Source organism: Lysobacter sp. Root76, assembly GCF_001428685.1.
Classification (GTDB): Bacteria; Pseudomonadota; Gammaproteobacteria; order Xanthomonadales; family Xanthomonadaceae; genus Lysobacter.
The window spans coordinates 169,344-227,014 of the sequence record NZ_LMIK01000005.1 but is presented as its reverse complement, the minus strand read 5'-3'; the positions used below and the strand labels follow the sequence as shown (position 1 = coordinate 227,014).

Sequence of the window (57,671 nt, the reverse complement as noted above, 5' to 3'; positions counted from 1 at the left end):
ACAAGATCGGCCTGGCTTATCAGCGCACCGTGCAGCTCGGCGACGACACCGAGGAGCTGTTGCTGTACGCCAGCGACGCGGCCTGAGCCTTCAGCGCGCGACGATCCGCGCGCCCTGCAGGCGTGGACGGCCGTCGACCACGTCGGTCCAGACCGCATAGGCCGCATCGCCGGACAGCGCGAGTTGCGGGAAACCGGTGGCGCGGCCGCGCCCCTGCAAGCGGGCGACTTCGATGCGCTGCGGTTCGCCCGACAGATCGGCGGCGTAGCGCGCCAGCTGCAGCGACTGTCCGTTCGCATCCTCGCGCAGCCACAGCAGCCAGACCGCATCCTCGCCCAGCGCGACATCGACGCGCCCTTGCAGTTGCGCGCCCTGGTCCAGCACCCGCGGCGCGGCGAAACTGTCGCCGGCATCCTCGCTGCGCGCGAGCTTGAGCGTGGGCACTTCGCCGGTCGCGGTGTACCAGGCCACCATGGCGCGCGATCCGCGCGCGGCCACCGCCGGCCCGTTGACCGGGCAGGCCGGCATGGTCCAGCGGTCGGCGTGCACCGGGCGCGGCGCGGTCCAGCCGGTGGCATCGCGGCGCGAGGCGGCGATGTCGCGGATTTCCTCGGCGCTGCGATCGCGATAGACCAGCAGCGCGCCGTGTTCGGTGAGTGCGACGTCGGTCTGGCAGCAGTCGCAGGTCATGCGGTCGAGTTCGAGCTCGTCGCTGCGCCGCAATTGCGAGTCGATCACCGCGCTGCGCAGCGTCATCGTGCCGCCGTGCGCATCGTGGCCGGCGTGCGCCTTGTCGGCGGGCGCGGCGGCGTTGCGGCGACCGTCCAGCCAGGCGATACCGAGGCGGTCGCGGGCGGCCGGCCACAACGAGACGAAACCGTGCTCGGTCGCGGTGCCGTCGTCGTTGACCAGGACCGGCGCGGACCAGGTCATGCCCTCGTCGCCGGAGCGCGCCAGGGCGACGTCGTAGGCATAGGGTGCGCTCGCCGACTTGCGCAGCCAATGCGCCCACAGCGCGCCGTCCTGCGTCGCCATCACGTGCGGCGTGTCGGCCCAATTGACGAACCAGTCGTCGCCGGCCGCGACCTGCGTCGGCGCCGACCAGGCCGCATGCGCGGCATCGCGCGATTGCGCCAGACGTAGCGCATGGCCGCTTTCGCGCGGCTCGATCCACAGCAACAGCAAACGGCCGTCGGGCGTCGCGAGCAGGTCCGGCTGCGCGGCGGCGGCCTCGACCGGCAAGCGCCAGGCGCTCGCGTCCAGCCGCACGGCCGGCGTCCGTGCCGCCACGATGTCCGACGTGGGCGGCGGCGCAGCGGCGCGCTCGCAGGCGGCCAGGCTCAGGACGAACGCGATCGCGAGGGCTAGGCTGGATTTCATCCCGGCAGGGTAATCCAGCCCGACGGGGTGCGCATGCGCCGGGCCGCGGGTGTCGGATCTTCGAAGCCGGTGCCCGATACGGCGACGCGTGGTTCCATGCGGCCGCCTATGCGGCCGCAGCGCGAACCGACCTGCGCCTCAGGCCACCCGCGAACGCCGCGCTCGCGTCAGGTGCACCAGCAACAGCGAGATCGCCGCCGGGGTCATGCCCGGGATGCGCTGGGCCTGGCCGACGGTCTGCGGACGCACGCGCTCCAGCTTCTGCTGCACCTCGGCCGACAATCCGTGCACGCCGGCGTAGTCGAAGCCGTCGGGAATCGCGGTGCCTTCGTTGCGCTGCTGGCGCGCGATCTCTTCCCGCTGGCGTTCGAGATATCCCGCGTACTTGACGCCGATCTCGACCTGCTCGGCCACCGCCGCATCGTCCACCGCCGGGCCCAGCGACGGCACCGAGGTCACTTGCGCGTAGTCGAGTTCGGGACGCTTGATCAGGTCCAGCGCGCTGGTCTCGCGGCTGAGCTCGATGCCCAACGTCTGCGTCACTTCGCGGCCCAGGGCGTTGTTGGGCGCGGCCCAGACCGCGGCCAGGCGCGCGCTCTCGCGCTCGATCGCCTCGCGCTTGCGCGCGAACGCGCTCCAGCGCGCGTCGTCGACCAGGCCGAGTTCGCGGCCGGTCGGGGTCAGGCGCAGGTCGGCGTTGTCCTCGCGCAGCTGCAGCCTGTACTCGGCGCGCGAGGTGAACATGCGGTAGGGCTCGCTGGTGCCGTGGGTGATCAGGTCGTCGACCAGCACGCCCAGGTAGGCCTGGTCGCGGCGCGGGCTCCAGCCTTCGGCGCCGCGCACCTGGCGCGCGGCGTTGGCGCCGGCGAGCAGGCCCTGCGCGGCGGCTTCCTCGTAACCGGTGGTGCCGTTGATCTGGCCGGCGAAGTACAGGCCGGCGACGGCCTTGGTTTCCAGCGTGGTCTTGAGGCCGCGCGGATCGAAGTAGTCGTACTCGATGGCGTAGCCGGCACGGGTGATGTGCGCGCGCTCGAAACCGCGAATGCTGCGCACCAGCTCCAGCTGCACGTCGAACGGCAGCGAGGTGGAGATGCCGTTGGGGTAGATCTCGGCCACGTCCAGGCCTTCGGGCTCGACGAAGATCTGGTGGCTGGCCTTCTCGGCGAAACGCACCACCTTGTCCTCGATCGAGGGGCAGTAGCGCGGTCCGGTGCCTTCGATCTGGCCGGTGTACAGCGGCGAACGGTCGAGCGCGCCGCGGATGATCTCGTGGGTGCGCTCGGAGGTGTGGGTGATCCAGCACGAGACCTGACGCGGGTGGTCGGCCTGGCTGCCGAGGAAGGACATCACCGGGCGCGGATCGTCGCCGGGTTGCTCCTCCATCACCGAGTAGTCGAGGCTGCGGCCGTCGATGCGCGGCGGCGTGCCGGTCTTGAGCCGGTCGACCACGAACGGGCCTTCGCGCAGGCGCGCGGCCAGGGCGATCGCGGGCGGGTCGCCGGCGCGGCCGGCGGCGTAGGTGGTCTGGCCGACATGGACCTTGCCGGCCAGGAAGGTGCCGGCGGTCAGCACCACCGCCTGCGCCTGAAAACGCAGGCCGGTCTGGGTGATCACCGCGCGCACGCGGCCGTCATCGAACTCGATGTCGTCGACCGCGGCCTGGAACAGGGTCAGGTTCGGCTGCGCTTCGACCGCGCGCCGGATGTAGCTGCGGTACAAGGCGCGGTCGGCCTGGCAGCGGGTCGCGCGCACGGCCGGACCCTTGCTGGCGTTGAGGCGGCGCCACTGGATGCCGGCGGCGTCGGCGGCGCGCGCCATGATGCCGCCGAGCGCGTCGATCTCCTTGACCAGGTGACCCTTGCCGATGCCGCCGATGGCCGGGTTGCAGCTCATCGCGCCGACGGTCTCGACCGAATGGGTGAGCAGCAGGGTGCGCGCACCGGCACGCGCCGAGGCCAGGGCGGCCTCGGTGCCGGCGTGGCCGCCGCCGACCACGATCACATCGTATTGGTAGAAAGAATCGGTCATCGCAGGGTCCGGCGCCGCGGGGCGGCGGGCGGAATTTTAGGGCATGGCGCCGGAGGGTGCGTCGGCGTCGAAACTTGGCACGGTTCCTGCGTCATAACTCATGCACCCAGCGGGGCAGGCGCTAGACGCCGGTCGGAATTGGAACAGGGGCTGGCCAAGCGCTCGCGGGGGAAGCAGGGGGCCGAATGTCGGGGGACATTCGGCCCCTTATTTTTTGCGCGATTCGCGCCGATTCTCAGCTATCCGGTGGGCCTGGCGCGTCGAACGCGCGGGGCGCAAAGCCTTGCGCCGTGGCCGGGAGAGGCGCCGACGCCCGACGGGGACGGAACAGGGGGGATCCGTGATTCCTCGCCGGGCGCCGACATAGTCAGGCTGTCTTACCGACTACGTCCAAATGCGACGCAGCCGGTCAATACCCGTAGATTGCGGTCAGTCCGGTCCCGATGCAATACCCTGAGATGTGACCGCAAACCCGCTATGGCAGCGGCGCTTGCGGCCCCCGGTACCGACGGCCGGTTTACTGCTCGTGGGTGGCCGGCCGGTGGTCGTTCCGGCTCTCGACGGCGCGACGGAAGGTCTGCTCCATGCGCGAGCCGCCTTCACGGCGCGGCGGGGCGCTCTGCTGGACCCGGGGCATCGGCTGCGACGGCACGTAGGTCGGCGGACGGTTGCCGTCGGCGTGCTGGCGGCGGATGCCGTCCAGATTGCGCCACGGCGAGCGGTCGTTGTCCGGCCGGCCCGGGGGCGGCGGGTTGGTCGGCTGGCCCGGATTGGTCACCACCGGCGGACGATGCGGGCGGTGCGGACGGTGGCCCGGGTAGCCGTAGCCGGGGTAATAGCCCGGATAACCGTAGCCATAGCCGTAGCGGCCCGGATAGCCGTAGCCATACGGATACGGGTAGCCGCCGCCGTAGCGGTAGCCGAAGCGGTAGGAATCGCCGTACGGGTAGTAGCCGCCGTAGGAACCGTAATAGCGGTACTCGGTGCTCGGCTGACCGTAGTAATAGTCGCCGCGCGCGCCGTCGCGATAGACGTAGTCGGGATAGCAGCCGGCCAACAGGACGGCGGCTACGACGGGCAGGATCAGTTTGCGGATCATGGCAGGACCCCCCAGGGTGTGCCGTCAGCTTCGGCCCGACGCATTGAACTCGGGCTTAACTCGGCGGGTTGCGGGACGACCCATCCTGACCGGTTCAGCCTCGCGCGACCAGTGTCGGCGGCCGAACCGACCGGACCCGCATTGCCGCTCGCGCGCACCGGTGCCAGCATGCCGGTCCGCGGGCGCGCATGCGGCCCCGTTCTCCGCTTTCGAGTCCCCCATGACCCTGCACCGTACCTCCGGCCATTGGCGGCTGGGCCTGCTGCTGACCCTGATCACCGCGGCGTGCTGGGCGACCCTGCCGATCGCGCTGAAGATCGTGCTGGAAACCCTGGACCCGATCACCCTGACCTGGTTCCGGTTCCTGGTCGCGGCGGGGTTCACCGGCGCCTGGCTCGGGATGCGCGGGCGCCTGGGCGGCTACCGCAGCCTCGGCCGGCGCGGCTGGGCGCTGCTGGCGACCGCCGCGGTGATGCTGATCGGCAACTACGTGCTGTATCTGCTGGGCGTGCAGTACACCTCGCCGGCCAATGCCCAGCTGTTGATCCAGCTGGCGCCCTTGCTGATGACCCTCGGCGGCATCTGGGTGTTCGGCGAGCGCTTCCGCGCCGCGCAGTGGCTGGGCCTGATGCTGTTGCTGGCCGGGCTGGGACTGTTCTTCCGCGACCAGCTGGTCCACGCCTGGGCGGCCGAGGCCGCGCCCGCCAGCGCGAGCCGCGCCGGCGGCTACGTGCTGGGTTCGGCCTTCGTGATCGTCGGCGCGGTGGTGTGGGCGCTGTACGCGCTGCTGCAGAAGCAGTTGCTGATGAAGCTGGGCTCGATGCAGATCCTGCTGTTCATCTATATCGCCGCCAGCGTCTTGCTGTTGCCGTTCGCGCAGCCCTCGACGCTGCTGAAACTGGACGGTTTCCATTGGGCGATGCTGGCCTACTGCGCGCTCAACACCATCGGCGCCTATGGCGCCTTCGCCGAGGCGCTGGCGCATTGGGAGGCCTCGCGGGTGTCGGCGATCCTGGCGACCACGCCGCTGCTGTGCATCGTCGCGGTGACCGTGGTGCACGCGTTCTGGCCGCAGATGCTGGCGCCGGAACGGATCTCCACGCTGGGCTGGATCGGCGCGGCCCTGGTGGTCGCGGGCTCGGCCGCGGTCAGCCTGCTCGGCCGGCGCGAGGCGGCTGACGAACGGGCATGAACGGCGCCGCGGCCGCGGCATGGAGTGCGACGCATCGGGTGCGTTAGTCTCGCGACAATGAGCGAACTTCCCCTGCCCGGTTTCAACGACGTGCTGGCCGCGGCCGCACGCATCGCCCCTCACGCCCACGCCACCCCGGTGCTGCGCTCGCGCTCGATCGACGCCCTGGCCGGCTGCGAGCTGCACTTCAAGGCCGAACACCTGCAACGGGTCGGCGCGTTCAAGTTCCGCGGCGCCTGCAATGCGGTGTGGTCCCTCTCGCAGGCCGAGGCGCTGCGCGGCGTGGTCACCCATTCTTCCGGCAACCACGGCGCGGCGCTGGCGCTGGCCGCGCGCACCCGCGGCATCGCCTGCCACGTGGTCGTGCCCGACGGCGCGGTCGCGGCCAAGCTGGCGGCGATCGAAGCCTACGGCGCCACCCTGCACCGCTGCGCGCCGAACATCGCCGCGCGCGAGGCCAAGTGCGCGCAGGTCCAGGCCGAGACCGGCGCCGAACTGGTCCATCCCTACACCGACGCGCGCGTGATCGCCGGGCAAGGCACGGCGGCGCTGGAACTGCTGACCGCCGTGCGCGGGTTGGACGCATTGATCGCGCCGGTCGGCGGCGGCGGCCTGGCCAGCGGCACCGCCATCGCCAGCGCCGCGGTATCGCCGTCGACGCGGTTGTTCGTGGCCGAACCGGCCGGCGCAGCCGAGACCTATGCTTCGCTGCGCGACGGCAAACGTATTACGGAGTTCGAACCGGACACGATCTGCGACGGATTGCGCGGCACCTTGGGCGCGCCGAATTTCGTCTTGCTGCAACGCTATGCCGTCGAAGCGCTGGTGGTCGACGACGCCGACACCGTGGCCGCGATGCGTTTGTTCCTGCAGCGCGCAAAACAAGCGCTGGAGCCCTCCGCAGCGGTCGCGCTGGCGGCGGTATTCGCGAACCGTTCGCGTTTCGCCGGGCAAAAAGTCGGCGTGATCCTGTCCGGCGGCAACGTCGATCCGGACGCGTTGGCGAGTCTGTTCGCGCGCTGACTGCAGCGTCGGTCGCAACGACTGGCATCGACGACGATGCCTTATGTTTTATTTGTGACATCCCTACCATTTTTTTGCGTATGCGACTGGCACGCTGAGCTACGCAGCGCACCCCACGGCGTTGATTCATTGAACGCCCGTGCGCGACGAGATCCGACCATTTCGTTCAAGCATGAACAACGTTTAGCCGAAGGGGTGGCTGATGGTGGATGTCGAGTTTCGGGTGGTCGCAGACCGCCGCGATGGGTTGTTGCTGGCCCTGGGCCAGACCGTGATCGCCGCGGGGTTCACCCTGCTGCGCCAGCGCATGGTCAACAGCGAAGAAGGCGTCGTCCTGACCATGGTGGTACGCGGCCCGGAAAACGGGCTGCTGATGCTCGAAGAGCGTCTGGGCACCCATCACCTGGTCAATAGTTTCGAGGCCTCGGCGATCGACGCCAGCGTCGCCAACACGGTCAGCGCGCCCGCGCCGGCCGCGCCCAAGGCCAATGGCGGGGCGCCGTCCAAGCCCGCCGGCGCCGCCGACGATGCCGCCACCGCGATGGACACGCGCCGGGTCGAGTCGCTGCTGCCGCAGCTCGCCCGCGACTACCCCAACATCTTCATCCAGTTGCTGGCCCTGGAACACGACCTGCCGCCGCCGCAACGCGAAGCCACCTTGCGCTACATCGGCCAGCGCGTCGGCGCCTGGGTCTACAAGCGCGACTACGCCCTGGGCGGCCACCTCGCCCTGGCCGACTCGGTCCGCCACATCGCATTGCCGGCCATGCGCCAGTTGGTCCAGGCCGAACTCCAAGAAGACACCCTGCGGATCAAGAACAGCCCCTTCTGCCATCGCGGCGAGCACGGCGCCTCCTGCCATTTCCTGCGCGGCATGCTCGGCGGCCTGCTCGGCGGACTCCACGGTGCCGAAGGAGTGCGTGTGGTCGAAAGCCATTGCCGCAACACCGGCGCGGAGACTTGCTGCTTCGAGTTCCACGCCTGAGTACGCCAACCACCACGGGGGACTACCCATGCCGCACGATCACGCCATCCAATGCCTACACGACCCGCTGCTGGTCGTGCTCTCTTACCTGGTTTCGGTGCTGGGCTCGTTCACCGCCCTGCAGCTCGCGATCGCGATCCCGGCCGCGCACGGCGCGCAACGCTGGCGCGCGATCTTCGCCGCCGGCGCGGCGATGGGCGGCGGTGCGATCTGGGCGATGCACTTCATCGCCATGCTGGCCTGCCAGATGAAGATTCCGGTGACGTACGACCTGACCATCACCATCGCCTCGGCGGTGATCGCGATCGTCTCGTGCATGGCCGGCCTGGCGATCGCCAGCGCCGGCGTATTCGGCTGGGGCAAATTGATCGTGGCCGGCATCTTCATGGGCCTGGGCGTGACCGGCATGCACTACAGCGGCATGGCGGCGATGCGCATGCCGGCCGACATCCACTACGACATGACCCTGGTCGCGGTTTCGGCGGCGATCGCGATCGTGGCTTCGATCGTGGCGCTGTGGCTGGCCTTCAACCTGCGCGGCTGGCTGCAGATGCTGGGCAGCGCGCTGGTGATGGGCGTAGCGGTGTGCGGCATGCACTACACCGGCATGCTCGCCGCCAGCTTCACGCCCAACCAGGCCGGCGCGGCCGCGCTGGCCGGCGGCATCAGCGGCGCCAACCTGGGCATGGGCATCTTCGCGGTGACCACGCTGCTGCTGGCCACGGTGCTGACCCTGAGCATGCTGCGCCAGCGCCAGCGTGCGATGGTACAGATCTGAGGTGCAGATCTAAGCTCCGCCTCGACCGCAGTCCGCGCCGAGGGCCCGCCATCGCGGGCCCTCGGTGTTTGCGGGCGCGTCCGACGCGGCCGATCGTGCGTTCTTCGACCGCGCTCACGTGGCCTGCGCACGGCGTGGGTATCATCGCCGCGACCCACGCCCGATCAGCCAGGCCCCCGATGAAGATAGACGGCACCCGCAGCCACGACCGCGCCACCGAGGTGGTGCTGGCCTACTACGCAGCCTTCAACCGTGGCGACTGGGACGGCATGCTCGCCCTGCTCTCCGACGATGTCGCCCACGACCTCAACCAGGGCCCGCGCGAAACCGGCCGCGCCGCGTTCGCTGAGTTCCTGCAACGCATGCAGGCCAGCTATCGCGAACAACTGCACGACATCGTGGTGCTGGTCTCGCCCGACGGCAGCCGCGCCGCGGCCGAGTACGTGGTCCACGGCCAATACCTGGCCAGCGACGCCGGCCTGCCGGAAGCGCGCGGGCAGAAGTACGTACTGCCCGGCGGCGCGTTCTTCGAATTGCGCGACGGCCGCATCCAGCGCGTGAGCAACTACTACAACCTGCAGGAATGGATCGCCCAGGTCAGCTGAGCGGCCGCCTCGGCGCCGCCGCGCCTGCGACCGATCCGTAACATCCGCTCCGCTAGGCTGTGGCGGTTTCCGACCGCCGCCCACGGCCCCCGTATGCTGCGACTCCCGCGTTCGCCCGCCTTCTGGATCGCCGCGCTCGCCTTGGCGCTGGCGTTGTGCTTTCTCGGCAGCCGCGGCATCTGGGATCCCGACGAAGGCCGCTACACCAACGTCGCGCTGAACATGCTCGACACCGGCGACTGGATCAATCCGCGCCGCAGCCACGAAGTCGCGCACTGGACCAAACCGCCGCTGACCTATTGGGCGATCGCGTCCAGCGTCGCCGCGTTCGGCCACCACGCCTGGGCCGCGCGGCTGCCGGCGGCGTTGGCCTATTTGCTCAGCGTATGGCTGGCCTGGCGGGTCGCGCGCAGGCTCGCACCGGGCGCGCAGGCCCAGGCCGCGACGATCTACGCGACCATGCCGTTCACGGTCGGCGCCTCGCAGTTGATCACCACCGACTACCTGCTGTCGGCCTGCACCGGGCTGGCGATGTGGGCCTACGTCGAAGCGCGCTTCGGCCCGGCCCTGGCCGAGCCCGCGCGCGAACGCCTGCGTGCGCGCAGCTGGATCGCGCTGATGTGGGTGGGCTTCGCGCTGGGTTTCCTGTGCAAGGGGCCGCCGGCGTTGCTGCTGTTGCTGCCGATCCTGGCCTTCAACCTGCTCGCGCCGGGCGGCTTCCGCATCCTGCAGTGGTCGGGCCTGCTGCTGTTCGTGCTGCTGGCCCTGCCCTGGTACGTGGCGGTGATCGCCAATCATCCGGGTCTGTTCCGTTACTTCATCGGCGACGAGGTGATGAACCGCGTCGCCACCAACGAGTTCGGCCGCCACGGCGAGTGGTACGGCTGGATCGAGGTCTACGCGCCTACGCTCCTGCTCGGCACCCTGCCGTGGACGCCGGCGCTGTGGCGCTGGGTGCGCGCGTTGCCGGCGACGCTGCGCGCCTGGCGCGAGCGCGGGCGGCGCACGGACGATGCGCCCGCCCTGCTGCTCGCGATCTGGCTGCTGTTGCCGCTGCTGGTGTTCTGCCTGGCGCAATCGCGCATGCCGCTGTACCTGCTGCCGCTGTTCCTGCCGCTGGCGGTGATCGCGGCCCGGCAGCGCCACGGCGAAGGCCGTGGCCTGCCGTCGTGGCCGCGGCTGGCGGCGCTGATCGCGGTCCTGCTCGCGCTCAAGCTAGCCGCGGTCTATTGGCCGACCCACAAGGACGCGTCGGCCTGGGCCGAGGCGATCCGGGCGCGCGCACCCGGCCCGGTGCGCGAGGTGGTGTTCGTCGAAGACATGGCGCGTTACGGCCTGCACCTGCACCTGGATACCGAGATCGAGAAGATCTCGCTGGAACCTGTCGCCGGCGCGCGCTTCAACCCGGAGTTCGACGAATCGCTGGCGCAGGAACTGGCCGAGCACGAGCCGGGCGCCGTCTGGATCTGCAAACAGGCGGCGTGGCCGCAACTGCGAACGCGCATCGCCATGCTGGGCCATCGCGCGACCGAGCTGGGCACGCCGTACGAGCGCCGGGTGATCTTCCAGGTCGAATTCGCGCCGCGCCTGGCGGAGCCGGCGGCGCCGCCGCACTGACGCGGCTCAGGCGCCGCGGTCGCTGCGCAGTTCCTTGGTGCGGTGATCGTCGCCGGCCGCGGTGCGTGCGGCGACCAGACTGAAGGCGACGATGCCGGCGATCACGATCAAAGCGCCGATCAGGCTGCGTCCCTGCGGCCAGGCTTCGCTCAGCCAAAGCGCGCCGATCGAGGTCGCGAACAGAATCTCCGCGGCCTGCATCGCTTCGGCCGCGGCCAGCGCGGTCGGGTCGTTGCGGACCATGCCGGTGGCCTGGAAGAACAGCACGGTCGCGATCACGCCCGCGCCCAGCGCCACACCGGCGGCCAGCCACAGCTGTCCGGCCGAAGGCGCGCCGGCCTGAGCGAATGCATACGCCGCGACCGCAAGCCACAGCGGCTGGCTGGCCAGGGTCATGCCGAACACGCGTTGGGTCGCGTTCAATTCGATCCCGCTGCGCTCCAGATGCAACAGCAGACCGCGATTGCCCAGGGGATAGGCGAACGCCGACACCGCCACGCAGATCAACGCGATCCAACCTTCGCGATCCAAGCGGCCGCCGCCGTGGCCGAACTGCATCAGCAGCACGCCCACCACCACCACCGCACCGACCAGCAGCGCCGGCAGCGGAATCCGCGCGCGCTGGTCGCGGTACAGGAACGGCGCGCACAGCATGCCGGCGATGACGGTGAGCTGGAACGTGCCCGCGACTAGCCATGAGGGCCCGCTCGCCGCGGCCCAACTCAGGCAGACGTAGAACAGCCCGAAACCCACTCCGCTCCAGACCAGCCACGGCCCCGGATGCGCGCGGATCGCGCGCCACACCGGCGCCGCGCCGCCCTGCATCGGCATCACCACCAGCAGCAGCGGCAGCGTGATCAGGTAGCGCAGCGACGCCGTCCACGCCCAGTGCCCGCCGCCGACCGCGGCCGCGCGGTTGAGCACGTAGGTGCAGGTGAAGAAGAACGCGGACGCCAGCGCGATCGCGACGGCGGCCAGGGCGAGACGGCGTGCGCTCACGTGCGTCTCCGGATCGGAATCTTCGCCACCGGCACCTGCACTTCGTCGATGCCGCCGACGCGGATCGGCGTGCCCGGCTGCGGGCCCCAGGCGTGGGCATAGACCACTTCCCAGGTCGCGGGCAGGCGGCCGTCGTCGCCGCCGCGCAGCGCTTCGTAGGCCTGCGCCGCGCGGGCGAAACGGGCGCGGCCGGTCAGGCTGCGGCGGCGCTCGCGCATGGCGTTGGTCGCGCCCAGGGTGCGCAGCTCGCGCATCAGATCGCCCAGATCGTCGTGCTTGAGGGTGAACTCGTCGCGGTCCAGCACCGGGTCCTTGAAGCCGGCCGCGATCAAGGCGTCGCCGAACTGCGCGATCGACGGGAACAGGCTCACGTGCGGCGTGTTGTCGGCTTCGGCGAACGCGCCGCGCAGCTCGAACAAGGTGTCCGGGCCGAAGGTCGATACCAGCAGCAGGCCGCCGGGCTTGAGCACGCGGCGGAAACCGGCGAACACCGCCGGCAGGTCCTCGACCCATTGCAGGCACAGATTGGAATACAGCACGTCGACGCTGGCATCGCGCAGCGGCAGCGCGCGCGCGTCGGCGCAGACCGCATCGGGCCGACGCGCGCCGCCGAGGAAACGCGGCAGACCGCCGCCACCGGCGTTGTGGCGGGTTTCCTGCAGCATCGGCAGGGCCAGGTCGAGCGCGATCAGCTGCGCGCGCGGCCAGCGCTTCTGCATCGCGATCGCGGCGTGGCCGGGACCGCAGCCGATATCGACCACGACCTCGGGCGCGCGGTCGTCCAGATAATCCAGGGTTTCGGACAGGCGTGCGCCGACTTCGCGCTGCAGCGCGGCGGCGCCGTCGTAGCCGTGCGCGGCACGCGAGAAGGCGCGGCGTACCTGGCGGTGGTCGAACAGATCGGTCATCGGTAAGGCGGATTCGATGGCAGGCGCTCGTCGTGGGCGCGACGGGCGCGTAGTGGGGGAATTAAAGCGATGCCTCGGCGGCGCTCTGCGGCGGCAGGGCCGAGGCGAATTCGTCGATCAGCTGGGCGACCTGCTCGGCCGCGCTCAGGAACGGGGCGTGGCCGGCGCGGTCGAGCACGACGCTGCGTGCCTGGGGCGCGAGCGCGGCCGCGGCCGGCATCGCGCCGGCGGGCACCAGGCGGTCGCGACGTCCGGAGATCCACAGGCTGGGCACGGCCAACCGCGGCAACTCGGCGCGCACGTCGATCGTATCGAGCAGGCGCAGGCCTTCCTGCAACGCATGCTCGGCCGGCTCGCCGCGCTCGAAGGCCTGGCTGCGTAGCTTGCGCAACTCGTCTTGAGCGCTGGCCGAGCCCAGGGCCTCCAGCGCCAGGAAACCTTCGAGCGTGCCGCGAAAATCGCGCTTCAGAGCGTCGCCGAAATCGCGGAACAGGCTGGGCGAGACGCCGTGCGGCCAGTCGGCGCCGGTCACGAAGCGCGGCGAGGACGCGATCATCACCAGCCCGCGCACCCGCTGCGGATGGTCGAGCGCCGCGCGCAGCGCGAACTGCCCGCCCAGCGACCAGCCCAGCCAGACCGCATCGGGGATGCGCGCGACCAGTTCGCTCGCGATCGGCGCGGGGTCCAGCGGCGTGCGGTCTTCGCGTGCATGGCCGTGGCCCGGCAGGTCGATCAGGTGCAGGGTGTAATCGTCGGCCAGGCGCTCGACCAGCGACGCGAACAGCCCGCCATGCATGGCCCAGCCGTGGATCAGCGCCAGCGAGGGTCCGCTGCCGAGGGTCTGCGCGTACATGGCCGCCCTCAGCGCGCGTCGGCCGGGCGCCGCAGCGCGGCCAGGGCCGCGACCGCGTCGGCGGCGCGTTCGGCCGGCACCAGCAGATGGTCGTGATGCAGACCGGCGATCACGTTGCAGGCGATGCCGCGTTCGCTCAGCGCGCTCGACACCGCAGCGGTCAGGCCGACCGCGTCCAGCGCCGAATGCACGGTCAGGCTCAGCCAGGCGGCGACGAAACCGTAGTCGAGCGCATGCGCATCGGCGTCGGCGCGCGCGAGCACGTAGCTGGCGCCTTCGTCCTCGCGCACGCTGGCGTGGGCGAGCGCGGCCAGGGCGGGATCGTGTTGCGGGCTGGCGACGAACACGTATTCGCCCGCGCGTTGCGCGACCTCGAGACTGGCGAGCATCTGCGCCAGGTCGCGTTGGGCGGCCGGACGCGCGGCGGCGGGCGCCGCGGTCATGGTGCGGGCGTGGCGCGCAGCCCGGCCGTCGTCGTCGCGGCGGCCGGTTCGCGCGCCAGGCCGACGCGTTCGGCGGCGCGCGCCAGCGCATCGAGCAGGCCGTCGACATCGGCCGGCGTATGCAGCGCCGACAGGGTCACGCGCAAGCGGGCGCGGCCTTCGGGCACGGTCGGCGGGCGGATCGCCGCGACCCAGTAGCCGCTCTCTTCCAGCGAACGCGCCATCGCGATCGCGCGCGCGTCGTCGCCGCAGACCACCGGCTGGATCGGCGTGGTCGAGGGCTGCAGTTCCAGGCCGAGTTTGCGCCCGCCTTCGCGGAAGCGCTGGACCAGTTCGCCGAGCTTTTCGCGGCGCCAGTGTTCGTGCCGCGCCAGCTTGACCGCGGCCAGGGTCGCCGCGGCCTGCGCCGGCGGCAGCGCGGTGGTGTAGACGTGGCTGCGCGCGGTTTCGGCGAGATGGCCGATCAGGTCGGCGTCGCCGTGCAGCGCGGCGCCGTAGCTGCCGAGCGCTTTGCCGAAGGTCGCCAGCTGCAGCGGCACTTCGCGCACCGACAGTTTGACCGCCGCGACCGCGCCGCGGCCGTCGGGACCGAGTACGCCCACGCCGTGGGCGTCGTCGACGTACAGCAGCGCTTTCTGCGCGCGCGCGATCAGGGCCAGGTCGCGCAGCGGCGCGATGTCGCCGTCCATGCTGAAGACGCCGTCGCTGGCCAGCATCGCCATGCCTTCGGGCACGCTGCGCAGCTGGCGGATCGCGCCTTCGGCATCGGCGTGCGGATAGCGGCGCAGGCGGCAGCCGGCCAGGCGCGCGGCGTCGATCAGGCTGGCGTGGTTGAGCCGGTCCTGGACGCAGACGTCGTCCTCGCCGAGCAGGCCCTGGACCGCGGCCAGATTGGCCAGGAAACCGCTGCCGAACAGCAGCGCGCGCGGCGAGCCCAGCCAATCGGCGATCTCGCGCTCGAGCGCTTCGTGGATGGCGTGGTGGCCGCAGACCAGGTGCGAAGCGACGCCGCCGGCGCCCTCGCGCGAGGCCGCGTCCTGCAGCGCGCCGACCACGGCAAAGTGCTGGGAAAGGCCGAGGTAGTCGTTACCGCAGAAATTGAGCAGCTTGCGCCCGTCGACTTCGCAGCGCGCGCCGTCGCGGTGCGCGACCGTGCGCATGACGCGGGTGCGCGAGGTCGCCTCGCGCTGTTCGCGCGCGGCGGCGATGCGTTCGGGCCATTGCGCTCGTTGCATGGTGGTCAGGCTGCGCAGGAGTGGGCGGGCGACGCGTCGGTTTCGACGATGTCGGCGTGTACGGTGCCGCCGCCGTTATCGGCATGGTCCTCGACAACCTGCATCGGCCGCAAGCCCAGGCGCTCGAACAGGGCCAGGTCGCGCTCGGTGTCGGGGTTGCCGGTGGTCAGCAGCTTTTCGCCGTAGAAGATCGAATTGGCGCCGGCCAGGAAGCATAAGGCCTGCAGCTCGTCGGACATGCTCTCGCGGCCGGCCGACAGGCGCACCATCGAGCGCGGCATCAGCAGGCGGGCGACCGCGACGGTGCGGACGAATTCGAACGGGTCCAGCTCGGCGGTGCCGGCCAGCGGGGTGCCTTCGACCTGGACCAGACGGTTGATCGGCACCGAATCGGGGTGCGCGGGCAGGTTGGCCAGGGTCTGCAGCAGGCCGGCACGCTGGTTGCGCGACTCGCCCATGCCGACGATGCCGCCGCAGCAGGTCTTCATGCCGACGTCGCGCACGTGCGCCAGCGTGTCCAGGCGGTCCTGGAACTCGCGGGTGTGGATGATCTCGTTGTAGAACTCCGGCGCGGTGTCGAGGTTGTGGTTGTAGTAGTCCAGGCCGGCCGCCTTTAGCGACTTGGCCTGCTCGCCCGACAACATGCCCAGGGTCGCGCAGGTTTCCAGACCCAGCGCCTTCACTTCGCGGATCATCGCCGCGACCTTCGGGATGTCGCGGTCTTTGGGCGAGCGCCAGGCCGCACCCATGCAGAAACGCGAGGCGCCGGCGGCCTTGGCCTGCTTGGCCTTCTCCAGCACCGCCTCGGTGCTCATCAGCTTGGTCGCGTCTACGCCGGTGTGGTAGCGCGCGGCCTGCGGGCAGTAGCTGCAATCCTCCGGGCAGCCGCCGGTCTTGACCGACAGCAGGGTGCTGACCTGGACCTCGGTGGCGTCGAAATTCTCGCGGTGGGCGCTGGCGGCGCGGTGCAGCAGTTCCGGGAACGGCAGATCGAACAGGTCGCGCACTTCGCTGCGCGACCAGTCGTGGCGCAGGGCCCGCGGGGGCGGGACGGCCGACTCGGCGACGGGGACTTTACTGACAACGGACATGGAGGTTTTCCGGCAGACGACACGGGGCAGGAGCGGCAGTCTGGAAAGCATGGACGACGCTGTCAACCAAATCCCCTCCGCCGAGGTTGACGGGCGCCTGGCCCGGCTCGGGCGTGGGCTGTGGCCGCCGCGCTGCCTGGTTTGCGGCGAGCGCGGCGCCGGCGGCCGCGACCTGTGCCGGGCCTGCGCCGGCGCCCTGCCCTGGAACCGCAGCGCCTGCGGGCGCTGCGCGATCCCGCTGCCGGCCCCGGCCGAGCTGTGCGGACGCTGCCTCCGCCGCCCGCCGGCACTGGACGCGGCCCGTGCCGCCTTCGTCTACGCCGCGCCGCTGGACCGGCTGCTGCCGCGGCTCAAGTTCCACGACGACCTGGCCGCGGGACGCTTGCTGGCGGCGCTGATGCTGGACGATCCGCGACGCCCGGCCGCGGCCGCAGCGACGGCCCTGGTCGCGGTGCCGCTGGCGCGCGCGCGGCTGCGCGAACGCGGCTACGACCAGGCCCGCGAACTGGCCCGGCCCCTGGCGCGGGCGCTGGGCCTGCCGCTGCTGGATCGGGCGCTGCAGCGGGTCCGCGACACCCCGCCGCAATCCAGCCTCGGCGCGCTGGCGCGGCGGCGGAATCTGCGCGGCGCGTTCGCCGCCGGTTTTGCGGGCGCGGTGCCGGCGCGAGTGCTGCTGATCGACGATGTGATGACCACCGGCGCGACCCTGCATGCGGCGGCCGCGGCTTTGCGGCGCGCAGGTGTGGCGAGGGTGGAGGCTTGGGTCTGCGCGCGGGTGCCGTGATCGGGGCGGTTGATCGGCGCGAAGAACGGCCGACGCCGTCGCGCACCGCGCTCAGTCCGCCAGGTGCTTGCCGATCTTGGCGTTCATGGCGTCCATCGCGCCTTGCTGCCAACCGCCCCGGAGCTGGCGCAGTACGCGGCCGTAGAACAGCAGTACGCCCACCATGGCGTACAAGCCGGCCAGGGTGGCCATCAGCGCGATCACCCACGGATCGGACCAGGGCAGGTCGCTGTTGCGCACGGTCTGCAACGAAACCATGGTCAGGCCGATCACCACCACGCCGATAGCGCTCATATACACCGCCTCGCGGGTGTGTTCGCCCTCGAACTCGATCGCGCGCAGCGCCAGGTAGGCGTGAATGTCGGCGCGGCGCTCGGGGTTGGTCGCACGCGAGGCCAGTTCGCGCGCGAGCGCCCGGCCCTGCTCGCTCGCCCGCCGAATCTCGGCGATGCGCTGGCGCAGGTAGCGCGCGAAGCGCCACAGGCCGCTGCCGATCAGCACCACGCCGCCGAAGATGCCGAGGATGTCCGCTATCGTTGAAATCTCCATGGCGCGATTTTAAGCACAGGGCGCGCGTCGGATCGCCCTTGCGATGGCGGGCGGGCGGCCTCGGCTATGCTCGCCGGCACCCTGGGGCACGGAATATCACCATGCAGGCATCTTTTTTGCGCAGCACGGCTTTGCGCAGCACAGCGCTCGCGATCGCGGTTCTCGTGCCGATCGCGCTCGCCGGCTGCATGTGGCGGCCGCAGGAACCGATCACCCATACGCCGCGCGCCGATGTCGGCCTGCATTCGGCTTCGCGCGAGCCCTGCCCGGGCTGTCTGGAGCGCAAAGGCCCGGATGGGCAGACGGTCTATCTGCGCCGCCGTCCGCTGCTGTCCGCCCAGCACATCGCCGCGGTGTCGAAGGTGATCGATATCGGCGGCGGCTACGCGATCCAGCTCGACTTCAAGCCCGAAGCGCAGGATCGCGTGCGCTCGGTCAGCGAAGAGCAGACCGGGAAACTCATCGCCTGGGTCGCGCAGGAGCGCGTGCTGAGCGTGGCCGTGAACCGCGGGGTGTTCTCCTCGGGGATGCGGTTGTCGGGGATCACGGCCGAGGAGGCGGACCAAATCTATACGGCGATGACGGGCGATCCTACGCAGCGGCGGCCGAGCCTGGAGCGGTGAGTCGCGGGTGGGTTGGTGATTGACGGCGACAGCAACGACGCCTTCGCGCGCCGCAAACGGCAGAAGGAACTATGCGACCGGCGGATTGAGCCGAGCGATCGCTTACGGCATCACCGGCGCCTGGTAGGTCAGCGTCAGCCCCAACGCCCACAGCAGGCCGAGCACCAGCGGGATGTGCACCAGCAGCTGCACGAAGGTGAAGCCGACGATGTCGCGCGCCTTCAGGCCCAGCACGCCCAGCAGCGGCAACATCCAGAACGGATTGATCAGGTTCGGCAGCGCCTCGGCGGCGTTGTAGACCTGCACCGCCCAGCCCAGGTGCACCTTCAGGTCGATCGCCGCCTGCATCACGTACGGCGCTTCGATGATCCATTTGCCGCCGCCGGACGGCACGAAGAAACCCAGCACCGCCGAATAGGCGCCCATCACCAGGGAGAAGGTCTCGGCGCTGGCGATGCGCACGAACACGCTGGACAGGTGATGCGCGAGTGTCTCGCCGCCGTGGCCCGGCGCCGAGGTCAGCAATGCGGCGATGCCGCCGTAGAGCGGGAACTGGATCAGCACGCCGGTGGTGCTGGGCACCGCGCGTGCGACCGCGTCCAGGAAACTGCGCGGCCGCCAGTGCAGCAGCAGGCCCAGGGTCAGGAACAGGAAGTTGTAGGTGTTGAGGCTGGCGATCGCGGTGACCGCGGGCTTGCTCGCGAACTCGTAGACCAGCCAGCCCAGGCCCAGCGCGGCTAGGGCGATGGTGATCAGCGGGCTGTATTCCAGCCATTCGCCGGGACGCGTGCGCGGCGGCAGGGTCGGCGTGGCCGGGCCCTGGTCGGCGCCGAACGCGCTGGCGCGCCGCACCGAGGCGCCGCGCGGCGCGGTGACATAGCACACGATCAGCGACACGCCGATCAGCGCCGCGGTCAGCACGATCGACTGCCACAGGAAGATGGTCTGGCTGAAAGGCAGCACGCCGGTGATCGCCAGCAGCGCCGGCGGCATGCTGGCCGGATTGGCTTGCAACTGCGCGGCCGACGAACTCAGCCCCATCGCCCAGACCGCGCCCAGACCCAGATAGGCGGCGGCGCCGGCGGCGCGGTAATCCATGTCCAGGTCCTCGCGCCGCGCCAGTGCGCGCACCAGCAGGCCGCCGAACACCAGCGAGAAGCCCCAGCTCAGCAGCGAGGTCAGCATGCTCAGCAGGCCGACGTAGCAGATCGCGCCGCGGCCGCTGCGCGGCACCCGCGCCAGCGCGTCGATCAGGCGCGCCACCGCCGGCGCGGTCGCGACCACATAGCCGCCGATCACCACGAACGCCATCTGCATGGTGAACGGGATCAGGCTCCAGTAGCCGTCGCCGAACGCGGTCGCGGTGGCCTTGGGCGTGGCGCCGAACCCCAGCGCGGCGATCGCGACCACGACCACGGCCAAGGCGGCGAACACGTAGGCATCGGGGAACCAGCGCTCGGCCCAGGCCGCGCTGCGCAGGGCGAAGCGGGCGAGCGGGCCGTCGCTGGCGGCAGAGGCGTTCGGTGCGGTGGCGGTCATCGGCGGCTCCAGGCAGCGGCAACGTCATTGTCGGCCGCGCGATGCGCGGCGCCGCTAGCACTTTAGTCGCAGCGCGCCCGCGCCGTAGACCGACCGGGATGCCTCCAACGTCCCGCGAGCCCGCTTCGTGTAGGAGCGACGTGAGTCGCGACCGCGAAACCCGCACACCGGCGCTCCGCCGACCGCGAGCAACCACCCACCGCCTGCGAACCCGCTTCGTGTAGGAGCGACGTGAGTCGCGATCGCGCCAATCGGCCACTACGCAATCGCGACTCACGTCGCTCCCACAGGGCAGGTTTCGGTGCGCTGTGCGACTGCCATCGCCTCGGCATCCATTCTCAGCTATGGCCGGAGGCGAGGCAGGAGCGGCGCGAGTCGCGACCGCGAAACCCGCACACCGGCGCTCCGCCGACCAAGCGAGCAACCACCCACCGCCTGCGAACCCGCTTCGTGTAGGAGCGACGCGAGTCGCGACCGCGCCAGTCGGCCACTACGCAATCGCGACTCACGTCGCTCCCACAGGGCAGGTTTCGGTGCGCTGTTCGACTGCCATCGCCTCGGCATCCATTCTCAGCTATGGCCGGCGGCGAGGCAGGAGCGGCGCAAGCCGCGACCGCGAGACCCACACACCGGCGCTCCACCAACCAAGCGAGCAACCACCCACCGCCCGCGAACCCGCTTCGTGTAGGAGCGACGTGAGTCGCGACCGCGCCAGTCGGCCACTACGCAATCGCGACTCACGTCGCTCCCACAAGGCAGGTTTCGGCGCGCTGCGCGAGCGCCATCGCCTCCGGCATCCATTCGCAGCCAAAGCCGGAAGCGAGGTAGAAGCGGCGCAAGCCGCGACCGCGAAACCCGCACACCGGCGCTCCGCCGACCAAGCGAGCAACCACCCATCGCCTGCGAAGCGGCTTCGTGTAGGAGCGACGTGAGTCGCGACCGCGCCATTCGGCCACCACGCAATCGCGACTCACATCGCTCCCACAGGGCAGGTTTCGATGCGCTGTGCGACTGCCATCGCCTCGGGCGTCTCGCAGCCGCCGGAGGCGAGGCAGGAACGCCGGGCTTCTGAGCGATCGCTGCGTTATGGCGCGCGAACCGTCGCAGGGGTCGCCGGGCCGGCCGCAAGCCGGCCCGCGCCGTTCAATAGCCCGTCGCGTTCGCGGCGAACCGCACCGGCACCGTGACCGTCGCGCTGCCGCCGCTGTTGAGGTTCACGCTCAGGTTCACCACGCTGTCGCCTGCGTTGCCGCCCGAGGACGGGCAGCTGCCGCCGCTGGCCACGCACGACCAGGGGCCGCTCAAGGTCACGCCGTTGGGCAGGCTGTCGTTGATCTGCGCGGCGTTGGCCGCATCGGGGCCGTTGTTGACCACGGACAGGGTGTAGCTGGCGGTGCCGCCGGGGGTGTAGGTGGCGGCGCCGTCGCTCTTGCTGATCGACAGGTCGGCCTGGCGCAGGGCGTTGACGATGGTGCAGCTGAGGTCGTCGCCGGCGCTGGGCGAGAACTCGGGCCACTGCTGGCGGTTGCCGACGTTGGTGCCCGCGCCGGACGGCAGCACGGTCGCCGAGCCGACGGTCGCGCTGCTGCAGCTCAGCGACACGCGGTAGGCGCTGGGCGCCTGGTCGGCGCCGGCCGGCGTGGTCCGGATCGCCTCTTCGAACTGCATGGTGCTGCCCGGGGCCAGGACCACGGTACCGGTGCCGGCGCTGGCCGGCGCGGTGCCGCCGGTGGTCGTGGCGCTGGCGGCCAGGACGCCGCCGGAGTAGATCCGCACCGTCGCCTGGTCGCTGGCGCCGACGCGGCCCTGCAACTGCTTGCTCAGGCTGACCCAGACCGGGGTCGGGGTCGGACGGCAGGCGCTGGCGTCGAAGTCGGTATTGCTCGCCAGGCCGCGCAGCACCGCGCGCGCGGCGTTGTGCAGGCCTTGGCCGGCGACGCTGGGCACGGCGCAGGCGTCGTTGCCGGTGCTGCCGCCGCGGTTGATCCGCACCCGCACGTCGATCGTGTAGGTATCGGTCTGTCCGGCGTTGAGGTTGCGCCACTGCCCCTGCAGCAGCCACGGACCGCTGCCGGCCAGCGCCGTCGCGGCGCCGCCGTTGAGGCTGTAGCTGGCCGACACCACGCTCACGTCCGGATCCAGGCCGGGCGTGTCGGTGAGGCTGTAGCTGGCGGCGACGATGCTGGGGTTGCCGACCACCACCGTGTAGCGGATGTCGGACAGGTCGGCGCTGCCGGCCACGACCACGGGAGCCGCAGCGTTCTTGGTGATGGCCAGGCTGGCGTCGTCGTCGGTGATCGTATAACTGCGCACGCTCTGCGCCGCGGCGCCGCAGCTGGTGCCGGAGGTCAGCAGGAACGGTAGCGGCGAACCGCTGGGCGGCGAGATCCGCAGGTCGATGGTCTCGTTGCCTTCCGCCAGCGCGTCGTTGGCGATCGCGATCGGCAGCGCGATCATGCTGCCGGCGCCGCCGTCGTAGGTGCCGGCAGGCACGGCGACGGTGAAGGTCGTGGCGTTGCCGGGGGTGGTGTAGTCCACGCCCAGGGTCGCGCTGCCGCCGGTGACCTGCACCTGCACGCTCAGCCCGCCGGCCGGAACGATGCCGTTGATGCGCAGCGCCGGCAGGTTGCCGCCGCTGGCTTCGGGCGAGGAACTGCTGGGCTGGTCGAATTCGACGAAGGGGCGCAGCACCAGCTGGATCGCGTCCAGGAAGTTGCCGACGGTGAGGTCGCCGCCGGCGGTGCTGATCGACTCGAAGCCCAGGCTGTTGGTGCCGGTGGCGCCGGCGTAGGTGAAGTTGCCGCTGTAGTCGACCCAGCCGTTGCCGCCGGCGACCGGCGTGGCCGCGGTGCCTTGCGACACGATCGGCGTATTGAAGCTGCCGTTGGTGGTGGTGCCGACCCGGATCACGGTCGAGGACGCGCCGACCTTCATCTCGGCCACATCGCGCACGGTCGCGCTGGAGCGGCCGCGGTGGCTGAACACCCAGTCGATGCGCTCGCCGTTGATCATGCACACGTTCTGGTACATGCGCGACGTCGCGGCGGCGTTGAGTTCGGCGAACTGGCGGCCTTCGCGCGCGGGCACGCCGTTGAAGCTGTTGGCCCACAGCTCCATCAGGCGGCCGCTGGTGCCGGCCCAGGCAGGTGGCACGCAGCTGCCGTTGGCGGTGCCGACCGGATGGGTCGTGGTCCAGCCGGGAACCGCGGCTTCCGGAATCAGCGCATAGCAGGCCGTGGTGCCGTTGCCGAGCACGGGCGCTTCGAAACCGATGTTGACGAAGCTGCGTTGGACCTGCGCGGCGGCAGGCAGGGCAAGGCAGGCGGCGGCGAGCGCGGTCAGGCCGCGAAGCAAACGGCGATGAGTCATGGATCCCCCTGTAACGTGACCAGTGTCACAAATACTGGGCAAGAAAACCTGAACTGGTCCTCACATCGCCGGTCGCTCCGGCGTCCGGCACCGCTGTCGCGCAGCGCCGGAATCCGCGCTCAGGGCCGGGCCGGCGGCGTTGGCGGCGCGATCCCGGCACGGGCACGGCACACAGGACGGACTGAGGCAGACGACGCGTCGCGGCACTCCATTGGCGGACGATGCGGCGATTCTAGGCACGGCTACCGCATGCGGAGCGTGTCCAATGCGCGGCTTCAGGCGCCGCCGCCGAGGGCGTAGTCCAAGGCCAGGCCGGCGAACACCGTCAGCCCGACCCAGTGGTTGTGCAGGAAGGCCTTGAAGCAGCCGGCGCGGTCGCGGCCGCGCGCGATCGCGAATTCGTAGATCACCAGCAGCGCCGCCAGGCCCAGGCCGCCGTAGTACCAGACGCCCAAGCCGGCGCGCTGCCCGGCCAGGCCCAGCGCGGCCAGGAACAAGGCGTACAGCACGCCCTGTGCGATCAGGTCCATTTCGCCGAACAGGATCGCGGTCGATTTGGAGCCCATGCGCAGGTCGTCCTCGCGGTCGACCATCGCGTACCAGGTGTCGTAGGCGGTCGCCCACAGGATGTTGGCCGCGTACAGCAGCCAGGCCACCGGCGGCACTTCGCCCTGCACCGCCGCGAACGCCATCGGAATGCCCCAGCCGAAGGCCATGCCCAGATAGACCTGCGGTAGGTAGGTGTAGCGCTTGAGGTAGGGATAGCTGGCGGCCAGGACCACGCCGACCACGCTCATCAGCACGGTCAGGCGGTTCATCGTCGCCACCAGCGCGAACGCGGCCAGCATCAGCACGGCGAACACCAGCAGCGCTTCGCGTCCGCGCACCGCGCCGGTCGCCAGCGGCCGGTCCTTGGTGCGCTCGACATGCGGGTCCAGCCAGCGGTCGGCGTAGTCGTTGATCACGCAACCGGCCGCGCGGGTCAGCCAGACCCCGGCGCTGAACACGAACAAGGTCCACAGCGGCGGCACCCCGCGCGCGGCGATCCACAGGCCCCACCAGGTCGGCCACAGCAGCAGCAGCCAGCCGATCGGGCGGTCGCCGCGAACCAGCTTCCAGTACAGCCGCAGCCGCACTTTCCAGGCCGGAAGCGGTGCCGGTTCGGGGCTTTCGTAGCGCTCGTAACTCATCCGATCAGAGTACCAAGCCCGGCCAGCGCGCCGCGAGCGCGGCCGATCGCCGCCGCGGCGCGACCTGCGCCTGCGTTTGCGGCTAGAATGCCGGTCCCGCGCGGTCCCGACTTTCATCGGTCGGAGCGGCGGGATCTCAGCCAGGCGCCCGTAGCTCAGCCGGATAGAGTAGTGGCTTCCGAAGCCATTGGTCGGGGGTTCGAATCCCTCCGGGCGCGCCATTCCCATGCCTACGGGCAGGGGAGCCGGCTTTATACTGGCGCGCGGCCGCACCCTGGGTGCGGTTCTTGTTGATGGCTCCGCATGCCCCCGACGGGTATGCGCAATAGGTGGATCGTGCGCAATTACGACCTCGAATTCCTGAAGAAATTCTCGATGGTGATCGGCTTCCTGATGCTGGTCACCCTCGGGCTGATGATCGCCGCGTACTACGTGCACCAGCAGATCCCGCCGGAGATCGATCCGGCCACGGTCAAGCGCACCGAGCAGCGCATCGCTCCGGTCGGCGCGGTCTACGCCGGCAGCACCGGCGCCTCGGCCCAGGCCGCCGCCAAGGCGGCCGCCGCGGCCAAGGCCGCCTCGCAGGTCGCCTACGGCGGCACCAAGGACGGCGCGGTGATCTTCGACAGCCTCTGCGCGGGCTGCCACAAGTCCGGCGCCGGCGGCGCACCGACCTTGGATCAGGCGCATTGGGGTCCGCGCCTGGCCAAGGGCAAGGACACCCTGCACAAGCACGCCATCGAAGGCTTCACCGGCACCTCCGGCGTCATGCCGCCCAAGGGCGGCAACCCGGCCCTGACCGACGAGCAGGTCTCGGCCACGGTCGACTGGATGCTGGGCAACCTCAAGTAAGCGCCGCCGCATCGCGCTGCCTGCGACGCCGCCTTCGGGCGGCGTCGTCGTTTCCGCGACCGTCAATCCGGATCGGTCCGTTCGCCGCCTGCAACACGGAAGCCGCCCGATCCGTTCGATAATGCGCGACCTCTCCGTGGCGCCTCCGCGATGCCTGCCTTCCGCCCCCGTTCCGCCGTCCTGCTGTTGCCCTGCCTGCTGCTGTCCGCCTGCGCGAGCCTGCAGCGCGATCCGCTCGCCGATGCCGCAGCCACGACGCCGATCGGCGCGCTGCACGGCCGCGACGCCAGCGGCCCGCTGGACGGAACCCGGCTGACCATCGAAGGCACGGTCACCGCCGCCCTCACCGGCGAGGACGACGGTTTCGTCGGCTGGTTCGTGCAGGACGCCGGCGACGGCGACGACGCCACCTCCGACGCCGTGTTCGTGCCCGCCACCCCGGAGGTGTCGCTGCACGTGGGCGATCGCGTGCGCGTGTTCGGACGCGCGACCCAGCTCGACACCGGCCGCGGCAGCCGCCTCACCGCGCTGGAACCCGAAGCCGCGCGCGCTCTCGGCGCCGGCCGCGCCGAAACCCTGGTGCTGGACGCGCCGCCCGCGGACTGGTCGCGCTATGCCGGCATGCGCATCGGCATCGGCCGGCGCCTGACCCTGGCCGACACCGGCGATATCCTCAAGGAAGGACGCGCCCTGGTCGCCTTCGACGGCCCGCTCTGGCAGCCCGGCGAACGCGCCGCCCCCGGCAGCGAGGCCGCGCGCGCGGTCGCCGCCGACAACGCCCGGCGCCGGCTGTGGCTGGACGACGGCCGCATCGCCGGCGCACCGGCGCTGGACAGCGGCGTGCTCCCGCCCGGCTATGCCCAAGCCCGCAGCGGCAGCACCCTGGAAGGCGTCGAAGGCGTGCTCGACGCGCGCGACGGCGCCTGGCGCCTGCAGCTGACCGCCACCCCGACCCTGCACCCGGCCGCGCGCGAACCCGCGCCGCAGGCCGGCGACGCCAACGACCTGCGCATCGCCGCCTTCAATCTGGAAAACCTGTTCAACGGCGACGGCCGCGGCGGCGGCTTCCCGACCCCGCGCGGCGCCCGCGACGCCGCCGAATACCAACTGCAGCAGGACAAACTGGCCGTCACGATCCAGAGCCTGAAGCCCGACATCGCCGCATTGATGGAGCTGGAGAACGACGGCTACGGCCCCGACTCGACCCTGGCGCAACTGGTCGAACGCCTCAACCGCGACGGCGGCGACTGGCGTTACGTCGCCCCCTGCCGCCCCTGCGCCGCCGACGCGCGCGGCCCCGGCGACGATCAGATCCGGGTCGGCATGATCTACCGCGCCAGCCGGGTCGCGCCGCGCGGCGCCGCCGCCACCCTGCAAGGCGGCCCGTTCGGCGCCGGCAGCCGGGTGCCGCTGGCCCAGGCCTTCGTCTCGCTGCGCCGCGGCCGCCCGGCCGGCCCGGCGTTCGCGGTCGTGGCCAACCACTTCAAGTCCAAGGGCTGTGGCCAGGCCCAGGGCGCGGACCGCGACCAGGGCGACGGCGCCGCCTGCTGGAACGCCCTGCGGACCGATTCGGCGCGCCGCCTGGACGCCTGGCTGAAAACCGATCCCACGAAATCCGGCAGCGATCTTGCGGTCATCCTCGGCGATCTGAATGCCTACGCCGAAGAAGAGCCAGTCCGCACGCTGAAGGACGCGGGCTGGCGCGACGCCTTCGCGGTGGCCAAGGTCGCCCGCCCCTACAGCTATGTCTACGACGGCGAACTCGGCCGCCTCGACCACGCCCTGCTCAGCCCCGGCCTGGCCGCACGCCTGCGCGGCGCCGTGGAATGGCACAGCAACGCCGACGAACCGCTGGCGGCCGGCTATCGCGCCGGCGCCGCCGGGCCCTGGCGCAGTTCCGACCACGACCCGCTGCTGCTGTCGTTCCGCCTGGTTCAAAGCCGTTGACTGCAAGCCCGTTGACCGCAGACCTGGCTGATCGCCGGCCCGCTAACAGTCGCTCGGTATGATGCGCGTATGACCACTCCTGCCTTCCCCGGCGACGCCTCCACCGCGCTCAGCCTGCGCGGCCCGGCCGGCGCGCTCGAAGCCATCGTCGAAGCCGCCGAGGACACGCCGCGGCCGCTGGTCGCGATCGTCTGCCACCCGCTGCCGACCGAGGGCGGGACCATGCACAACAAGGTCGTGACCATGACCGCGCGCGCCCTGCGCGAGTCCGGCGCGGCCACGGTGCGCTTCAACTACCGCGGCGTCGGCCAGTCCGAGGGCGAGTTCGACCATGGCCGCGGCGAAGCCGACGACCTGCGCGCGGTCGCCGCCTGGGTCCGTGCGACCCGTCCCGACGCGCACCTGTGGCTGGCCGGCTTCAGCTTCGGCGCCTACGTCTCGCTGAAGGTGGCCGACGAACTCAAGCCCGGCATGCTGATCTCGATCGCGCCGCCGGCCGGGCGCTGGGATTTCGCCGACATCGTCATCCCCGACTGCCCCTGGCTGGTGATCCAGGGCGAGGCCGACGAAATCGTCGACCCCAGCGCCGTCTACGCCTGGCTCGACAGCCTCAAGCAGCCGCCGGACCTGGTCCGCATGCCCGACACCAGCCACTTCTTCCACCGCCGCCTGATCGACCTGCGCGGCGCGATCAAGAACGGCATCAAGCCCTACCTGCCTGCGCAACCGCATGAGTGAACCGATCGCGGCGGCGCTGCCGTCCGCCGCCTACGCTGCCGGCGTCGCCCGCGGCGACTGGAACGACGACCCCGCCCAGCACCCCGCGCTGCGCGAACTCGACCGCCTCCACGCGCGCTTGAGCGAACCGCTCAAGCGCGGCCTGTTCGACGGCCTGCTCGGCAAGAAACCGGAAACCCCCAAGGGCCTGTACCTGTGGGGCGGTGTCGGTCGCGGCAAGACGTTCTTGATCGACCTGTTCTTCGACGGTCTTCCGATCCGCGGGAAGCGCCGCACCCACTTCCACCGCTTCATGCGCGAAGTGCATGCGCAGCTGCGCGCGCATACCGGCGAGAGCGATCCGCTGGCCAAGATCGCGCGCCAGTGGGGCCGCGAACTGCGCGTGCTGGTGCTGGACGAATTCTTCGTCATCGACATCGGCGACGCGATGTTGCTCGGGCGCCTGCTCGAACGCCTGTTCGCCGAGGGCGTGGCCCTGGTCACCACCTCCAACACCGCGCCGCCCAACCTCTACGCCGAAGGCCTGCAGCGCGACCGCTTCAAACCCGCGATCGCGCAGATCCAGCAGCATTGCGAAGTGCTGCTGCTCGACAGCGCCCACGACTACCGCCTGCGCGCGCTGACCCGCTCGCCGGTGTATCGCACGCCGCTGGACGCCGAATCCGACGCCTGGCTGGCCGCGCGCTGGAAGGAACTGTCGATGGCCTGCCCCAAGGAACAGGGCCCGCTGCACATCGACGGCCGCGACATCCCGGTGCGCGGCCTGGCCGAAGGCCACGCCTGGTTCGACTTCGCCGCGCTGTGCGAAGGCCCGCGCGCGGCCGGCGACTACATCGAGATCGCGACCGAACACCACACCGTGTTGCTGGGCGACATCCCGCTGTTCGACGGCCGCAACGACGACCCCGCGCGCCGCTTCGTCACCCTGATCGACGAACTCTACGACCGCCACGTCAACCTGGTCTGCACCGCCGCCGTCGCGCCGACCGAGCTCTACCTGGGCCACAAACTCGGCGGCGCCTTCGAACGCACCGCGTCGCGCCTGATCGAAATGCAGTCGGCGGAATATCTGGCCTTGGAGCACCGCGGCTGACCACCGCTCTTCCGCACCACGCTGCCGCCTCGGGTAGGAGCGGCGTAAGCCGCGACCGCACTCGACCACGCAGCAGCGTCGCCGGCGAACCAGCGCAAGTCCTGCTCTCATCGTCCAGCCCGGCACACAGACCGAACCCCGCAGCGACTGTGGGAGCGACCTAAGTCGCGATTGAACCTCCCCTCGCCGACGTACCCGCGATCGCGAGCCATCATTGGCCACAGCCACATCGCGATCCGACTCGCTCCACACAAGAACAGCACGCGCTACACACGCAGGTCACGCTTTAACGACGCACACACTTTCGCAACAACCACCTCCGTTACCCTGCGCTTCGACAGGAGCTCAAGCGGTCGGAGGAAGGGATGGCAGGACTCAGCCTGTGGCACTGGATCATCATCCTGGGCCTAGTCGGTTGCCTGACCCTGGTGGTGATCCTGGTGGTCGCCTTGCTGCGCATGCGCCGCGACAACTAGCCACGCGCGCACCGATCCGCGGGACCGGTGCGCGCGACGCGGTTCAATCGTTGACCTGCGCCTGCAGGCAGTTGTGGTCGATCAGGGTTTCGAAAACGCCGGCTGCGGTGAAGCGGCCGCTGTTGTTGCCCCAGTAGTCGCGCACGTTGACGCCATCGGCGCCGTCTTCGCCGTCCTCGCGGTTGTCGCTGCCGTCGTCGAACTGGCGCCAGCCGGTGACGATGTCGGTGCTGGCGTAGGCCAGACGATCGTCGTCGCCGCTGGCCGCACCGCTGCCGCCCTCGTTATTCCAGTCGTCCAGGTCCCAGAACGCCTTGCCGGTCTGGATCTCGTTGTGGGCGTTGTCCGAACAGGTGGCGAAGCCCAGGGTCGCGGTCTCGAAGTTGCGGCCCCAGCCGAACGGCACCGTCGCGCTGTTGTTCGGCTCGTACCAGCTCACCAGGGCGACGTAGTTGCCCCAACCCTCGGTGGTCGCGCAGGACTCGTGTTCCAGCGAGTCCAGGCTGTGACCGTCGCCGCCGCGGCTGCAGTCGTCGCGCAGCCAATCCTGGTCGAATTCCTGCATCTGGATCACGTGGCCGAGCTCGTGGGTCACGTTGGAACCGTTGGCGCCGCGGGTGCGGGTGATCTTGATCAGGTCGCGGTCCGGCGCGCAGCTGGTCGGGCAATCGGTCTGGCCCGGGTATTGCAGCCGCACGCTGGTGTCCATGATCTCGCCCAAGGCCTGCAGGGTGTGCTGGGCCGAATCCAGCGCCATGATCCGCAGGCCGCGATCGGAGGCGATGTCGTTGGTCGGCACCAGCGTGCCCGATCCGAACACGCTGCAGGTGGTGTTGGCCTTGCAGTTCATCGATACGTAGCGTTCCGGGTCGCCGGACTGGCCGTTGCGCCACGAGGTCACGCTGGCGGCGCTGTTGTCGGTGTTCACGCCGCGCACTTCGACGTAGTGGCTGTAGCCGGTGCGGTTGACCTTGTTGACGTAGCGCAGGTACAGATCGGGATTGGCTTCGCCCTTGTCGTAGTCGGAGTTCTCCCACTCGAAGGCGACGCACTGGCTGCCGCCGCCGCCGATGTACCAGGTGCCGATGTATTCGTCGTCGCCTTCCCAGTCCTTGTCCCAGACTTCGATCTGGTGGCCGACCATGTCGACGTAGCCGCCGGAATTGCAGCCGCGGCGCGCGCCGGCTTCGGAGGTGTCGGCGCACTGCACGCGCTCGTCGCGCAGCTGCAGGCGGAAGCAGACGTTGCGTTCGGCCGCGGCCGCGACTTGCGCGGCCAGCAACAGGGCCGCCGTGGCGGCGAATTGGATGATGCGGATGTTCATGGCGGGTGCCTCCTAGCGTTCGCGTGATTCGTCGGCGTTCCGGCCGGCGTCCTGGTCCTTGCGGCGTGCCGCGTCTTCGCGTTCGGGCAGCAACCCGCCCGCGCGCCCCAGCGGAATGGCGCGGCCGAGCCTGGTCTTGCTCACAGGCATTTTCGCCGCCGCGCCGCGGCCCTCGTTCCACTGCACTTTCTCGCCCAACGCATCGAGCCCGTCGTAAGGCGGATCGACCATGCGCGAGTACTCGGCCTGGCTGACATAGGCCGGTTTTCCGTCGCGGACCACGAAGTGCGCCCAATACACCATCTGCAGCGGCTTGCTCTTCGGGTCCTCGTTGGCCGCATGCGCACGCGCGAGGATTTTCTCGGCGTAGGCGCCGTCCTTAAGCTGCGCGGCCTTGTCGCTGGCCAGCGGGATCAGCACGCCGACGCGCTTGGGCCGTTCGTCCCGGAGCGCGGTGCGCGCGGCGGCGGACGCGTCGGCCAGGCGCAGCTCCGCGCGCGGCTCGGCGCGGGCGATGCTCGGGAGCTGGCGCTCGGCTTCGGCCGCGCGCCGCGGCGGCGCTTTGTCGCGCGGATCGCGGTATTTGAAATCGTTGGGCCCGGTGAACGGCGCGGTGTAGTCGAACATGCGCAGCTTGCGCCACGGCACCGGATCGGGCTCGCGCGCCAGCGGCGTGCCGTCGCTGTAGATCGCGCGGGTGACGTCCAGCGACGCCAGGCGTTCGGGCTCGATCACCATCACGACGAAACCGTCGCGCACGTAGTGATCGACGAAATCGACCGGCGCCTCCGGGCCGATCGCGTACGCGGGCGCGGCCAGCAGCACGGCCAGCGCCGAGGCATAGAGCGCCGCGCGCGGCGCGGCGACGGTGGGAATGCGGATGCTCGGGTTCATGGGGTCCTCCTTGGACCTGTCGCGTGGGTCGAACGCGCGGCACGCGTGATGCTCAGCGTCGCCACGACGTGCGCGGACACCGACCACGAAATCTTCAGCGCGTTGGCGACGCCATGGCGGATCTTCCTTCGCCCCGGCCCCATCGCGGGGCCGCTTCCTTGGCCTGCCGTACTACCGCGCGCGTCCTTCGCGTCGACGTCGTCCGAGTACGAACGGCCGGCGCCGGCCGATCCGGCCACGGCAACGGCCCGTTCAGCCGCCGCGGGCGAGCCGCGCCTGATAAGCGGCCGGACTGATCCCGAGCTTGAGGCGGATCGCATCCTGCGGCGACGCATTGCGGCGACCGCGCACCGCCATCCCGTACCCAAGCCCCCAAAACTCCGGGCGCGGCGGCCGCCCCGCCGCCACGCCCGGCCCCCTTGCAGACGGGTCGCTCAGAACTTGTAGCGCGCGATCAGCTGGTACACCGGACCTGCCTGTTCGCGCTCGCGCTCGTACTCGTCGTAGTCGCGGTCGATCTGGTCGGCCAGGGTGTCGAACTTGTTGAAGAACTCGCTCTTCTTGGCGTCGAGCAGGTTCGAGCCGGTCAGGCGGAGCGAGAAGCGCTCGCCGAAGCGCTTCTCGACGAACACTTCCAGGTCCGCGCTGTACTGCGTGAGCACTTCCTCGGCCAGCACCCGCGAACGCACGTCGCCCTGGCGGCGGTAGCTGGCGCCGAAGGCCACGCCGTAGTCGGCGATGTCGTGGATGAAGCCGACGTTGTAGACGTAGCGCGACTGGTTGTTGAAGCGGCGTTCGCCCCGCGCATCGTCGACTGAGCTGTCCAGCCAGGAATAGTTGGCGAACACGCCGGTGTTCGGCAGCCCCATGACGGTCAGCGGCGTGGAGATATCGAACTCGATGCCGTAGACGTAACCGTCGCCGACGTTGGCCGCGGTATAGACGAAGCTGTCGGGATCGAACTGCGGGTAGCCCGGCGTGGCCGGGGTCGCGCCCGGATGATCGTCCAGGAACTCGTCCAGTTCGTCCTCGTAGTCGTCGCGCGCGGTCGCGCTGGCCTCTCCGGTATTGGTGATCTCGATCAGGTCCTTGACGTCGCGGTAGAACAGATTGACGCCGACGATGCCCCGGCTGCCGAGACGGCGTTCGAAGCCCAGGTCCAGGCCCCAGGCGGTCTCCGGATCCAGCTGCGGATTGCCGACGAAGTCGTTGTCGCCGTACTCCTCTTCCAGGGTCAGCGGCAGGATGTAGTTGAAGTTGGGACGGCGTACCGTGCGCGCCAGCGACAGGGTGATGCGGTCGTTTTCGCTCACGTTCCAGCGCAGGTGCGCCGACGGCAGCAGGGTCGCGTAGTCGTTGGACGCGCGCGCCTCGTCGTTGCGCACGTCCACGTCGGTGGTCTCGTAGCGCAGGCCGGCTTCCCAGTCGAAGGCGCCACCCTTGCCGGAGACCATCAGGTAGGGATCGACTCGGCGTTCCTCGATGGTGCTGCGGGCGCGCTCGAAATCGGCGTAGGGCGGCAGCGGCGCCCCCTCGTCGTCGGTGTCGACCTCGCTGGTGCGCAGCGTGGTCTTGCGGTCCTTGGCGGTGGCGTCGACGCCGAACTCCAGGCGCAGGCCGCCGCTGAGGTCGCGCTGGTGCGACAGCGACGCGGTGCGCTCGCGGTCGGCCTGATCGCTGAGGATGCGCGTGCCCTCGCGTTCGTCGAACGAGGGCGGGCTGTCGTCGTCGTCGAAGCCGCTCTCTTCCTCGGTGTCGGTGCGACGGTCCTCGAAACGCGAGTAGCCCAGGTCCAGCGTGGTGCGACCGCCGAGCATGTCGAAACGGTAGCTGCCCGACAGCGCCAGGTTGTTCTGCTCGATGTCCACTACCTGGTCGTTGTCCGACAGCAGGTGCGCACGGTCGTTGAGCAAGGCGTCGTTGTACTCCAGCGAATGCTCGCTTTCGGTGCGGTCGGTGCGCACGTACAGGCCGCCCAGCGACAGCCGGCCGCTGCCGATATCGCGGGTGTAGGACAGATTGGCCGAGTAGTCGGTGCCGTCGCGGGTGTCGGTCTGGTTCTCGGCATCGGTGAAATCGCCGCCCGGCTGCTCGAAGCGGTCGCTGCGCTTGAGCTTGGGGTTGTAGCGGCCCTGGATGTTGATGCCGCCCAGCAGGCGGCCCTCGCCGACGGCGCCGCCGATCACCGCGCCGGCTGTGCCCTTGACCTCGCCGTCGTCGAAACGCAGCGCGCCGGCGCGCAGGTAGCCGCCGTCGAACTCGTAGGCGTCGCGCAGCACGATGTTGAGCGCGCCGGCTACGGCGTCGCCGGAACGGTTGGCGCTGGGGCTGCGCACGATCTCGATGCGCTCGACCAGCTCGGCCGGAATACGGTCGACGAAGAACGAACGGTCGTCGCCCGCGCCCGGCACCTTCTTGCCGTTGATCAGGATCTGGGTGTAGCCCGGGTCCAGGCCGCGCAGGCGCGCGCCGTCGTACTCGAGCACGTCCGATACGAAGGTCACGCTGGGCACGCGCTTGAGCATGTCGCCGACGGTCAGCGGCTCGAAGCGCTGGAAGTACTCCAGATCGTAGGACAGCGTCGGCGCGACCGCCTCGGTGCGATTGCGGTAGACGATCTCGCCCTGCACGACCACTGTGTCCAGATCGCGCGCCTCGGACGCGGCGGCGGCGGCGGTGCTCGGCGTCTGCGCCAGCGCCACGCCGGCGACGGCGAACAAGGCCGTGCCGGTGAGCGCGCGCGACAGGCCGATGGCCAGGAGGGTCTTGGTCATTGCGGTGTCCGCTTCAGGGAAGCGCGACTATCTACGTCACTCCCATGGCGGAACGATGACACCGCTGTCGTCGTTTGCGCTGCGCACGCCGCTGTCCGCAAGCTGTCATCCGACCCGGTTAAGCTCCGCGCGCCGCGGACCGTCGCTCCGCCTCAATCCTGCGAGACCCTCATGCGCCTGCGCATCGCGCCGCTAGTCACCGTGTCCTTGGTCAGTGCGTTGCTGCTGTCCGCCTGCGCCACCGATCGCGTCGAACGCGAGCCCGACGAAACCGGTGCCGAGCCGATGCTCGCGAGCGCGAACGTCCCGCATCAAGTGATCCGCGAAGCCTTCCTCACCGCGCTCACGCCGCCGGAAAACGTCGACTCGCCCGCATCCTGGATCGCACCCGACGGCCGCGTGCTGCTGCTGGCGACGTCGAAGAAGACCAGCCGCCTGATGATCTACGACGGCGACACCGGCGCCGAACTACGTCGTTACGGCAGCGCCGGCGCCAAGCCCGGTCAGTTCCTGCGCCCGAACGGCATCGCCGTGCACGGCGACCGCGTCTACGTGGTCGAGCGCGACAACCGCCGCGTGCAAGTGCTGCAACTGCCCGGCCTGGAATCGCTGGGCAGCTTCGGCACTGGCGAACTCCAGCAGCCCTACGGCCTGTGGGTGCGCGATATCGACGGCGGCAAGGTCGAAGTGCTGGTCAGCGATGCCTATATGGCCGGCGAGGACGCCAACGGCGACGAGATCCCGCCGCCGCTGGCGCAATTGAACGCGCGCTTCAAGGGCTATGAAGTCGGCGCGGGCGCCGGTCCGTTCATGGCGCGCTACTTCGGCGCGTTCGGCGACACCAGCACCGCCGGCGCGATCCGCGTCCCCGAATCGTTATGGGGCGACGTCGCTAACGACCGTCTGCTGATCGCCGAAGAAGACCTCAAAACCGGCACTGCCGTGCGCGAGTACGATCTCGCCGGCAAGTACCGCGGCCGCACCATCGGCCTGGGTCTGTTCAAGGCGCAGGCCGAAGGCATCGCCCTGTGGACCTGCGCCGACGGCAGCGGCTACTGGCTCACCACCGACCAGTTCAAGGACCGCAGCTTGTTCCATGTCTTCGACCGCAAGACCCTCGCCCACCTGGGCGCGTTCTCCGGCGAGACCGTCGGCAACACCGACGGCGTATGGCTGCAACAGGGCGCGACCAAGCGCTTCCCGGCCGGCGTGTTCTACGCCGTGCACGACGACATGGGCGTGGGCGCGTTCGATTGGCGGGATATCGCCAAGGCGTTGTCCTTGCGCGAAAACTGCGGGAGCTGAGGCGCTTTGGATGGCTCATGCTCGCTCGGCGATAAGTTCGATGTCGCCGGAAACGAGTAAGCCAGCGCCCCGTCGCAGGGTTCTTTATATGGAAGCAGTGAACCGGCACTGCGTCCGTCTTGGACGTTGCCCGGAAGCACGATCGCGGCTTACGTCGCTCCCACGGGACATGCGCCGACACCGGGCATCGGCCGTCACTTGCCGATGATCTTCGGTATTTCCTCCACCAGCGCATCGATCGCCACCCGCGTCTTCGACGGCAGGTAGCGCGACTGCGGCCACACCGCGTGCACGTCGTTCGGGTACACCAGCTCGTGGCCCATCACGCATTCCAGCTCGCCGCTGGCGAGATAGCGCGACAGCATCCAGCACGGCAGCCAGGCCAGGCCGACGCCGGCGACCGCGGCATCGGCGATCGCCTGCACGTCGTCCATGCGCAGCTTCACGTCCATGCGCGGCTCGCGCACGCCGTCGCCGTCGCGCACCCGCCAGCGCAGGTCCTGACCGGCGCGGCCATAGACGATGCAGGCGTGGCCATCCAGCGCTTCGGCGTTCTCCGGCCGACCGCGTTGGGCCAGATAAGCGGGCGATGCGCCGATGCCCATGCGCTGCGTGCCAAGACGGCGCGCCGCCAGCAGGGTGCTGTCCGGCAGCGGACCGATGCGTATCGCCAGATCGATGCCCTCCTCCAGCAGATCGACGACCCGGTCGCTGAAGGAGATCTCCACCTGCAATTGCGGATGCTGTTGCGCCAGCGTCATCAGCACCGGCGCCACGCAATGACGGCCGAACAGCACCGGCGCGCTCACCCGCAAACGGCCGCGCGGCTCGCGGCGGCCGCTGTCCAGCGTCGCCTCGGCTGCGTCCAGCTCGGCCAGGGCCCGCACGCAACGCTCGTAATAGGCCTGGCCGTCCTCGGTCAGGCTCTGCCGGCGCGTGGTGCGATGGAACAGGCGCGCGCCCAGACGCCGTTCCAGACGCCCCACGCTCTTGGCCACGGCGGAACGGGTGAGGTTCATGCGCTCGGCCGCGACCGCGAAGCTGCCCGAGTCCACGGCCTGTACGAAAGCGGCGATGCCGGTGAGTTTGTCGTCCATTGGCGCCTATAAGGATACAGACTAGCGATTGAATAGAGCCACCGGGGCCCATCAGGCGACTATATCGTATGGATCACCGTCCGGACCGCCCGGACCCCCTACGGAGATCCACCCCATGCAGGCTTACCAGATCGTCAGCGGCGCCCACGTCGCCGGCCTGGAGCGCGTCGAACGCCCCGCCCCGGTCGCCGGACCGCACGAGGTGCTCGTGCGCACCCATGCCGTGTCCCTGAACTACCGCGACCTGATGTTCGCGCGCGGCCAGTACGGCCCGGCCGCCGCCCACCCGATGATCCCGGTGGCCGACGGCGCCGGCGAAGTGATCGCGGTCGGTGCCGGCGTTACCCGCTTCAAGCTCGGCGACCGCGTCATCAACACGTATTTCCCCGACTGGATCGACGGCAGGCCGACGCCGACCAAGACCCGCGACTCGTTCGGCGCCCAGATCGACGGCGTGCTCGCCGAACAGTTCATCGCCCACGAGGACGCGCTGGTCGCGATCCCCGCCCACCTCGACTACGCCGAAGCGGCCGTCCTGTCCTGCGCCGGCATCACCGCCTGGAATGCCATGTTCGTCGAAGCCACGCTCAAACCCGGCGACAGCGTGCTGCTGCTCGGCACCGGCGGCGTTTCGATCATCGCCCTGCAGCTGGCCAAGGCCGCCGGCCTGCGCGCCATCGTCACCTCGTCCAGCGACGACAAGCTCGAACGCGTGCGCGCCCTCGGCGCCGACGCCGTCATCAACTACCGCGACACCCCGGAATGGCAGGACGAAGTGCTGCGCCTGACCGACGGCATCGGCGTCGATGCCGTGATCGAAGTCGGCGGCGAAGGCACCCTCGCCCGATCCATCCAGTCCACGCGCATGGGCGGCACCGTCGCCGTGATCGGCGGCGTCACCGGCTTCGGCGGCACCCAGGTCGACCCGCTCGCGCTGATCGTCGGCGTGAAGCACCTGGCCGGCATCTTCGTCGGCAGCCGCGCGATGCTGGATGCGCTGGCGAAGTTCGTCGAGGTCAATCGCATCGTGCCGGTGGTCGACCGCGTGTTCGGCTTCGACCAGGCGCGCGAGGCGTACGAGTACCTCGAAGCGGGCAGGCATTTCGGCAAGGTGGTGGTGCGGGTAGTGGGCTGAGGCCTGGCATCGCGCATGTTTTCAGGCTGTTCGGCTACGCGGACCTATGTGTCCGCGTGGCGCGCGCATGCGGACTGGGAAATGGTATTGGGTCCTCGATCGTATAACCGTACTGAGCAGCGAGTGCGATCACCTTATCGACGCACTAAGGCAATGGGCGACGGCTGGATATCAGCTGTCTCCGCTGCTCCGCGGCGACCAGAAGAGAGTTCAGTTTCGATAGGCTGAGCTTCTCGACATCGATTTTAGCGTGTCGTATTACGACGTAAGCAGGTCGATCATGGCTCGTGCCGCTGCGGATTGACTCCGGTGCGGCGCATAGACGACCGAGAACGGCCGCGATCGCCCCCGCAACTGCGGCAGCACTTCCACCAACCGGCCGCGTTCCATCCGGTCGCGAACGATGAATTCGTAGCTCTGGCAAATGCCGACGCCTTGTTCGGCCAGCGACACCACGCCCAGCACATCGTCCGAAATTTCTATCGGCGCGTCGGGCAACCAATCGATATCTTTCCCGCCGTCGCGGAACACCCAGGGCGCGAGACGACCCGTGCGCGGCATCAGGAAGGGCAGGCACAGGTGCCGCCGCAAATCCTCCAACGCCTGCGGCAGGCCCATCCGTTGCACGTACTCGGGGGATGCGACCAGGAGCAGGGCGGCGTCTTCGAGCTTGCGCGCGACCAGGCCGCTATCGGGCAGATGTCCTAGGCGGATGGCGAGATCGAATCCTTCCGCCACCAAGTCGACATTGCGGTTGGTGATGTTGAGTTCTACCTGGACCCGGGGGTATTGCCTGGCGAAGCGCGCAAGCAGCGGCGGCAGCCGATAGTGGCCGTAGGTGGTCGGCACGCTCAGCCTGACGCGGCCGGCCATTTCGCCCTCCTGGCCCTGCACCTCGCGCTCGGCGTCTTCGAGCAGCGAGAAGGCCGAGCGCGCCTGCTCCAGGTAGAGGCGTCCGGCTTCGGTCAGGCCCAGGCGGCGCGTGGTCCGCTGCAGCAGCTGCCGCCCCAGGCGCGTCTCCAGCCGAGCGACGGCGCGACTCAGTACCGAGGGCGTGGTCGATAGCGCCACGGCGCCGGCGGTGAAAGAGCCGTGCTCGACCACGGCGATGAGGGCTTCCACGTCCCCCAGATAGTCGAATTTCCGGCTCATCTTGTCCTCAGAAGAACAAATGTTTTTCTCCCTGGTCAGTTTATCGCCGCATAAGTGCTGAATACAGTGAGTCCATTCCGCATCGCAGGGCCACGACCATGAACCAGAGCGCCTCCATCCCTTCCGCCAGACTCGTGCCGCCCGTGCCGAGTCAGGGCAGCCAGGGCGGCAACGAACGGCCGACCGGCACCTAGCTCGGGCAGGTCATCCACCCCTGGCTGACCCGCAAGCGGCCGGCCTCTGAAGTCGCAGTACCTCCGGTTGCGCGACCAGCGGCCGGCGGATCGGTCGGCCCCACTCTTTCTACGCAGAGCGATGCGCACGTCCGTTCGCGCGGGCGCGCCGTCGGCTCGTCTCAAGGAAATCACCATGGACCTTCAACTCGCCGGCAAAACCGCTCTCGTGACCGGCGCCACCGCCGGCATCGGCCTGGCCATCGCCCGCACCCTGGCGCGCGAAGGCGTCGCCGTCACCCTGACCGGCCGCGACCCGGAAAAACTGCAGAACGCCGCCGCCGAGATCGCCAAGGGCGCACCCGACAGCCGCGTTGCCACGATCGTCGCCGATCTCGGCAGCGCCGAAGGCGCCGCTGCGCTGACCGCGGCGCAGCCGGACGCCGACATCCTGGTCAACAACCTCGGCTACTACGAAGCCAAGCCCTTCGCCGAGATCACCGATGCGGACTGGCTGCGCATGCTCGACGTCAACCTGATGTCGGGCGTGCGCCTGTCGCGGCATTACTTCCCACGCATGCTGCAGCGCAACTGGGGCCGGGTGATCTTCGTTTCCAGCGAGGTCGGCGCGTTCACGCCGCCGGACATGGTGCATTACGGCGTCAGCAAGTCGGCGCAGCTGGCGGTCTCGCGCGGCATGGCCGAGCTGACCAAGGGCACCGGCGTCACCGTCAACAGCGTGCTGCCGTCGGCCACGCGTTCCGACGGCATCGTCGAATACCTGCGCCAGACCGCGCCGCGTCCTGGCATGACCGACGCGGAGATCGAAGCGCACTTCTTCCAGACCTATCGCCCCAGTTCGCTGATCGCGCGAATGATCGAGGCCGACGAGATCGCGGCGATGGTCGCGTTGCTGGCCAGTCCGCTAGGCGCCGCATCCAACGGCGCGGCGGTTCGCGTCGAAGGCGGCACTTTCCGTTCGATCCTCTGAATCCGGAGCCATCATGTCCGACCTCATCGTCATCGCCATCGCGCAGGCCAAGCCCGGTTACGAAGCCGCGCTGGTCCAGGCGCAAGCCGAACTGGTCGCCGTCGTGCGCCAACTGCCCGGATGCATCAGCTACGAGTTGAACGAGTCCCTGGAGCAGCCGGGCCGGGTCGTATTCGTCGAACGCTGGCGCGACCGCGCTGCGTGGGAAACCCACATGCGCGGTCCGCACATGGACGCGTTCCGAAGCAAGGCCGGGTCGATGATCGGCGCGTTCGACCTGCTGCAGATGCGCCAGGTCGCCTGAGCCCGCCCGACTTCCAGCATCTCCTCCTTCCCTTACCGAACACGACCATGTCCAAGCGCCCCTGTCGTACGTCCGCCATCGCGATGGCGGCCCTGCTTTCCTTCGCAAACGCGGCCGGTGCGGCGGATGGGCCCTCCCTGGAACGCTGGCGCAGCTACGCTGGCGTGAGCTGGGATGCGCCGGACAACGGCAAGAACCCTGCGCCTTTCGCCGCGTCGGTCGACGCACCCATCGCCGGCATCCACTTCGATGCGCAAGGTGTCGCTTATGTGAGTACGCCGCGTCTGGTTTCCGCCGGGGCGCCGGCCACGCTGAGCATTCTGGACACCCGGGCCGAATCCGGTCCGGCACGGCTGACCGCGTTCCCGTCACACCCAGGCAACGCGGTGGAGGGCGCGCCGGAACGAAGTCTGCGCAATGTGCTCGGATTCCATGTCGATCGCAGGAACGGCTGGCTGTGGGCGCTGGACATGGGCTTCGTCGCAGGCGAAGCCGAGGCGCCGGCGGGCTCGCAGAAGGTGCTGGTGCTGGATCTGAAAACCGGCCGTACCGTCAAGCGCATCCCGTTGGATAGCGTCGCCGACCGCAAGGCCAGTTTTCTCAACGATATCGTCGTCGACGAGCGCCGTCGCATCGCCTACATCTCCGACAGCGGGTCGCGCAGTGCGCCGAATAACAAGGTCGGCCTGATCGTGGTCGACTACGCCAGCGCTACGGTCCGCCGCGTCCTCGATCGGCACCCGAGCCTGCAGATCGAACCGGGTGTGAAGGTCGTCGCGCATGGCGCCGACGTATGGCCGGGCAAGCCCTTGCTGATCGGCATCAACGGCATCGCACTCTCGCCGGACGCCAGGACGCTGTACTGGACGGTGACGACCGGAACGCGCATCCACGCGCTGCCGACGGCGATCCTGCGCAAAACCGGTTCCACCGACGAACAGATCGCCGCGACGATCCAGGACCTGGGCGCGGTGGGCGGCAACACCGACGGCATCGTGACCGACGCCCGAGGCGACCTCTACATCACCGACATCACCCGCAACGGCATCGTGAAGTACGACCACAGGACCCGATCGATGTCCTTGATCGCGTCCAACGAGGGCGTGCGCTGGCCCGATACGCCCGCCATCCAGCCCGGTGGCGATCTGATCTTCACCTCGAGCCGCCTCAACGACCACTTCGCAGGCTCCGTCCCGCTTGGGGAAGAACGCTACGAGTTGTGGCGCCTGCCGTTGAGCGGTCGTCAGAAGAAGGGCAATTGATCGGTCAAGATGCATCACCGAACCGATCGATGACAACGAAACACGCGGGCCGCAGGTTCACGAGTTTCATCGACGTCACTTGGAGGCCGTGCTTATGCGCGCGGCCTCGGCGCGGTCGGCCGCTTCGGTGCCGACGCGCTCACGCAGCACGGATACCACCTGCTGCAACTGTGCTTCTGCCAGGCCGACATTGCGGCTGATGCGCATATGGGACTGCATCTGAGGATCCACTCCCTGCAGCGCGGCAAGCGCGCCGACGGTGGCCAGCTCTCGGTCCTGCCAGCTGAGGTTATCGCGGGCGAAAGGCGAAGAATGGGAGGCGAAGAATGGGAGGCGAAGAATGGGGAGGCGAAGAATGGGACACCCACAGATATCCCATCGAATACTAACAGCCTGAGGGATCGCGAGATTCACAAAAGGTCGACGGATGCCCAGCCCCGTCACGCCACAGGTCCATTGCCCCTGGAGGGATAATTGTCAGCCCTTACTCGCGCGCTCCCCGCCATTTTCAGGCGTCTTAGGCGAGTTTGACCGCCAGACCCACACCTTTAAGCCAGCGCTGACCCAGTCGTTGCGCCAGTTCGATCAGATCCTGGGCTTCGCCGACCACACGCCAGTAGCCCGAGCCCACCGACCTCACCCGCTTCGTCCAGCGGCTTGGCTCCCTATCCAGACGAAGAATGGGACACCCACAGATATCCCATCGAATACTAACAGCCTGAGGGATCGCGAGATTCACAAAAGGTCGACGGATGCCCAGCCCCGTCACGCCACAGGTCCATTGCCTCTGGAGGGATAATTGTCAGCCCTTACTCGCGCGCTTCCCGCCATTTTCAGGCGCCTTAGGCGAGTTTGACCGCCAGACCCACACCTTTAAGCCAGCGCTGACCCAGTCGTTGCGCCAGTTCGATCAGATCCTGGGCTTCGCCGACCACACGCCAGTAGCCCGAGCCCACCGACCTCACCCGCTTCGTCCAGCGGCTTGGCTCCCTATCCAGCTTTACCAATACGCTCGGCGCGTCAGAGGGAATGGCGCCTYGCTTGTCCGGATGGACCTGCCGCCCGGTCCACTCCAGCAACGCCAAGTACTCACCCAACCGGATCGGCAAGCAGGCCACCTGCGAGCCGGCGACCGGGCGAAGCGCCGTCTCGGCGGAATCAGTGTTRAGCGCGCGCAACCGGAGGTGCGCGCTGGTGTGATGCGATTCCTGCAGTCCACTCGCGAGACCGGCGCGAATCGGATTCAGATCCACATAGGCCATAGCGGCCAACACGGCTCGATCGTCGCAAAGTACTTGCGCCTTGTAGCGGCCTTCCCAGAAGCGCCCTTTGCAGCCRTCCTCGGCGTTGGCCGCGCGGGCTATCGGCTCCGCCAGACAACGCATCAGCCAAGACAGGTYGCCCAAACGGGTACGGATCAACGATAGGCGAGCCGGATCGGCCAGTAGCGCGCTGCGCTTGCACTCGTGAGCGGCGAGAGTGTTCTCGCGAGGCGGAAACAACCGAACCCAACGTGCGGCCACTTCGGCATCCGCCCATTGCCTTGTCAAGCTCGGTTCCAATTGCACGACCAAATGCAGATGATTGCTCATCACCGCGTAGGCGTGAACGGCGATAGCNCACTTCGGCATCCGCCCATTGCCTTGTCAAGCTCGGTTCCAATTGCACGACCAAATGCAGATGATTGCTCATCACCGCGTAGGCGTGAACGGCGATAGCAAAGCATTCGGCCAGCAGCAGCAACCGCTGCTCAATCCAGTCCTTTCGATGCTCGTAGGACCGACCCGTGTAGCGGTCAATTCCGCACAGGAACGCGCGACGCACGCAGCATTGCACGCAATGGAAAGTGCCGGCTTGGCCGGGTGGAATCAGCGACGCGCGTGCCTGGGTCATGTCGCCAGCATCACGGCAATCCTATCCAAACACAGTCAGAAACTTCTGATAGGGGTGTAGGGCGGGTGCTGAATTGTGGGTGTCCTCGTTCCGTCTCTTCGTTCCGTCTCTCGGACCTGCGGGGTCCTCGATTTCCCTCATCACCCTGACTCATCCATCAAGGCCTTCGCACACGTGCAATAAGCGCGCAAACAACGGAATAAGCAAGTAGCTCCAGAACAAGCATTTTAGGATTAAAGGCAAGATCCATTAAAGTGACACTGCCTGTAATTAGCGACAACAGCGCAAGCACGCCCGTTGAAATAACCACAAGCTTCACAGAAATCCATAGCACGCCAAACATTTATCGCTACCCGCTAACGACTAATTTCTACATTCAGTGCAATCGTAAATCTCAGACGAGATGACGACGCTTGCACCAAAATATGCTCCTGCGGAAAAATCAAAGCCATAGGCGGGGCCGCCACAAAACCCATCTGAATAAGCATTACCCAAAGTGAACTTTGAACAGCCACCCCCTCCTCCGACAACGATTGCCGCGCTAATCATCGCGAATACGCCATTGAATACTTGTGGATCAGCGACATCGTTCCAATCGTGCATCTGAACTGACGAGCCCGTCCCAGTTAATTTTGCACCTATCCCTGCGGCAACAGACGAAGCAAATACTTTCACGCGGGCACTTCGGCCGCCTACGCAATCAGACACCAAATCGAAGAGGAAGAAGCCTGCCCCCACCCCCTCGATGGCAGAGACGCCCATCATGCTTCCCTTCCAAATTACCTTTAAGCCGTACGGATCAAATGCATTGAGCGGGGATTGATGTGCGTATCCAAATGTACTCAAGCCCCCGCGTAAACCTATTGGATCACTCTCAACATACTTTCCTGTCAATGCTTCATAGTCACGAAAGTAATTGTAGCTAAGTCCGCTTGTGGTGTCGTGACGCTGCCCGGGAAACCGCAGGTCGAATACAAACGCGGTGCCGTTGTTGTCAGGATCCTGATTCGGGATGCTGTCGCCAAACGCTTCGTTGCCTAGCTGCCACGCCCAGACAGACTTCTCCGCCACCGGGTCGATCACGTTGCGCGGCGTGCCCAGGTGATCGGCCTGGACGTAGTGCAGCTTGTTCGTATCAATCACGCCGATCGGCAGGTCGTTTAGCCAGATGACCTCCTGGATGCGATTGCCGGTGTGGTCGTACACACCGACGGTATGCCCGGCCTCGTCGTAGCTGGCATAGGTCTGGCTGGTGGACGTGGTGGTCGGGTAACGCCGCGTCTGCTCGCCCCTGCCGTTATAGGCGTAATTCATCACCGCATTGCCGCCCTGCTTCACCTGCCCCATGCGGTTGGCGGCGGTGTAGACGTATTCCTGGGCGGTGCCGCCGACGGCGGTGGTGTTGCCGGTGGCGTCGTAGCTGCGCGCGGTGGCGCCGATCTGCGACAGCCGATGGCTGGTGCTCGGGTAGGTATAGGTCTGCGTGACGCTCGCATCGGTCTTGCTGGTGCGGTTGCCGGTGGCGTCGTAGGTGTAGCCCTGCAGCAGCGCGTTGGTGGCGCCGTCGCGGGTTTCGGTCAGGCGGCCGAGCTTGTCGTAGGCGTAGGCGCGCAGCGGCGGCTCGGACTGGTCGCCCTTGCGCAGCTTGATCAGGTTGCCGACGGCGTCGAACTCGTAGCCCAGCGACAGGCCGTCCGGCCCGACGTCCTCGATCACGCCGGGTTGGTAGTTCTGGTTGTGGGTGCGCTTGAGGCGGCGGCCGTCGCCGTACTCCAGTTCGGCGGCGGGGCCGAAGGGGTAGTAGGTGACGCTGGTCAGCAGCACCTGCGGACTTTGGCCGGGCTGGGTGACCGTGACGCCGCTGGGCTGGCCCAGGGCGTTGTAGGTGTAATCGGCTCGCGTGCCGCTGGGATAGGTCACCGACGCCAGCTGGTTGGCCAGGGTGTAGCCGTAGACCAGGGTGAACACCTGCCCGTTGGTGGTCTGGACCTTGCGCGCCACGTTGCCGCGGCGGTCGTAGCAGTAGCGGGTGTTGCCGCTGCCGTCGTCCATGCGGGTCAGGCGGCCGACGCTGAAGGTCTCGCCGGTTTGGCAGNCCACGTTGCCGCGGCGGTCGTAGCAGTAGCGGGTGTTGCCGCTGCCGTCGTCCATGCGGGTCAGGCGGCCGACGCTGAAGGTCTCGCCGGTTTGGCAGACGGCCTGGGCGGTGTCGTAGGTGTAGCCGACGTTGAGCGTGGTGTCGCTGTAGGCGATGCCGACGACGCGGTTGAGGGCGTCGTAGCTGTAGGTCGCGGTTTCGTTGCGGGCGTCGGTCTGGGTCTTGCGGTTGCCGGCGCTGTCGTAGCCGTAGCCGGTGACGCCGGTGTCCGGACTGGTCAGCTGGGTCAGATCGCCCAGGCCGTTGTACTGGTACTGGGTGTTCAGGCCCTTGGGGTCGGTGACCTGGGTCAGGCGGTCCAGCGCGTCGTACTGGAACTGGGTCTGGGCGTTGATGCCGGCGGTGTCCTGCAGGGTCTGCACCAGGCGGCCCAGCGGGTCGTAGTTGTTGTCGGTGACCGTGCTTAGCGCATCGGTGGTGGTGTCGAGGTTGCCGGCCGCGTCGTAGACGTAGCCGGTGGCGTGGTTGTAGGCGTCCTTGCCGGTCTGCAGCTGGCCGAGCTGGTTGTAGACGCGCGACAGGGTACGCAGCAACACGCCGCCGCTGTCTTTGGTGTCTTCCTTGGTGCGCTGGCCGGCGTTATCCAGGGTGTAGACGATCTGGTTGCCGGTGTTGTCGGTGACCGTGGTCAAACGATGTGCGGCGTCGTAGCCGAACGTGGTGTAGCTGCCGTCGGGCTGGGTGATTTTGCTGACCAGACCGGTGGGCGTGTATTCGTAGCGGGTGATCGCATCGTCGGTTTCGACACCGGCGTTGGGGCCGCGGATCTTCTGCGCGGTCAGCCAACCACGGGGGTGGTATTCCATGTCGGTGACGACACCGTTGGCGTCCTTGACCGACAGCGGGCGGCCGGCGCCGTCGAAGGCCAGGGTCTCCACGATCTGACCCAATGCGTTGGTGACCTTCCANGGTTTCGACACCGGCGTTGGGGCCGCGGATCTTCTGCGCGGTCAGCCAACCACGCGGGTGGTACTCCAGGTCGGTGACGACACCGTTGGCGTCCTTGACCGACAGCGGGCGGCCGGCGCCGTCGAAGGCCAGGGTCTCCACGATCTGACCCAATGCGTTGGTGACCTTCCACAGGTCGCCCTTGCGGTGCGGGCAAGTGGTCGGGGCGCTAGCGCAGCTGGCGTCGTCGCTGGCGTAATAGGTGAACGTGGTGATGTCGGCGACGTCGGTGCGCGGGCCGTTGATCGAGGTCACCAAGCCCAGCAGCGGACAGGTGCCGGCGGTGATGTCGGTCTGTTCGCAGTAGGTGGTGGTGCTGGTGCGGGTGGTGGTAGGCGTCGCCGGGTCGATCGCGGTCGACGTGAGCGCCTGGCCGCGAGCGTTGTAGGTCCAGGCGGTCTTGCCAACCAGGGCATTGGCCGCGTTGTAGCTGCGGCGTTCAGTCGGTACGCGCAACGCTGCGTGCCAATCGGTTTCGATGGTTCTCTTGGCCGATGCGTTGTTCGCCGAATCCACGCGACGGGTTTGCAAGCCGCGCGCGTCGTGGTCGTAGTCGGTGGTGACGCCCGCCGTGTCCGTGAGGACGTTGGCATAGCCATTGCCATCCAACGTGACCGAGCGCGTACCCACGCCGCCCACGCAGGCCGGGCAAGGCTCCTGCACGGACGTCAGTCTGGGCACCTGGAATGCCTGAGTGAACGCGTACGTCCTGCTGGCGCCATTGGCATCGACCACGGTCGCATTGCCGCCGCCGTTGTAGGTCACGGTGACTTTATCCACCCCGCCCGCATGCTCGGTCGAGGTCGCATTGCCAGAGTAGTCGTAAGAGAAGCTGGCATAGCGAACGCCGTCTTCGCCGACGATTCCGGTAAGCGAGTAGTACAGATAGCTGTTTCCGCTCAGGCCGGTCTCGTTGTAGAGATAGGTGCGGGTCTTGCCATCGGCGTCGACGCGGGTGGATAGGTTGCCGCGCGTGTCGTAGGTGTAGCGGATCACGCCGCCCACGGGGTCGGTCACGGTGGTAACGCGATTGTCGGCGTCGTAGGTAATCTGCAACGAGCGCCCGTTCGCGTCGGTGACGGCAATGAGCAGCCCCGGGTACCGGGCCACGGTAGCCGAGGTGTACTGGTCGCTGTAGGTCAGCGTTTGGGTGAAGCCGTCGCGGTTGGTGACGAGCTTGAGCTTACCGTCGACGCCGTACAGCTCGACCTCGTCGTTGGACGTGACGTACTTCCAGCCGGACACGTTGCCCGAACCATCGCGCAGGCGGTAGAGCCGATCGCTCACATCGGCCGATGTCACACCGGCATCGGCGACGATGGCGAAGAAGTAGGCTTTGCCGTCGCGACGGGTCACGATGACGTCGTCGGGGCTGGCGCCGGGCAGCACGGCGCGGTCGTAGTTGCCCACCCAGTAGCCGAAGAAGCTGGTCGTGTAGGGGCCGAACAGACTGTTATAGGTGCGGACGAACTCGAGCGGAAACGCACCAGAGCCGGTGTAGTCGACTTCCGTCTGCATCTTGTTGGCCACGCCGACATTGATCGGATTGCCGACGAAGCCGCTCAGTGTGGGAGCGCCCACGCAGCAGCCCAGGTTCTTGGGGCTGATCAGCGGCCGCGGCCGCTCGCACTGGCCGGTGCCATTCAGGGTGAACGCAATCGGACAGGATCCCCAGCGGCTGCCGCCATTGGCCGAATGCAGGACGGTGGTGGAACCGTCCGCCGCCTGCATGGTGTAGTCCCACCGCTGGTGACGTCCTACCGATTCGGGCCAAACGTTGTAGGTCAAGGTTTCCGGAGCGGCGGGCGCCGCCGTGCCGCTGACGAAGCCGTAGACGTTCTTGAACGACCGGATCGACCAGGCGATATCGTCCGGATAGTTGCTGAAACCCTTCGCATAGCTCTGCGACGAAGCACAGGTATAGGGCGGATAGCTACCTGCCCCGTCGTCCCCCCGCACATGGCACCAGGCGCTGTACTGCACCGGAACGCAGTCCGCGCCTATCGCGCAAGCAGCCTGCGCCGCGGCAAACGGAGACGTCATCAGCACCAGCCCCAAGACCCACCACGCTTTAAGCGAGCGCATGCGCTTTTCCCCGACTACGCACCTCAATGTGCGACGACATCATCGGCAATCCGCGTCTCAGGGTTCAAGACAGCGCCAAGCACTTTTAGCGACGCACGTCGAACCGCCAATTGCAGTCAATCGATGAATTTCGCAAGTCGTGATGGCGGTTCCGACTTTTGGTGGGAGAGCGCGGCGTTGGAGCTCGCCGGCGCGATAGCCGGACTTAGCCAGCGCGGCCCCGCCAAACGCGCAGCCCCGCATACACCAGCATTAACAACGCCAGCGACGCGGCGATCGCGCCCCACTCGCGCGAAGTCAGAGTGGCCAGGATCGCCACCATCGTGAGCACCGCGATCAGCGGCACCGTCGCACCGCCCGGCAGCACGAAAGGTTCGCCGCGTGCGCGCAGGTCCATGCGCTGCGCGCGCCAGGCGGCGATGGAGACGGCGGCGAAGACCAGGCAGATCGCGCCGCCGGAGATCAGGGCCAGGGTTTCGAAGCTGCCGGCCATGGCCAGGGCGGCGCCGATCGTGGCGTGGGTGGCCAGAGCGAGGTGCGGGACGCGGTGGACGGCATCGACCCGACCGTAGGCGTGCGGCAGGTAGCCGTCGCGGCCCAGGGCGAACAGCAGGCGTGAGGACGCGAACAGATTGCCCATCAGGAAGCCGGTCATCGATACGCAGGCGGTGATCAGCAGCAGGGCGCGGCGCGGGGCCCAGATCGCGCCGGCGGCGTCGGCGATCGGTGCGCCGCTGCGCGCGAGCGCGGCGCCGAGCGTGCCTTGGCAAACCACTTGCAGGCCGATGTAGAGCAGCACGACGATCGCGATCGCCGACAAGGTCGCGCGCGGCACATGACGCGAGGGGTCGCGCACTTCGCCGGTGGGCACCAGCGCGGTTTCCATGCCCGAATAAGCGAACACCACCAGCACCATCGCGCTGCCAAGCGCGCTCCAGGAGCCGATGCCGTCCCAGCCCACGTGCTGCCAGTCGACGAACAACAGGCCGAACGAGGCCAGCAGGAACAGCGGCGTGAGTTTCAAGGTCGCCAGCAGCACGATCATGCGCGCGCCCAGGCGCACGCCGAAGGCGTTGAGCGCGAACAGGCTGGCGTACACGGCGAAGATCAGCAGCGCGCGCGGCAGCGGTTGCGCGAAGCTCGGCCAGGCCTGCGCGACTTGTCCCGCGAGCGCAGCGGCGACGCCGGCGCTGGAGGCGACATTGCAGATCCACATCAAGGCGCCAGCGATGAAACCGGCGAACGCGCCGTAGGCCGCACCGACGTAGGTATAGGGCCCGCCGGTGGCGGCGGCGCGGCTGCCGACGGCCGAGAAGCACATCGCGATCGGCACGATCGCGACCGCACCGGCGATGAAGGCCAGCGGCGCCGCATTGGCCAGACGCGAGGCCAGCAGCGCCGGCAGCATGAAGATGCCCGCGCCGACGATGATATTGATGATCGAGGCGCCGAGTTGGAACGGCCCCAGCGCGCGCACCAGTGCGGCGTCGCCCTGCAGCGCGGTCGGCTGCGCAGGAGCGGACCCGTCGGCAGGCGTGGCGGCTGTGCTCATGGCGGAGGTCCCCGGAGACTGCGTCGCAGCCTCGCACGCTCGGCGCGCAAAGGCGAGGCGTATGGCCCCGCAACAGCGGAGTAAGCCGCGATCCGGGTCGCAGGTATCGCCACGGCGCGATACATGACGGCGCGGATCGCGACTTACCCCGCGGCTGCGCGGCCGGGGGACGGCTACACCCTAGTCCGGTCGGCTTGGCGCATGAATCCGGGATTCCACTCAGGCGGCGGCAGGTATTTCCCGGTCTCGGTCAGCTGTTTCGGTCAGCTGTTTCGGTCAGCTGCTCTGACACATGAAATCGACGAAGGCGCGCAGCTTCGGCGCCAGCTGCCGACGCGCCGGGTAGTAGATGTAGAAGCCGGGGAAGGAGGGCGTGTACTGCTCCAGCACCGGGATCAGGCGGCCGGCGACGATGTCGTCGGCGACGATGGTGTCGAACAGCTGCGCCAGCCCCAGCCCGGCCAGGACCGGCCCGTGCGCCAGCGTGCTGTCGTTGAAGATCAGGCGGCCGCCGACGTCGACTTCGAAATCGCGGCCGGCGCGGTTGAACTCCCAGGCCAGCAGGCGGCCGCTGCCGGGCAGGCGCTGGCGGACGCAGTCGTGATGGATCAGGTCTTCGGGCACGCGCGGGCTGCCGTGGCGGGCGTAGTAGTCGGGCGCGCCGACCACGAGCATGCGCTGCGGCCCGCCCAGCGGCTGGGCCACCATGTCGCGCGCCAGGCACTCGCCCAGGCGGATGCCGGCGTCGAAACCGCCGGCGACCAGGTCGGCCAGGGTGTCGTCGGCGAACAGTTCCACCTGCACGTCGGGATAGCGCGCCAGGAACGCCGGCAGGCGCGACTGGACCAGGGTGCGGATGGCGATACGGCCGGCGTTGATGCGCAGGCGCCCGGTGGGGCGGTCGCGCACCGCGTCGAGGTCGTCGAAGGCGGCGTCGATCTGCTCCAGCCCCGGCGCGACCTGGGCCAGGAAACGCGCGCCGTGCTCGGTCAGGCCGACCCGGCGGGTGGTGCGGTTGAGCAGGCGCACGCCGAGGTGTTCTTCCAGGGTGCGCACGGTCTGCGACAGCGCCGAGGGCGAGACGTCGAGCTCGGCGGCGGCGCGGGTGAAGCTGCCGAGCCGGGCGACGCGCGCGAAGGCGATCACGGCGGGGAGCGGGTGCGCGGCCATTGTGAAGCCCTCCTTCAAGACTCGTTCGGATAATCCCTATTTTTCGCCTAGTCGGCCAGTCCTAAAGTCGCCTCCGTGGTTCTTCCCCTACCCGGAGCACTCCCATGCAAGCCTCTACCCCTGGTTTCGGTCTGCGCGACAAGGTCGTACTGGTCACCGGCGCCTCGTCCGGCATCGGCGCGGCCACCGCACGCGCTTTCGCCCGCGAGGGCGCGATCGTGCTCGCCGCCGCGCGCCGTGCCGCCGAGGGCGAGGCGGTCGCCGAATCGATCCGCGCCGAAGGCGGCCGCGCCCGCTTCCTGCAGGCCGACGTCACCCGCGAGGACGACATCCGCCGCCTGGTCGAGACCGCCGTGGCCGACTACGGCCGACTCGACGTCGCCTTCAACAACGCCGGCACCGACGGCCGCTTCGCCCCGTTCGTGGAACAGGACGATGCCAACTACGAGTACGTGATGAACACCAACGTGCGCAGCGTGTTCTGGAGCATGAAGCACCAGATCGCGGCGATGCTGCGCAGCGGCGGCGGCGCGATCGTCAACAACGCCTCGATGGGCGCGCTGATCGGCTTCCAGAACGCGGCCGTCTACATCGCCAGCAAGCACGCGGTGATGGGGCTGACCAAAACCGCGGCGCTGGAATATTTCCCGCGCGGCATCCGGGTCAACGCGGTACTGCCAGGCATCATCGACACCCCGTTCCAGGACCGCGTCTGGGGCGACGAGGCCGCCAAGCAGGCCTTCGCCAACGCCACCGTCGCCGGCCGCAGCGGCACGGCCGAGGAAGTCGCCGGCGCGGCACTGTTCCTGGCGTCCGGGCAAGCCAGCTTCTTCAGCGGCCAGGGCCTGGTCATGGACGGCGGCTACGTCACCCAGTGATCGCCGCCGCATCGGTATCTTCCAAGGAACCCGCCATGAACCAAGACGCCTCCGCCTTCACCCTGATCGCCGAACTCCAGGCCAGTCCCGGCCTGGGCGATACCTTGCAACGCGAACTGCAGGCGCTGATCGCGCCGACCCTGCGCGAACCGGGCTGCCAGGGCTACAGCCTGCACCGCTCCAGCGACGATGCCGACCTGTTGCTGATTTACGAGCACTGGCGTTCGCGCGCCGCGCTCGATGCGCATCTGGCCATGCCCTACCTGCGCGAGTTCTTCGCGCGCACGCCGCAGCTGCTGTCCGAGCCGGTGCGGATGCGCTATTTCGCGGCGGCGCTGCCGGCCGCCTGATCCTTCTCTCCCCCACGGAGCACCGCCATGAACACCCGTACCCTCGGCCCTCAGGGCCCCCGCGTTTCCGCACTCGGCCTGGGCTGCATGGGCATGAGCTTCGCCTACGGCCCCGCCGACGAAGACGAAGCCATCGCCACCTTGCACCGCGCGCTCGATCTGGGCGTGACCTTCCTCGACACCGCCGACATGTACGGCCCCTACAGCAACGAGCAGTTGCTCGGCCGCGCCTTGCAGGGCCAGCGCGACCAGGTGTTCCTGGCGAGCAAGTTCGGCATCGTGTTCGACCCCGAACACCCCGAGCGGCGCGGCGTGAACGGCCGTCCCGAGTACGTGCGCGCCAGCGTCGAAGGCAGCCTGCAGCGCCTGGGCACCGATCGCATCGATCTGTACTACCAGCATCGCGTCGATCCGAACGTGCCGATCGAGGAAACGATCGGCGCGATGGCCGATCTGGTCGCGCAGGGCAAGGTGCGTTACCTGGGCCTGTCGGAAGCGTCGGCGGCGACGCTGGAACGCGCGCATGCGGTGCATCCGATCACCGCGCTGCAAAGCGAATACTCGTTGTGGACGCGCGATATCGAAAGCAACGGCGTGCAGGAGACCTGCAAACGCCTCGGCATCGGCTTCGTGCCCTACAGCCCGCTGGGCCGCGGCTTCCTGACCGGCCGGATCACCGCTGCCGCCGATCTGCAGAGCGACGATTTCCGCCTGCAGACGCCGCGCTTCCAGGGCGACAACCTCAGCCGCAACCTGGCCCTGGTCGAGACGGTGCAGAACCTGGCCGCCGGCAAGGGCTGCACGCCCGCGCAACTGGCGCTGGCCTGGGTGCTGGCGCAGGGCGAGCACATCGTGCCGATCCCGGGCACCAAGCGCCGCAAGTACCTGGAGGACAACGTCGGCGCCTTGGCGGTGCGGTTGGATGCGGGCGATCTGGCCGCGCTCGACGATGCGTTCGCGCCCGGTAGCGTTGCGGGCGATCGGTATTCGCAGGCCGGCATGGCGCTTATCGGCGGCTGAGCGGAGGTGTTGCGAAGCCGCTGCCGGCATCGGCGGCGGTTTCGTATTCGCTGCGTCGTCGCAGTTTTGGGGTAGGAGCGGCTGCATCGGCAGGTGCGTGCACTCGGCCTTGGGGTAGGAGCGGCGTGAGCCGCGACCTGCGCCATGGCCGAAGATTCGCGATCGCGGCTTACGCCGCTCCTACAGAAAGCGGTGGCGCCAGCAGGTGCGTGCGCTCGGCCTTGGGGTAGGAGCGGCGTGAGCCGCGACCTGCGTCGTGGCCGAAGATTCGCGGTCGCGGCTTACGCCGCTCCTACAGAAGGCGGCGACGCCGGCAGGTGTGAGCGGNGGGGTAGGAGCGGCGTGAGCCGCGACCTGCGTCGTGGCCGAAGATTCGCGGTCGCGGCTTACGCCGCTCCTACAGAAGGCGGCGACGCCGGCAGGTGTGAGCGGTCGGCCTTGGGGTAGGAGCGGCGTGAGCCGCGACCTGCGTCGTGGCCGAAGATTCGCGGTCGCGGCTTACGCCGCTCCTACAGAAGGCGGCGACGCCGGCAGGTGTGAGCGGTCGGCCTTGGGGTAGGAGCGGCGTGAGCCGCGACCTGCGTCGTGGCCGAAGATTCGCGGTCGCGGCTTACGCCGCTCCTACAGAAAGCGGTGGCGTCGGCAGGTGCGTGCGCTCGGCCTTGGGGTAGGAGCGGCGTGAGCCGCGACCTGCGTCATGGCCGAAGATTCGTGATCGCGGCTTACGCCGCTCCTACAGAAGGCGGCGGCGGCGGCAGGTGCGTGCGTTCGGCCTGCGGTCGATATCACCGATCGTCCACCGGCGTGGCGCTGACCTGGTCTAGGATCGGACTCCCGCCTACGGAACCGATGCATGCGCCTGCCCGCCTCCCTGATCGCCAGCGCCCTGCTCGCGACCGCCACCGCCGCGAGCGCGCAGACCGCGCCCGCCGATCTCGACCGTGCCGCTGGCGCCGTGCAGGCCGATGTCGTGCGCTGGCGCCGCGATCTGCACCAGCATCCGGAACTGGGCAACAATGAGGTCCGCACGGCGAAGTTGATCGCCGACCAGCTGCGCCGGATCGGGCTGGAACCCAAGACCGGGATCGCCCATACCGGCGTGGTCGCGGTGCTCAAGGGCGGCCGGCCGGGGCCGCGGATCGCGATTCGCGCCGACATGGACGCGCTGCCGGTGACCGAGCCGGCCGGGCTGGCGTTCGCCTCCAAGGTCACCACGACATACCGCGGCCAGCCGGTCGGCGTGATGCACGCCTGCGGCCACGACGCCCATGTCGCGATCCTGCTCGGCGTGGCCAGCGCGCTGGCCGCACAGAAGGCGACCTTGCCGGGCGAGGTGATGTTCGTGTTCCAGCCGTCCGAGGAAGGCCCGCCGAACCCGGGCGAGCCGTTCGGCGCGGCGCTGATGCTCAGCGAAGGCGTGTTCCGCGACTTCAAGCCCGAGGCGGTGTTCGGCCTGCACGTCTGGGCCGGCCTGCCGGTCGGCCGCATCGGCGTGCGTCCGGGCCCGTCGCTGGCCAGCGCCGACGAATGGAGCCTGACCGTACGCGGCAAACAGACCCACGGTTCGCGGCCCTGGGACGGAGTCGATCCGATCACCGTCGGCGCGCAGATCCTGCTCGCCTCGCAGAGCATGATCGCGCGCCAGATCAACATCGCCGCGACGCCGGTGGTGCTGACCGCGGGCCAGTTCAACAGCGGCGTGCGCTTCAACATCATTCCCGACGAAGCCAAGCTGGTCGGCACCCTGCGCACCTTCGACGCGGCGGTGCGCGAAGACGTGATCGCACGCTTCCGCCGCACCGCCGAGGATCTGGCCCACGCCAGCGGCGCCAGCGCCCAGCTCGACGTGGTCAACAATGCGCCGGCCACCGTCAACGACCTGGCCCTGACCCGGCGCGTGCGGCCTTCGCTGCAGCGCGCGGTCGGCGAGGCCAACGTGGTCGAGATGCCGATGGTGACCGTGGCCGAGGACTTCTCGCAGTTCGCCAATGCGGTGCCGGGCGTGTACTTCTTCGTCGGCTCGACCGCCCAGGGCGTGGACCCGGCCCAGGCGCCGATCAACCACTCGCCGCAGTTCATGCTGGACGAGGGCGCGCTGGATGTCGGCACGCGAGCGATGCTGCAGCTGGCGCTGGATTATCTGGGTGACGCGCCGCAGGGTTGAGTCTTCGGCTTTGGAGCGGGGCGGCGCGAGCTGCGACCACGTCGCAGCCGAAGTTGCGCGGTCGCGGCTTACGCCGCTCCTACAGAAAGCGGTGGCGGCGGCAGGTGTGCGGTCGGCTTTGGGGTAGGAGCGGCGTGAGCCGCGACCTGCGTCGTGGCCGGAGGTTCGCGATCGCGGCTTACGCCGCTCCTACAGAGAGCGGTGGCGGCGGGCGCGGCGGGCGGGATCGGCATCGATCTTGTTGCGGCGCGGTGCGAATCGACCAAGGTCGGGCAGCCCCGCGGGTAGCCCATCGGCTAGCATCGGGACTTTCCTTCCGGAGTCCGTCGATGAAGCGTCCGCTGTCCGTCGCCTTGAGCTGCGCCCTGCTCGCCCTGCCGCTGGCCGCCACGGCGCAATCGGCGCAACGTCCAGAGGTGCAGGCCGCGGCGGCCAAGGTGAAGGACCAGGTGGTCGCCTGGCGGCGCGACTTCCACCAGCACCCCGAGTTGTCCAACCGCGAGGAACGCACCGCGGCCAAAGTCGCCGAGCACCTGCGCGCGCTGGGCCTGAAGCCGCGCGTCGGCATCGCCCATCATGGCGTGGTCGCGATCATCCAGGGCGGCAAGCCCGGGCCCAAGGTCGCCCTGCGCGCCGACATGGACGCGCTGCCGGTGACCGAGCAGGTCGACCTGCCGTTCGCGTCCAAGGTCACCACCCAGTTCAACGGCCAGACCACCGGCGTGATGCACGCCTGCGGCCACGACGCCCATACCGGCATCCTGCTCGGCGTCGCCGATGCGCTGGTGGCGATGAAGGACGAGCTGCCGGGCCAGGTGATGCTGGTGTTCCAGCCGTCGGAGGAAGGCGCGCCCGGCAACGAGGAGGGCGGCGCCTCGCTGATGCTCAAGGACGGCCTGTTCAAGGACTTCAAGCCCGACGCCATGTTCGGCCTGCACGTATTCTCGACCCTGCAGGCCGGCCAGATCGGCGTGCGCCAGGGCCCGCTGATGGCGGCTTCGGACCGTTTCAGCATCAAGATCAAGGGCCGCCAGACCCATGGCTCGCGGCCCTGGGGCGGCATCGATCCGATCGTCGCCGCGGCCGACGTGATCGGCACCTCGCAGACCATCGTCAGCCGCCGCACCGACATCGCCAAGTTGCCGGCGGTGGTGACCTTCGGCGCGATCAAGGGCGGCATCCGCTACAACATCATTCCCGACGAAGTGGAAATGGTCGGCACCATCCGCACCTTCGACGAAGGCATGCGCGCGAAGATCTTCGCCGACCTGAAGAACGTCGCCGAGCACGTCAGCGCCGCGCACGGCGCGACCGCGGTGTCGGCGGTGCCCGACAGCGAAGGCAACCCGGTCACCTACAACGACCCGGCCCTGACCGCGCGCATGCTGCCCAGCCTCAAGGCCGTTGCCGGCGACGCCAACGTGGTCGAGCCCTCGCTGCAGATGGGCGCGGAGGATTTCTCCTACTACGCCAAGGAAGTGCCGGCGATGTTCTTCTTCGTCGGCTCGACCGAGCAGGGCGTGGACCCGGTGACCGCGCCGAGCAACCATTCGCCGCAGTTCAAGCTCGACGAGTCGTCGCTGGACCTGGGCTTGCGCGCGCTGTTGCAGGTGACCTTGGATTATCTGCATCAGCCGAAGGGTTGA

At 69.0% G+C, this 57,671-nt stretch carries 48 protein-coding genes, 1 tRNA gene and 1 pseudogene (1 of these 50 only partly in view); 24 read left to right on the top strand and 26 right to left on the bottom strand.

Features of this window, described 5'->3' with window-relative positions:
* Positions 1-86, top strand: partial view of a GNAT family N-acetyltransferase gene (locus ASE10_RS08380; protein WP_200949779.1) — the 3' end only. The gene continues 427 nt to the left of window position 1, outside the view; 86 of the gene's 513 nt are visible here — the last part of the coding sequence; its start codon lies off the left edge, out of view; its stop codon occupies positions 84-86.
* Positions 87-90: 4 nt separating this feature from the next.
* Here the strand turns inward: ASE10_RS08380 and ASE10_RS08375 are convergent, their stop codons facing one another.
* From ASE10_RS08375 to ASE10_RS08365, 3 genes are all read right to left on the bottom strand, one after another.
* Positions 91-1,380 carry a sialidase family protein gene (locus ASE10_RS08375; RefSeq protein WP_056304655.1) on the bottom strand — a complete coding sequence of 430 codons (1,290 nt, stop codon included), beginning with the start codon at positions 1,378-1,380 and terminating at the stop codon, positions 91-93.
* Between the two features lie 138 nt (positions 1,381-1,518).
* Positions 1,519-3,408, bottom strand: a complete 1,890-nt coding sequence (gene mnmG, locus ASE10_RS08370; RefSeq protein WP_056304653.1) for a tRNA uridine-5-carboxymethylaminomethyl(34) synthesis enzyme MnmG — start codon at positions 3,406-3,408, stop codon at positions 1,519-1,521.
* A 517-nt stretch (positions 3,409-3,925) separates the two neighbouring features.
* On the bottom strand, positions 3,926-4,507 hold the full coding sequence (locus ASE10_RS08365; protein WP_055907298.1) for a hypothetical protein: 582 nt from the start codon (positions 4,505-4,507) through the stop codon (positions 3,926-3,928).
* Positions 4,508-4,727: 220 nt separating this feature from the next.
* On the opposite strand from ASE10_RS08365, the gene ASE10_RS08360 reads away from it, so the two are divergent.
* The 6 genes from ASE10_RS08360 (at position 4,728) to ASE10_RS08335 (ending at position 10,707) form a co-directional block, all read left to right on the top strand.
* Positions 4,728-5,699, top strand: coding sequence for a DMT family transporter (locus ASE10_RS08360; protein ID WP_056304651.1), 972 nt, complete (start codon positions 4,728-4,730; stop codon positions 5,697-5,699).
* Positions 5,700-5,756: 57 nt separating this feature from the next.
* Entirely contained in the window at positions 5,757-6,722 is a 966-nt protein-coding gene (locus ASE10_RS08355) for a pyridoxal-phosphate dependent enzyme (RefSeq protein WP_056304649.1), read from the top strand.
* A gap of 223 nt (positions 6,723-6,945) precedes the next feature.
* Entirely contained in the window at positions 6,946-7,707 is a 762-nt protein-coding gene (locus ASE10_RS08350) for a V4R domain-containing protein (RefSeq protein WP_162255261.1), read from the top strand.
* 28 nt (positions 7,708-7,735) lie between these two features.
* Positions 7,736-8,485, top strand: a complete 750-nt coding sequence (locus tag ASE10_RS08345) for an MHYT domain-containing protein (RefSeq protein WP_055907286.1) — start codon at positions 7,736-7,738, stop codon at positions 8,483-8,485.
* Between the two features lie 179 nt (positions 8,486-8,664).
* The gene (locus tag ASE10_RS08340; RefSeq protein WP_055907283.1) at positions 8,665-9,090 is read left to right on the top strand and encodes a ketosteroid isomerase-related protein; all 426 of its coding nucleotides are present in this window, start codon (positions 8,665-8,667) and stop codon (positions 9,088-9,090) included.
* A 93-nt stretch (positions 9,091-9,183) separates the two neighbouring features.
* Entirely contained in the window at positions 9,184-10,707 is a 1,524-nt protein-coding gene (locus tag ASE10_RS08335; protein WP_056304647.1) for a glycosyltransferase family 39 protein, read from the top strand.
* 6 nt (positions 10,708-10,713) lie between these two features.
* Here ASE10_RS08335 and ASE10_RS08330 read toward each other — a convergent pair whose 3' ends face one another.
* The 6 genes from ASE10_RS08330 to bioB form a co-directional block, all read right to left on the bottom strand.
* Positions 10,714-11,706 (bottom strand): multidrug resistance efflux transporter family protein, encoded by a 993-nt coding sequence (locus ASE10_RS08330; RefSeq protein WP_056304645.1) that lies wholly within the window; start codon positions 11,704-11,706, stop codon positions 10,714-10,716.
* A complete protein-coding gene (bioC, locus tag ASE10_RS08325; protein ID WP_056304644.1) occupies positions 11,703-12,614 on the bottom strand; it encodes a malonyl-ACP O-methyltransferase BioC in 912 nt (303 codons plus the stop codon). The genes ASE10_RS08330 and bioC overlap by 4 nt, the downstream gene beginning before the upstream one ends.
* Positions 12,615-12,675: 61 nt before the next feature.
* Positions 12,676-13,467, bottom strand: a complete 792-nt coding sequence (bioH, locus tag ASE10_RS08320) for a pimeloyl-ACP methyl ester esterase BioH (protein WP_055907271.1) — start codon at positions 13,465-13,467, stop codon at positions 12,676-12,678.
* Positions 13,468-13,475: 8 nt separating this feature from the next.
* Positions 13,476-13,910, bottom strand: a complete 435-nt coding sequence (locus tag ASE10_RS08315) for an ACT domain-containing protein (RefSeq protein WP_056304642.1) — start codon at positions 13,908-13,910, stop codon at positions 13,476-13,478.
* Complete coding sequence (bioF, locus tag ASE10_RS08310; RefSeq protein ID WP_055907265.1) at positions 13,907-15,145, bottom strand: 8-amino-7-oxononanoate synthase; 1,239 nt, start codon at positions 15,143-15,145, stop codon at positions 13,907-13,909. Before bioF ends, ASE10_RS08315 begins: the two co-directional genes overlap by 4 nt.
* Positions 15,146-15,150: 5 nt before the next feature.
* Positions 15,151-16,236: a biotin synthase BioB gene (gene bioB / locus ASE10_RS08305; RefSeq protein ID WP_055907262.1), complete on the bottom strand. Its 1,086-nt coding sequence runs from the start codon at positions 16,234-16,236 to the stop codon at positions 15,151-15,153.
* Positions 16,237-16,285: 49 nt separating this feature from the next.
* On the opposite strand from bioB, the gene ASE10_RS08300 reads away from it, so the two are divergent.
* Positions 16,286-17,020, top strand: coding sequence for a double zinc ribbon domain-containing protein (locus tag ASE10_RS08300; RefSeq protein WP_055907259.1), 735 nt, complete (start codon positions 16,286-16,288; stop codon positions 17,018-17,020).
* A gap of 51 nt (positions 17,021-17,071) precedes the next feature.
* Here the strand turns inward: ASE10_RS08300 and ASE10_RS08295 are convergent, their stop codons facing one another.
* Positions 17,072-17,569 (bottom strand): hypothetical protein, encoded by a 498-nt coding sequence (locus ASE10_RS08295; protein ID WP_055907256.1) that lies wholly within the window; start codon positions 17,567-17,569, stop codon positions 17,072-17,074.
* Positions 17,570-17,670: 101 nt separating this feature from the next.
* Between ASE10_RS08295 and ASE10_RS08290 the strand changes: the two genes are divergently transcribed.
* Complete coding sequence (locus tag ASE10_RS08290) at positions 17,671-18,192, top strand: hypothetical protein (protein ID WP_157480812.1); 522 nt, start codon at positions 17,671-17,673, stop codon at positions 18,190-18,192.
* Between the two features lie 102 nt (positions 18,193-18,294).
* Here the strand turns inward: ASE10_RS08290 and ASE10_RS08285 are convergent, their stop codons facing one another.
* The 3 genes from ASE10_RS08285 to ubiA all read right to left on the bottom strand — a co-directional run bounded on the left by ASE10_RS08285 (position 18,295) and on the right by ubiA (position 24,290).
* A complete protein-coding gene (locus ASE10_RS08285; protein ID WP_055907250.1) occupies positions 18,295-19,731 on the bottom strand; it encodes a TIGR00366 family protein in 1,437 nt (478 codons plus the stop codon).
* 1,143 nt (positions 19,732-20,874) lie between these two features.
* Positions 20,875-23,100 (bottom strand): DUF11 domain-containing protein, encoded by a 2,226-nt coding sequence (locus ASE10_RS08280; protein WP_082559846.1) that lies wholly within the window; start codon positions 23,098-23,100, stop codon positions 20,875-20,877.
* 275 nt (positions 23,101-23,375) lie between these two features.
* On the bottom strand, positions 23,376-24,290 hold the full coding sequence (gene ubiA / locus ASE10_RS08275; protein ID WP_055907245.1) for a 4-hydroxybenzoate octaprenyltransferase: 915 nt from the start codon (positions 24,288-24,290) through the stop codon (positions 23,376-23,378).
* 144 nt (positions 24,291-24,434) lie between these two features.
* On the opposite strand from ubiA, the gene ASE10_RS08270 reads away from it, so the two are divergent.
* From ASE10_RS08270 to zapE, 5 genes are all read left to right on the top strand, one after another.
* Positions 24,435-24,511 (top strand) — tRNA-Arg (locus ASE10_RS08270).
* Positions 24,512-24,626: 115 nt separating this feature from the next.
* Entirely contained in the window at positions 24,627-25,142 is a 516-nt protein-coding gene (locus ASE10_RS08265; protein WP_055908453.1) for a c-type cytochrome, read from the top strand.
* A 150-nt stretch (positions 25,143-25,292) separates the two neighbouring features.
* On the top strand, positions 25,293-27,089 hold the full coding sequence (locus tag ASE10_RS08260) for an ExeM/NucH family extracellular endonuclease (protein WP_055907241.1): 1,797 nt from the start codon (positions 25,293-25,295) through the stop codon (positions 27,087-27,089).
* A gap of 69 nt (positions 27,090-27,158) precedes the next feature.
* Positions 27,159-27,827, top strand: a complete 669-nt coding sequence (locus ASE10_RS08255; protein ID WP_055907240.1) for an alpha/beta hydrolase — start codon at positions 27,159-27,161, stop codon at positions 27,825-27,827.
* A gap of 4 nt (positions 27,828-27,831) precedes the next feature.
* On the top strand, positions 27,832-28,920 hold the full coding sequence (gene zapE / locus ASE10_RS08250; RefSeq protein ID WP_200945886.1) for a cell division protein ZapE: 1,089 nt from the start codon (positions 27,832-27,834) through the stop codon (positions 28,918-28,920).
* A 519-nt stretch (positions 28,921-29,439) separates the two neighbouring features.
* Here the strand turns inward: zapE and ASE10_RS08245 are convergent.
* From ASE10_RS08245 to ASE10_RS08235, 3 genes are all read right to left on the bottom strand, one after another.
* The gene (locus tag ASE10_RS08245; RefSeq protein WP_055907232.1) at positions 29,440-30,720 is read right to left on the bottom strand and encodes a hypothetical protein; all 1,281 of its coding nucleotides are present in this window, start codon (positions 30,718-30,720) and stop codon (positions 29,440-29,442) included.
* A 12-nt stretch (positions 30,721-30,732) separates the two neighbouring features.
* Entirely contained in the window at positions 30,733-31,614 is an 882-nt protein-coding gene (locus tag ASE10_RS08240; RefSeq protein ID WP_055907228.1) for a hypothetical protein, read from the bottom strand.
* A 434-nt stretch (positions 31,615-32,048) separates the two neighbouring features.
* On the bottom strand, positions 32,049-34,388 hold the full coding sequence (locus ASE10_RS08235) for a TonB-dependent receptor (protein WP_055907225.1): 2,340 nt from the start codon (positions 34,386-34,388) through the stop codon (positions 32,049-32,051).
* 171 nt (positions 34,389-34,559) lie between these two features.
* On the opposite strand from ASE10_RS08235, the gene ASE10_RS08230 reads away from it, so the two are divergent.
* Entirely contained in the window at positions 34,560-35,693 is a 1,134-nt protein-coding gene (locus tag ASE10_RS08230) for a phytase (protein WP_055907222.1), read from the top strand.
* A 194-nt stretch (positions 35,694-35,887) separates the two neighbouring features.
* Here the strand turns inward: ASE10_RS08230 and ASE10_RS08225 are convergent, their stop codons facing one another.
* Entirely contained in the window at positions 35,888-36,790 is a 903-nt protein-coding gene (locus ASE10_RS08225) for a LysR family transcriptional regulator (RefSeq protein ID WP_056304641.1), read from the bottom strand.
* 115 nt (positions 36,791-36,905) lie between these two features.
* Between ASE10_RS08225 and ASE10_RS08220 the strand changes: the two genes are divergently transcribed.
* Positions 36,906-37,925, top strand: coding sequence for an NAD(P)-dependent alcohol dehydrogenase (locus tag ASE10_RS08220; protein ID WP_056304639.1), 1,020 nt, complete (start codon positions 36,906-36,908; stop codon positions 37,923-37,925).
* A gap of 258 nt (positions 37,926-38,183) precedes the next feature.
* Here ASE10_RS08220 and ASE10_RS08215 read toward each other — a convergent pair whose 3' ends face one another.
* Entirely contained in the window at positions 38,184-39,077 is an 894-nt protein-coding gene (locus ASE10_RS08215) for a LysR family transcriptional regulator (protein WP_056304636.1), read from the bottom strand.
* A gap of 369 nt (positions 39,078-39,446) precedes the next feature.
* Between ASE10_RS08215 and ASE10_RS08210 the strand changes: the two genes are divergently transcribed.
* From ASE10_RS08210 to ASE10_RS08200, 3 genes are read left to right on the top strand one after another with little or no spacing between them, the layout of a single operon-like run.
* On the top strand, positions 39,447-40,241 hold the full coding sequence (locus ASE10_RS08210) for an SDR family NAD(P)-dependent oxidoreductase (protein WP_055908449.1): 795 nt from the start codon (positions 39,447-39,449) through the stop codon (positions 40,239-40,241).
* A gap of 13 nt (positions 40,242-40,254) precedes the next feature.
* Complete coding sequence (locus ASE10_RS08205) at positions 40,255-40,545, top strand: putative quinol monooxygenase (RefSeq protein WP_055907207.1); 291 nt, start codon at positions 40,255-40,257, stop codon at positions 40,543-40,545.
* 47 nt (positions 40,546-40,592) lie between these two features.
* Positions 40,593-41,807, top strand: coding sequence for an L-dopachrome tautomerase-related protein (locus tag ASE10_RS08200; protein ID WP_056304634.1), 1,215 nt, complete (start codon positions 40,593-40,595; stop codon positions 41,805-41,807).
* Between the two features lie 75 nt (positions 41,808-41,882).
* Here the strand turns inward: ASE10_RS08200 and ASE10_RS19580 are convergent, their stop codons facing one another.
* The 8 genes and pseudogenes from ASE10_RS19580 to ASE10_RS08175 form a co-directional block, all read right to left on the bottom strand.
* Positions 41,883-42,221, bottom strand: a complete 339-nt coding sequence (locus tag ASE10_RS19580; RefSeq protein ID WP_235567557.1) for a carboxymuconolactone decarboxylase family protein — start codon at positions 42,219-42,221, stop codon at positions 41,883-41,885.
* A 103-nt stretch (positions 42,222-42,324) separates the two neighbouring features.
* Positions 42,325-42,447, bottom strand: coding sequence for a hypothetical protein (locus ASE10_RS21285; protein WP_255355474.1), 123 nt, complete (start codon positions 42,445-42,447; stop codon positions 42,325-42,327).
* Between the two features lie 980 nt (positions 42,448-43,427).
* The coding region (locus ASE10_RS20980) for a transposase (protein ID WP_235565855.1) at positions 43,428-43,700 on the bottom strand (273 nt) is incomplete at its 3' end.
* A 363-nt stretch (positions 43,701-44,063) separates the two neighbouring features.
* Positions 44,064-45,752: an RHS repeat-associated core domain-containing protein gene (locus ASE10_RS20975; RefSeq protein WP_157481133.1), complete on the bottom strand. Its 1,689-nt coding sequence runs from the start codon at positions 45,750-45,752 to the stop codon at positions 44,064-44,066.
* A 44-nt stretch (positions 45,753-45,796) separates the two neighbouring features.
* Positions 45,797-46,736, bottom strand: a pseudogene (locus ASE10_RS20970) (hypothetical protein); the annotation flags it as partial.
* Positions 46,737-46,767: 31 nt separating this feature from the next.
* The coding region (locus ASE10_RS20090; protein WP_235567547.1) for a DUF6531 domain-containing protein at positions 46,768-48,891 on the bottom strand (2,124 nt) is incomplete at its 3' end.
* Positions 48,892-49,096: 205 nt separating this feature from the next.
* A complete protein-coding gene (locus ASE10_RS08180) occupies positions 49,097-50,443 on the bottom strand; it encodes an APC family permease (protein ID WP_055905852.1) in 1,347 nt (448 codons plus the stop codon).
* Positions 50,444-50,719: 276 nt separating this feature from the next.
* Entirely contained in the window at positions 50,720-51,613 is an 894-nt protein-coding gene (locus ASE10_RS08175) for a LysR family transcriptional regulator (RefSeq protein WP_055905849.1), read from the bottom strand.
* A gap of 104 nt (positions 51,614-51,717) precedes the next feature.
* Here ASE10_RS08175 and ASE10_RS08170 point away from each other — a divergent pair, with 104 nt between their 5' ends.
* The 5 genes from ASE10_RS08170 (at position 51,718) to ASE10_RS08150 (ending at position 57,671) form a co-directional block, all read left to right on the top strand.
* Entirely contained in the window at positions 51,718-52,491 is a 774-nt protein-coding gene (locus ASE10_RS08170) for a glucose 1-dehydrogenase (protein WP_055905845.1), read from the top strand.
* Between the two features lie 35 nt (positions 52,492-52,526).
* On the top strand, positions 52,527-52,841 hold the full coding sequence (locus ASE10_RS08165; RefSeq protein WP_055905842.1) for a putative quinol monooxygenase: 315 nt from the start codon (positions 52,527-52,529) through the stop codon (positions 52,839-52,841).
* A gap of 27 nt (positions 52,842-52,868) precedes the next feature.
* Positions 52,869-53,861, top strand: a complete 993-nt coding sequence (locus tag ASE10_RS08160; RefSeq protein ID WP_055905839.1) for an aldo/keto reductase — start codon at positions 52,869-52,871, stop codon at positions 53,859-53,861.
* A gap of 853 nt (positions 53,862-54,714) precedes the next feature.
* Complete coding sequence (locus ASE10_RS08155; RefSeq protein WP_055905753.1) at positions 54,715-56,025, top strand: amidohydrolase; 1,311 nt, start codon at positions 54,715-54,717, stop codon at positions 56,023-56,025.
* A 329-nt stretch (positions 56,026-56,354) separates the two neighbouring features.
* Positions 56,355-57,671, top strand: coding sequence for a M20 family metallopeptidase (locus ASE10_RS08150; RefSeq protein WP_056098297.1), 1,317 nt, complete (start codon positions 56,355-56,357; stop codon positions 57,669-57,671).

Bases quoted from the DNA above. Each gene is read 5' to 3' on its own strand.
- ASE10_RS08200 (WP_056304634.1), top strand. From the start codon at position 40,593: ATGTCCAAGCGCCCCTGTCGTACGTCCGCCATCGCGATGGCGGCCCTG.
- ASE10_RS08170 (WP_055905845.1), top strand. From the start codon at position 51,718: ATGCAAGCCTCTACCCCTGGTTTCGGTCTGCGCGACAAGGTCGTACTG.
- ASE10_RS08245 (WP_055907232.1), bottom strand. From the start codon at position 30,720: ATGAACATCCGCATCATCCAATTCGCCGCCACGGCGGCCCTGTTGCTG.
- ASE10_RS08230 (WP_055907222.1), top strand. From the start codon at position 34,560: ATGCGCCTGCGCATCGCGCCGCTAGTCACCGTGTCCTTGGTCAGTGCG.
- ASE10_RS08165 (WP_055905842.1), top strand. From the start codon at position 52,527: ATGAACCAAGACGCCTCCGCCTTCACCCTGATCGCCGAACTCCAGGCC.
- ASE10_RS08345 (WP_055907286.1), top strand. From the start codon at position 7,736: ATGCCGCACGATCACGCCATCCAATGCCTACACGACCCGCTGCTGGTC.
- ASE10_RS08365 (WP_055907298.1), bottom strand. From the start codon at position 4,507: ATGATCCGCAAACTGATCCTGCCCGTCGTAGCCGCCGTCCTGTTGGCC.
- ASE10_RS08175 (WP_055905849.1), bottom strand. From the start codon at position 51,613: ATGGCCGCGCACCCGCTCCCCGCCGTGATCGCCTTCGCGCGCGTCGCC.
- ASE10_RS08355 (WP_056304649.1), top strand. From the start codon at position 5,757: ATGAGCGAACTTCCCCTGCCCGGTTTCAACGACGTGCTGGCCGCGGCC.
- ASE10_RS08280 (WP_082559846.1), bottom strand. From the start codon at position 23,100: ATGACTCATCGCCGTTTGCTTCGCGGCCTGACCGCGCTCGCCGCCGCC.
- ASE10_RS08215 (WP_056304636.1), bottom strand. From the start codon at position 39,077: ATGAGCCGGAAATTCGACTATCTGGGGGACGTGGAAGCCCTCATCGCC.
- ASE10_RS08315 (WP_056304642.1), bottom strand. From the start codon at position 13,910: ATGACCGCGGCGCCCGCCGCCGCGCGTCCGGCCGCCCAACGCGACCTG.
- ASE10_RS08210 (WP_055908449.1), top strand. From the start codon at position 39,447: ATGGACCTTCAACTCGCCGGCAAAACCGCTCTCGTGACCGGCGCCACC.
- ASE10_RS08225 (WP_056304641.1), bottom strand. From the start codon at position 36,790: ATGGACGACAAACTCACCGGCATCGCCGCTTTCGTACAGGCCGTGGAC.
- ASE10_RS08290 (WP_157480812.1), top strand. From the start codon at position 17,671: ATGCAGGCATCTTTTTTGCGCAGCACGGCTTTGCGCAGCACAGCGCTC.
- ASE10_RS08220 (WP_056304639.1), top strand. From the start codon at position 36,906: ATGCAGGCTTACCAGATCGTCAGCGGCGCCCACGTCGCCGGCCTGGAG.
- ASE10_RS08180 (WP_055905852.1), bottom strand. From the start codon at position 50,443: ATGAGCACAGCCGCCACGCCTGCCGACGGGTCCGCTCCTGCGCAGCCG.
- mnmG (WP_056304653.1), bottom strand. From the start codon at position 3,408: ATGACCGATTCTTTCTACCAATACGATGTGATCGTGGTCGGCGGCGGC.
- ASE10_RS08155 (WP_055905753.1), top strand. From the start codon at position 54,715: ATGCGCCTGCCCGCCTCCCTGATCGCCAGCGCCCTGCTCGCGACCGCC.
- bioC (WP_056304644.1), bottom strand. From the start codon at position 12,614: ATGACCGATCTGTTCGACCACCGCCAGGTACGCCGCGCCTTCTCGCGT.
- ubiA (WP_055907245.1), bottom strand. From the start codon at position 24,290: ATGAGTTACGAGCGCTACGAAAGCCCCGAACCGGCACCGCTTCCGGCC.
- bioF (WP_055907265.1), bottom strand. From the start codon at position 15,145: ATGCAACGAGCGCAATGGCCCGAACGCATCGCCGCCGCGCGCGAACAG.
- ASE10_RS08335 (WP_056304647.1), top strand. From the start codon at position 9,184: ATGCTGCGACTCCCGCGTTCGCCCGCCTTCTGGATCGCCGCGCTCGCC.
- ASE10_RS08300 (WP_055907259.1), top strand. From the start codon at position 16,286: ATGGACGACGCTGTCAACCAAATCCCCTCCGCCGAGGTTGACGGGCGC.
- ASE10_RS08375 (WP_056304655.1), bottom strand. From the start codon at position 1,380: ATGAAATCCAGCCTAGCCCTCGCGATCGCGTTCGTCCTGAGCCTGGCC.
- ASE10_RS08255 (WP_055907240.1), top strand. From the start codon at position 27,159: ATGACCACTCCTGCCTTCCCCGGCGACGCCTCCACCGCGCTCAGCCTG.
- bioH (WP_055907271.1), bottom strand. From the start codon at position 13,467: ATGTACGCGCAGACCCTCGGCAGCGGACCCTCGCTGGCGCTGATCCAC.
- ASE10_RS08260 (WP_055907241.1), top strand. From the start codon at position 25,293: ATGCCTGCCTTCCGCCCCCGTTCCGCCGTCCTGCTGTTGCCCTGCCTG.
- ASE10_RS08360 (WP_056304651.1), top strand. From the start codon at position 4,728: ATGACCCTGCACCGTACCTCCGGCCATTGGCGGCTGGGCCTGCTGCTG.
- ASE10_RS08150 (WP_056098297.1), top strand. From the start codon at position 56,355: ATGAAGCGTCCGCTGTCCGTCGCCTTGAGCTGCGCCCTGCTCGCCCTG.
- ASE10_RS08240 (WP_055907228.1), bottom strand. From the start codon at position 31,614: ATGAACCCGAGCATCCGCATTCCCACCGTCGCCGCGCCGCGCGCGGCG.
- ASE10_RS20975 (WP_157481133.1), bottom strand. From the start codon at position 45,752: ATGGACGACGGCAGCGGCAACACCCGCTACTGCTACGACCGCCGCGGC.
- ASE10_RS08285 (WP_055907250.1), bottom strand. From the start codon at position 19,731: ATGACCGCCACCGCACCGAACGCCTCTGCCGCCAGCGACGGCCCGCTC.
- ASE10_RS08235 (WP_055907225.1), bottom strand. From the start codon at position 34,388: ATGACCAAGACCCTCCTGGCCATCGGCCTGTCGCGCGCGCTCACCGGC.
- ASE10_RS08205 (WP_055907207.1), top strand. From the start codon at position 40,255: ATGTCCGACCTCATCGTCATCGCCATCGCGCAGGCCAAGCCCGGTTAC.
- ASE10_RS08295 (WP_055907256.1), bottom strand. From the start codon at position 17,569: ATGGAGATTTCAACGATAGCGGACATCCTCGGCATCTTCGGCGGCGTG.
- ASE10_RS08340 (WP_055907283.1), top strand. From the start codon at position 8,665: ATGAAGATAGACGGCACCCGCAGCCACGACCGCGCCACCGAGGTGGTG.
- bioB (WP_055907262.1), bottom strand. From the start codon at position 16,236: ATGTCCGTTGTCAGTAAAGTCCCCGTCGCCGAGTCGGCCGTCCCGCCC.
- ASE10_RS08160 (WP_055905839.1), top strand. From the start codon at position 52,869: ATGAACACCCGTACCCTCGGCCCTCAGGGCCCCCGCGTTTCCGCACTC.